The organism is Catenulispora sp. EB89 (assembly GCF_041261445.1).
Taxonomy (GTDB): Bacteria; Actinomycetota; Actinomycetes; order Streptomycetales; family Catenulisporaceae; genus Catenulispora.
The window spans coordinates 57,672-101,541 of sequence record NZ_JBGCCU010000037.1 but is presented as its reverse complement, the minus strand read 5'-3'; the positions used below and the strand labels follow the sequence as shown (position 1 = coordinate 101,541).

35 protein-coding genes and 2 pseudogenes (1 of these 37 running past the window's edge) are annotated in these 43,870 nt (G+C 65.3%); 20 read left to right on the top strand and 17 right to left on the bottom strand.

Translation table 11 applies throughout. The features are described 5' to 3' along the window. The first annotated feature begins 121 nt into the window (after positions 1 to 121). From ABH920_RS45695 to ABH920_RS45685, 3 genes are read left to right on the top strand one after another with little or no spacing between them, the layout of a single operon-like run. The gene (locus tag ABH920_RS45695) at positions 122 to 883 is read left to right on the top strand and encodes a transposase (RefSeq protein WP_370355624.1); all 762 of its coding nucleotides are present in this window, start codon (positions 122 to 124) and stop codon (positions 881 to 883) included. Continuing rightward, positions 780 to 1,367 (top strand): transposase, encoded by a 588-nt coding sequence (locus ABH920_RS45690; RefSeq protein WP_370355623.1) that lies wholly within the window; start codon positions 780 to 782, stop codon positions 1,365 to 1,367. The genes ABH920_RS45695 and ABH920_RS45690 overlap by 104 nt, the downstream gene beginning before the upstream one ends. Beyond that, on the top strand, positions 1,364 to 1,801 hold the full coding sequence (locus ABH920_RS45685) for a helicase HerA domain-containing protein (RefSeq protein WP_370355622.1): 438 nt from the start codon (positions 1,364 to 1,366) through the stop codon (positions 1,799 to 1,801). Before ABH920_RS45690 ends, ABH920_RS45685 begins: the two co-directional genes overlap by 4 nt. A gap of 46 nt (positions 1,802 to 1,847) precedes the next feature. Here the strand turns inward: ABH920_RS45685 and ABH920_RS45680 are convergent, their stop codons facing one another. The 3 genes from ABH920_RS45680 to ABH920_RS45670 form a co-directional block, all read right to left on the bottom strand. Next, positions 1,848 to 2,255, bottom strand: a complete 408-nt coding sequence (locus ABH920_RS45680) for a hypothetical protein (RefSeq protein WP_370355621.1) — start codon at positions 2,253 to 2,255, stop codon at positions 1,848 to 1,850. A 10-nt stretch (positions 2,256 to 2,265) separates the two neighbouring features. After that, a complete protein-coding gene (locus tag ABH920_RS45675; protein WP_370355620.1) occupies positions 2,266 to 3,096 on the bottom strand; it encodes an IS5 family transposase in 831 nt (276 codons plus the stop codon). A gap of 81 nt (positions 3,097 to 3,177) precedes the next feature. Then, a complete protein-coding gene (locus ABH920_RS45670; protein ID WP_370355619.1) occupies positions 3,178 to 3,468 on the bottom strand; it encodes a WXG100 family type VII secretion target in 291 nt (96 codons plus the stop codon). A 372-nt stretch (positions 3,469 to 3,840) separates the two neighbouring features. Between ABH920_RS45670 and ABH920_RS45665 the strand changes: the two genes are divergently transcribed. Next, entirely contained in the window at positions 3,841 to 4,233 is a 393-nt protein-coding gene (locus ABH920_RS45665; protein WP_370355618.1) for a hypothetical protein, read from the top strand. Between the two features lie 259 nt (positions 4,234 to 4,492). After that, positions 4,493 to 6,565: a tetratricopeptide repeat protein gene (locus tag ABH920_RS45660; protein ID WP_370355617.1), complete on the top strand. Its 2,073-nt coding sequence runs from the start codon at positions 4,493 to 4,495 to the stop codon at positions 6,563 to 6,565. A gap of 122 nt (positions 6,566 to 6,687) precedes the next feature. On the opposite strand, the gene ABH920_RS45655 is transcribed toward ABH920_RS45660, so the two are convergent. Beyond that, positions 6,688 to 7,206 carry an NUDIX domain-containing protein gene (locus ABH920_RS45655; protein WP_370355616.1) on the bottom strand — a complete coding sequence of 173 codons (519 nt, stop codon included), beginning with the start codon at positions 7,204 to 7,206 and terminating at the stop codon, positions 6,688 to 6,690. Between the two features lie 120 nt (positions 7,207 to 7,326). Between ABH920_RS45655 and ABH920_RS45650 the strand changes: the two genes are divergently transcribed. Continuing rightward, positions 7,327 to 7,557, top strand: a complete 231-nt coding sequence (locus tag ABH920_RS45650; protein WP_370355615.1) for a hypothetical protein — start codon at positions 7,327 to 7,329, stop codon at positions 7,555 to 7,557. 209 nt (positions 7,558 to 7,766) lie between these two features. Here ABH920_RS45650 and ABH920_RS45645 read toward each other — a convergent pair whose 3' ends face one another. Then, a complete protein-coding gene (locus ABH920_RS45645; protein WP_370355614.1) occupies positions 7,767 to 8,495 on the bottom strand; it encodes a prepilin peptidase in 729 nt (242 codons plus the stop codon). Between the two features lie 331 nt (positions 8,496 to 8,826). Here ABH920_RS45645 and ABH920_RS45640 point away from each other — a divergent pair. From ABH920_RS45640 to ABH920_RS45630, 3 genes and pseudogenes are all read left to right on the top strand, one after another. After that, positions 8,827 to 9,740 (top strand): annotated as a pseudogene (locus ABH920_RS45640) (SNF2-related protein); the annotation flags it as partial. A gap of 461 nt (positions 9,741 to 10,201) precedes the next feature. After that, positions 10,202 to 10,663, top strand: a complete 462-nt coding sequence (locus ABH920_RS45635; protein ID WP_370355613.1) for a hypothetical protein — start codon at positions 10,202 to 10,204, stop codon at positions 10,661 to 10,663. A 388-nt stretch (positions 10,664 to 11,051) separates the two neighbouring features. Then, positions 11,052 to 12,419, top strand: a complete 1,368-nt coding sequence (locus ABH920_RS45630) for a PIN-like domain-containing protein (RefSeq protein WP_370355612.1) — start codon at positions 11,052 to 11,054, stop codon at positions 12,417 to 12,419. A 16-nt stretch (positions 12,420 to 12,435) separates the two neighbouring features. Here the strand turns inward: ABH920_RS45630 and ABH920_RS45625 are convergent, their stop codons facing one another. Further along, complete coding sequence (locus tag ABH920_RS45625) at positions 12,436 to 15,516, bottom strand: type I restriction endonuclease subunit R (RefSeq protein WP_370355611.1); 3,081 nt, start codon at positions 15,514 to 15,516, stop codon at positions 12,436 to 12,438. Beyond that, positions 15,513 to 17,108: an N-6 DNA methylase gene (locus tag ABH920_RS45620; RefSeq protein WP_370355610.1), complete on the bottom strand. Its 1,596-nt coding sequence runs from the start codon at positions 17,106 to 17,108 to the stop codon at positions 15,513 to 15,515. Before ABH920_RS45620 ends, ABH920_RS45625 begins: the two co-directional genes overlap by 4 nt. A 382-nt stretch (positions 17,109 to 17,490) precedes the next feature. Here ABH920_RS45620 and ABH920_RS45615 point away from each other — a divergent pair, with 382 nt between their 5' ends. From ABH920_RS45615 to ABH920_RS45585, 7 genes are all read left to right on the top strand, one after another. Further along, positions 17,491 to 19,635, top strand: a complete 2,145-nt coding sequence (locus ABH920_RS45615) for a hypothetical protein (RefSeq protein ID WP_370355609.1) — start codon at positions 17,491 to 17,493, stop codon at positions 19,633 to 19,635. Positions 19,636 to 19,640: 5 nt separating this feature from the next. Continuing rightward, a complete protein-coding gene (locus ABH920_RS45610; RefSeq protein WP_370355608.1) occupies positions 19,641 to 21,266 on the top strand; it encodes a type I restriction-modification system subunit M in 1,626 nt (541 codons plus the stop codon). Next, a complete protein-coding gene (locus ABH920_RS45605; RefSeq protein ID WP_370355607.1) occupies positions 21,259 to 22,395 on the top strand; it encodes a restriction endonuclease subunit S in 1,137 nt (378 codons plus the stop codon). The genes ABH920_RS45610 and ABH920_RS45605 overlap by 8 nt, the downstream gene beginning before the upstream one ends. After that, positions 22,392 to 25,598 (top strand): type I restriction endonuclease subunit R, encoded by a 3,207-nt coding sequence (locus ABH920_RS45600; protein WP_370355606.1) that lies wholly within the window; start codon positions 22,392 to 22,394, stop codon positions 25,596 to 25,598. Before ABH920_RS45605 ends, ABH920_RS45600 begins: the two co-directional genes overlap by 4 nt. A 108-nt stretch (positions 25,599 to 25,706) precedes the next feature. Beyond that, positions 25,707 to 26,276: a hypothetical protein gene (locus tag ABH920_RS45595; protein WP_370355605.1), complete on the top strand. Its 570-nt coding sequence runs from the start codon at positions 25,707 to 25,709 to the stop codon at positions 26,274 to 26,276. A gap of 29 nt (positions 26,277 to 26,305) precedes the next feature. Next, positions 26,306 to 27,835: a hypothetical protein gene (locus tag ABH920_RS45590; protein ID WP_370355604.1), complete on the top strand. Its 1,530-nt coding sequence runs from the start codon at positions 26,306 to 26,308 to the stop codon at positions 27,833 to 27,835. Further along, positions 27,832 to 30,474, top strand: a complete 2,643-nt coding sequence (locus ABH920_RS45585; RefSeq protein WP_370355603.1) for a hypothetical protein — start codon at positions 27,832 to 27,834, stop codon at positions 30,472 to 30,474. Before ABH920_RS45590 ends, ABH920_RS45585 begins: the two co-directional genes overlap by 4 nt. Before the next feature lie 235 nt (positions 30,475 to 30,709). On the opposite strand, the gene ABH920_RS45580 is transcribed toward ABH920_RS45585, so the two are convergent. The 7 genes and pseudogenes from ABH920_RS45580 to ABH920_RS45550 all read right to left on the bottom strand — a co-directional run bounded on the left by ABH920_RS45580 (position 30,710) and on the right by ABH920_RS45550 (position 35,832). Next, positions 30,710 to 31,672, bottom strand: coding sequence for a hypothetical protein (locus ABH920_RS45580; RefSeq protein WP_370355602.1), 963 nt, complete (start codon positions 31,670 to 31,672; stop codon positions 30,710 to 30,712). Between the two features lie 16 nt (positions 31,673 to 31,688). Beyond that, positions 31,689 to 32,054 (bottom strand): hypothetical protein, encoded by a 366-nt coding sequence (locus ABH920_RS45575; protein ID WP_370355601.1) that lies wholly within the window; start codon positions 32,052 to 32,054, stop codon positions 31,689 to 31,691. Further along, positions 32,051 to 33,022, bottom strand: a pseudogene (locus ABH920_RS45570) (CBASS cGAMP-activated phospholipase). The gene ABH920_RS45575 and the pseudogene ABH920_RS45570 overlap by 4 nt, the downstream one beginning before the upstream one ends. A gap of 810 nt (positions 33,023 to 33,832) precedes the next feature. Next, positions 33,833 to 34,825: a hypothetical protein gene (locus tag ABH920_RS45565; RefSeq protein ID WP_370355600.1), complete on the bottom strand. Its 993-nt coding sequence runs from the start codon at positions 34,823 to 34,825 to the stop codon at positions 33,833 to 33,835. Continuing rightward, positions 34,761 to 35,297, bottom strand: a complete 537-nt coding sequence (locus ABH920_RS45560; protein WP_370355599.1) for an NUDIX domain-containing protein — start codon at positions 35,295 to 35,297, stop codon at positions 34,761 to 34,763. Before ABH920_RS45560 ends, ABH920_RS45565 begins: the two co-directional genes overlap by 65 nt. Before the next feature lie 19 nt (positions 35,298 to 35,316). After that, positions 35,317 to 35,454: a hypothetical protein gene (locus tag ABH920_RS45555; protein WP_370355598.1), complete on the bottom strand. Its 138-nt coding sequence runs from the start codon at positions 35,452 to 35,454 to the stop codon at positions 35,317 to 35,319. 180 nt (positions 35,455 to 35,634) lie between these two features. After that, on the bottom strand, positions 35,635 to 35,832 hold the full coding sequence (locus tag ABH920_RS45550) for a hypothetical protein (RefSeq protein ID WP_370355597.1): 198 nt from the start codon (positions 35,830 to 35,832) through the stop codon (positions 35,635 to 35,637). A gap of 112 nt (positions 35,833 to 35,944) precedes the next feature. Here ABH920_RS45550 and ABH920_RS45545 point away from each other — a divergent pair, with 112 nt between their 5' ends. From ABH920_RS45545 to ABH920_RS45530, 4 genes are all read left to right on the top strand, one after another. After that, positions 35,945 to 37,297 (top strand): tetratricopeptide repeat protein, encoded by a 1,353-nt coding sequence (locus tag ABH920_RS45545; RefSeq protein WP_370355596.1) that lies wholly within the window; start codon positions 35,945 to 35,947, stop codon positions 37,295 to 37,297. A gap of 13 nt (positions 37,298 to 37,310) precedes the next feature. Next, positions 37,311 to 37,802, top strand: coding sequence for an NUDIX domain-containing protein (locus ABH920_RS45540; protein WP_370355595.1), 492 nt, complete (start codon positions 37,311 to 37,313; stop codon positions 37,800 to 37,802). A 361-nt stretch (positions 37,803 to 38,163) separates the two neighbouring features. Further along, positions 38,164 to 39,081, top strand: a complete 918-nt coding sequence (locus tag ABH920_RS45535) for an HNH endonuclease (protein WP_370355593.1) — start codon at positions 38,164 to 38,166, stop codon at positions 39,079 to 39,081. Positions 39,082 to 39,927: 846 nt separating this feature from the next. Further along, on the top strand, positions 39,928 to 41,223 hold the full coding sequence (locus ABH920_RS45530; protein ID WP_370355592.1) for a peptidase inhibitor family I36 protein: 1,296 nt from the start codon (positions 39,928 to 39,930) through the stop codon (positions 41,221 to 41,223). Positions 41,224 to 41,267: 44 nt separating this feature from the next. Here ABH920_RS45530 and ABH920_RS45525 read toward each other — a convergent pair whose 3' ends face one another. From ABH920_RS45525 to ABH920_RS45515, 3 genes are all read right to left on the bottom strand, one after another. Then, entirely contained in the window at positions 41,268 to 41,714 is a 447-nt protein-coding gene (locus ABH920_RS45525; RefSeq protein WP_370355591.1) for a nuclear transport factor 2 family protein, read from the bottom strand. Positions 41,715 to 41,807: 93 nt separating this feature from the next. Continuing rightward, positions 41,808 to 43,226, bottom strand: coding sequence for an ATP-binding protein (locus ABH920_RS45520; protein ID WP_370355590.1), 1,419 nt, complete (start codon positions 43,224 to 43,226; stop codon positions 41,808 to 41,810). Between the two features lie 112 nt (positions 43,227 to 43,338). Continuing rightward, positions 43,339 to 43,870, bottom strand: the 3' portion of a protein-coding gene (locus tag ABH920_RS45515) for an ATP-dependent DNA ligase (RefSeq protein WP_370355589.1). 1,049 nt of this gene lie beyond the right edge of the window; 532 of the gene's 1,581 nt are visible here — the last part of the coding sequence; the start codon falls outside the window, past its right edge; it ends in the stop codon at positions 43,339 to 43,341.

Genomic DNA, 43,870 nt, shown 5'->3' with positions numbered 1-43,870 from the left:
AGAGACCTCACCTGCTTGTCAGCATCCTGCAACACCAGGGCGCCCGAGCCGTGACGGCTCAGGCGCTCACACCTCACTTTTCAGACACGGCCTAGAGCAGGCCGTCGAGCAGGTGGCGCGGGTGGCGGCGATCGACATTGCTAAGGCGTCCGCGATGGTGTGCACGCGGGTGCCGAGTGAGAAGAACCCGGATCGGCGGGTGCAAAAGACGTTCGGGGTCAAGGCGATCACCAACGCCATCGCCGAACTCGGCGACCACCTGGCCTGCCAGGGTATCGAGCTGGTGGTGATGGAGGCGACGTCGGACTACTGGCGGCCGTTCTTCTACCAGCTGGAGGCGCGGGGCCTGCGATGCTGGCTGGTGAACGCCCGGGAGGTGAAGAACGTGCCGGGCCGGCCCAAGACCGACAAGCTGGACGCGATCTGGCTGGCGAAGCTGGCCGAGCGCGGGATGCTGCGGCCTTCCTTCGTGCCGCCCAAACCGATCCGGCAACTGCGCGGCCTGACTCGGCTGCGCACTGCTTTGACCGAAGACCGTTCCCGGTTCCGCAACCGGATCGAGAAGGTTCTGGAGGACGCGTGCCTGAAGGTCTCGGACAAGACCGACGGCGCCTCGGACCTGTTCGGGGTGAGCGGCCGGGCGATGCTGGAGGCGCTGGTGGCCGGGGAGCGCAATCCGACAACCCTGGCCGAGCTGGCCCGCGGCCGGATGCGCGTGAAGATCCCGCGCCGAGGCGCTGACCGGACAGTTCGAAGACCACCACGCCTACCTCATCGAGATGCTGCTGGAGGACCACGACCGGCTCACCGCCCAGATCGAGGAGCTCTCCACACGGATCGAGCAGGCCATCGCCGCGATCGACCCCACGCCCCCGCCGGATGACGACCACCCGACCCGGATGGCCCTGCTGGACCGGCTCGATGAGATCCCCGGGGTCGGCCGGGACACCGCCGCCGCCATCGTTGCCGAGATCGGCGTCGACATGAGCATCTTCCCCACCCCCGGCCACCTCGCCTCCTGGGCCAAACTCGTCCCGCGCACCATCCAGTCCGGGGCCAAGAACACCCACGGACCGGCCGGCAAGGGCAACGGCTGGCTCAAGGGACCCCTTGGCCAGGCCGCTATGAACGCCGGACGCACCAAAACCTTCCTGGGAGCCCGCTACCGGCGGATCGTCAAACACGCCCCGGCCAAGAAGGCCATGGTCGCCGTCGCCCGCAACATCCTGGAGATCTGCTGGATCCTCATCGACGATCCGACGCACGGTTCTGCGACCTGGGCCCGGACTGGCACGACCGACACATCAACCGCACCCGAAAGACCCGCCAAGCCATCCGCGTCCACACCGGCCTCGGAACGGGGTTGAAGCCGCTGGGCGTCGCCGATGCCGGCGGCGGACGCTCGGTCGGTCTGACGATCGCTGACTCACGCCACCACCTACACGTCATCGGGGCGACCGGCTCCGGCAAGTCCACTCTGATGGCGAACATGGTCCTCGCGGATATCGAAGCCGGCCGTGGCGCAGTGGTCATCGACCCCAAAGGCGACCTCGTCCCGGATATCATCGCCCGGCTCCCCGAGCGTGCCATCGAGCCGACGATCCTGCTGGATCCGGCCCGGGAAGACATCCGTCCGGCGCTGAACGTCCTGGCCGCAAAAGGCGAGCAGCAGACGCAGCTCGTGGTCGACAACCTGGTCGGCATCTTCCGCAAGATCTACACCGCGTACTGGGGTCCGCGCACCGACGACATCATGCGCTCGGCCGCGCTGTCGCTACTCAGAGGGCGGGATGTACCGTGATGCCCGGTTCATCGCTGGCGTTGGGTGAGGCGGGCTGGTCAGCGGGTTAGTTGTTGGGGCTTGGGCGCGGCAGGGTGAACAAGCCGGGTTCGTCTTCGACGACGAGGCCGGTGGCGACGAGGCGTTTGAGCTTGGAACGCATCCCTTCGATCTTGGTGGACTCGACACCCAGGTCCAGGGCGTGGCACAGGTCTTTCGCGCGCATCGGCGTGGTGGCATCGGTCAGTGCGGTGAGGATGTGCTGATAGACGGGGTTGTCTGGCAGCCGGGGGCCGGCGGGCTCGTCATCACCGAGAGCGAGGATGACCTTTCGGGCCACCTGCAGGTCGGCGAGTTCGGCTTCCAAGTCGCGCAGCTGTCCGGCCAGTGTGTCGATCTGTGCCCTGACGTGCTCGGTGGTGGCGGTGACGGCCTGCTCGCGGTCGGCGATCTTCTCCAGAGCGGTTCTGCTCACCGGCATTCTCCTATGCTCCGCGCCAGGTCGGGATGGTCTCGCCGGTTAGCCGCCGCGCCATGATCGACGTTATCGCCCAGTAGACGCGGGATTCGGAGGATGACTCGGTGGCCTCGTACTCGCGGACCAGTCGGCGCTGCAGAAGCAGCGTGCCGTTGGTCTGTTCGACACGCCAGCGGATCGGCTGCGGGACGAAGCCGGTCTGTTCCGGGTTGCGCTGCACGATCTGGACGGTGATGTCGAGTCCGGCGCCGTGCTCGACGACGCTGTTCTTGAAGCCCTGGTCGACCAGCGCCGTGGTGACCGTGGGGGCCTTGGCGGCGACCTTGTCCAGCAGACGGGTCCCGAACACGTTGTCGTGCAGCCCGGCCGAGGCCACGACCACCGCGATGACTAGCACTATGACATCCACCGCGAGTCCGCGTTTCCGACCCGGTACCTTCTTGTTCGCGTCCTTACCCGTCGTGGCCGCGGGCACGTTCATCGCCGCGTGCAGGCTCTGCGTGTCGGCCACCACCAACGACGGGTCCTCGGACCGGCCGGCCTTCTCGCGCACCTGCGCCCGCAACAGGTCATGGATGACCTCGTCCAACCCGTCATCGCGCCAGGTGTAGAAGTAGTACTTCACCGCGCCGGGCGGCGGAAGATCATGCGGAAGATAGTCCCACTGACAGCCGGTCCGGTTCTGATAGAAGATCCCGTTCACGATCTCCCGGTAGTCGTAGACGCCCGAATGCCCGGTCGGCGACGGATGCTGCGCTTTCCACGCCACGATCACCGGTTCGATCAACGCCCACTGCGCATCCGACACATCGCTCTTGTACGGCAGTCGCTCGCTCACCGAACCAGCGAACCACGCAACCGCCAGCCTGTCGGGCGGTTCAGCCGAACGCCACACCATCGAGCAAACCCATACCGGACATCACGGTACGTCTCGCCCTCTCAAGGCATCGGAGGCCTCGCTGTAGGACGTGTACAGCTTCTGCAGCCGGCCGGGCAACGGACCGAACTGGCCCTTGAACGCGTCAGCAGTTTGACCAATCCACTGCAAAGCCGAAGCGTCCGATCCGAACGAGTTCAGGCTCCGATACGCCGACTCCACATCATGCGCGAAGTCCCCGAACTCCTTGGCCAGAGCCTGCACTGACTCCACCACACCCGGTGTCGGATCCCCATCCAGTCCCAGGATGTCCCAGCCTGCTGGACGCGCCATCAGTGCCCTCCCCGTATGGCTCACACGTCATGGATGACGGTCATGCCGGCCCTGAGATCCGCCGCCGCCCCCGCCTCCCCGTTTCACAGCGAGAACCGAGTCTACAAAGTGATCACGATCTCGGTAACCCCTGAGTGTGGATCGGTCACTTACCGTCCCCGCTTTGGGTGCCAGCTTCGGGTGAAGGTCGCGTGCCGAGCCATTTCACTACAGGTAACGGGTGTGATCGTCGCCCTGTCTCGCCGTCGAGCATCTCGCGGAGACTGTTCGTGGCGTCCCTAGGCTCTGAACCTAAGGCCGCGAAAGAGGTTCGCAGAGGCCTGATGCTGGCCGTATGGTGTGCATGCCGACGCATTGGAGGTCCTGCCAGCCGTGGACGTCTCGACCCTGCTTCTTCCCGGAGCGCAGAAGCTCGCCCAAGCCATGCTCGGCGATGCCTGGACCCTCACGCGCGACGCCCTCGCTCGGCGCTGGGGCCGTGGTGAACGCGCTGCTGTCGAGGCAGCTGCCATAGAGCTCGATGATTCGCGGCAGCACGCCCTGGCCCTATTCGGCGGTGGGCAAGTTGATGAGGCACAGTTGAACGCGTTCATCGCTGGGTACCTTGCGGCGCTGGCCCGCAACGAGCCTGAGCGGGTGCGGGATCTCGCAAATCTGGAACCAGCGTCCAGGCCGTCTGAGCTGACGGTCGGAAACATAAACGCCGGCCAGGTTGCGAAGCTCGCGCAGATCGATGGCGACGTCCATGGCGGAGTTCACATGTGAGGCGGCGCACCGAATCATACTCGGAATGTAACTATCTGCGGCTATTGCGCCACCCTAGCCTGACCCAGCCGTTGCCTCGGGAGAGAACGTGCCTGAAGATCCGCAGTCCGTTGTCCCGGTGTCCGCGACGAATGATTTGTCCGGTAAGGTGTCAGGGCATGCGGTACAAGCTCGGTCGATAAGTGGGGGAGTCCACTTCCACGCCGCATCCTCCTGGGGCCCAGTGCCTCAACAACTGCCCGTACGCGCGGCGGTCTTCGTGAACCGCACCGCGGAGCTGGCCGCACTGGACCAGCACGCTGCTGAGTCCGGACCGGGGATCGCGGTGATCGCAGGCGGTCCGGGCTCAGGCAAGACAGCGATCGCGCTTCAGTGGGCACACGACAACCGCAGCCAGTACGCGGACGGGCAGCTCTTTGTAAACCTCCGCGGCTATGACCCTGGCCCTCGACCGTCCACGGATCAAGTATTGGAGATGTTCCTGCGGGCGCTCCATGTCCCAGCGGGACAGATCCCCACGGACGCAGACGCGAAGGCGGCGCTGTACCGGTCGCTGCTGGCCGACCGGCGGATGCTCGTCGTGCTGGACAACGCGGCCGACGCCGACCAGGTCCGCCCTCTGCTTCCGGGCACCCACGGCTGCACCACCGTCGTCACCAGCCGCAGCCGTCTCGCCGGCTTGACCGCGCGAGAAGGCGCCGCACGACTCGATATCATGGTCTTGCCGGAAAATGAGGCAATCGCGCTGCTGCGCGCCGCCGCTGGACCCGAACGTGTCGACTCCGAGCCCGGCCCAGTCGGTGAGCTGGCCCTGTTGTGCGGACGTCTGCCGCTGGCACTGCGGATCGCCGGCGACCACCTCGCCACCCACCCCTTCACCACGGTCGCCGACCTCGTCGACGAACTCACGGAGGAAGGCAGCCGTCTCGAAGGCTTGGACGGTGCGGAGGAGTCGGTGCGGTCGGTATTCTCCTGGTCCTACCAGGCGCTGCCGGAACCGTGGGCACGTGCATTCCGCCTGTTGGGTCTCCACGTTTGCCACGAGATCGATACTGACGCAGCAGCGGCCCTGTTCAGTACGGGACTGGTTGAGGCGCGGCGGACCCTTGAGGGACTGGCCGGCCTGCACCTGGTGGAGCAGGTCGGCCGGAACCGGTTCGGGATGCACGACCTACTGCGGGCCTACGCCGCAGAACTCGCCGCTGCCGATCACGACCGAGCCGCCATCGACGCTGCCGCGGATCGGCTGCTGTCCTGGTTTGCGTACACCGTTACCAACGCCGCGGTGCATCTGCCTTTCCGGTACTTGGCTGCACTCGCCGCCCCACCGTCGCAGGTCGTGCCAAAGACCTTCAACGACCAAGAGTCGGCGCTCCGATGGTGCGAACAAGAACGAGCGAACCTGGCTTCGGCGGTGCGGACGGCCTCCAGCCGCGGACAGTATCGGCTGTGCCATCAGCTGGCCATGCAGCTCGGCGGCTTCTACAACCTACGCAAGTATTGGAACGACTGGACCACTACATTCACTCTCGCGATCGGCGCTGCTGAACGCGACGGGGACGACGCCGCTCTTGCCTGGCTGCTTACCAACCTGGGCATCGCCTACCGTGACCTGCGTCGGTTCGAGGAATCAGCAGCCGTCTTGGAACGGGCGCTGCCGTTGTTCGCTGCTGCTGGAGACCGCGTGGGCAGGTTGTCTGCGCTCAACAACCTCGGCTCGACTCTGCTGGAAGCTGGCGACGCCGAATCAGCCCGAACACGATACGAGGCCGCGGCCGACGGCTACGAAGAGCTCGGCCTACACCAGTCACAGGGGCGCAGCTTGTCGAACCTCGGTACAGCATTCACTGCGCTTCACCGCGCCGACGACGCGATCACAGCTATCGAGCGCGGACTGGTGCTGCTGCGCCAGGCGAGTGACACGCACGGCACGGGGTTCACGCTGCACAATCTCGGCGAGGCGCACTTAGCTGTCGGTAACGCCGCTGCTGCCGAAGAAGCACTGCGACATGCATTGGTGATCCGCGTCGACACCGGCAACCAATGGGGCGAGGCTCGCACCCGTCTCGCACTTGGCAAAGCCCTCCACGCCCAGGGGCGCGCGAACAAAGCTGCTGACGAGCTGAGCCGTGCCGACGACTTGTTTCAAGAACATGGCACGCCAACCGATATTGCCTACGTTGCCCTCGCCTCAGCTCAAGTCCACGCCGCCCTTGGCGACCTTGCCACGGCCCGCAAGGCTCTCTTCAGGGCGACATGGCTGCTCGGCCCTGCGGACCAGGAACTTGCCGGCCTGCTTGAGGCCGCACTGAACGAGTTGGGCACGGCATAACGGAATTGCCGCTGTGCCCGTCTTCTCCGGGTCGTGCCCCGGAACTCATATTCCTCGGGCTACGTCACCGCTCGACGAAGCCCTTGGATCCGAAGCCTCACGAGTTTCGATCCTTGGAACAACTACACGCGCCGGCTGAACTGAAGGTAGATGGTCTCCCCGGACCTTGCCGCCTCGTCTGCTTGTGCGATCCGTCGGTGCATGCTGGGCCTCACCCTCTCGGCGATGTCTGCGATCGCGAGACGGTGGACCGCGCGCAGCTCATCGGGCTGCAGCTTGATCGCGGCAATCTCGTCCTCGGTGAGAACACCGCCATCAAAGATGAACGAAATGATGTCGCCCCAGACACCGTGGCGCGGCTTCCAATCCACGACCAGGAGCCGCCCGATCGTGAGGTCCAACCCCAGCTCTTCCCAGACCTCGCGGACACAGGCATCTAGCGGCGGCTCGTCAGCCTCAACCACCCCACCGGGAATTTCCAACGTGGGCTTGTACGCCGGCTCGACCATGAGAATCCGGCCCTGCCCGTCGCGGAAGAGTGCGCCGGCAGCGACTCGCTTAGATGGCAGCCTTGCGGCGATTCCCGGATTGAACTCGGCCTCCGGCTCACCCTCAGCCGCCATGTCCTGCTCGAAACTCACCGACACGCCACGCCTTCCGAGATCGGCTGTCTTCTCCTATCGAGGCTAACGTGCATCGAGTGAGATCACCGGCGCTTCCACTTGGCCGCTCACCATCAGCGTCGCCCGTTCGTCTTCCTGATGAGCTTCACCGATTATCTGGCTGGTTCGATTCCTGCTGACAGGGTCCTGTCAATGCTCGCGGGAGAGGTCATCCGATTGAAGAGTTACGACAGTTCAGGACTCATCGAGATCGATGAACCTGTGCCATCGGAGCTCATCCGGGCAGCCAGGCGCCTTCGCGAAGCTGGATTCGATGGCCGCGCCGAAACATCCACCTCTGTCGCGGCGCTCAGCCTCACCTCGCACTGACGACCATTCCATTCCGAGCATGGCGACCAACTCGGTCGGGCCGAGGTGCCCTCAGCCTGGTCCAGAACGAACCATCGTTCTCTTCTCGGTCCGACGACGCCGCGCCTCGTGCTACGCCTGGCAGAGACGACGGACGCTGCCCACGCTAACCGGCGGCACTGTCGTACACGGCTCAGGCGTAAGCCCGCCGTGCTCTGCCGAGGAGCTGCTCACGGCCACAGCAGGGCGAGCATGGTGCCCGCGGTCAGGTACGGCCCGAGCGGAATTCTGCTCTTTAAGCGGCCGCGGAACAGCTGCACGATGCCCCAGATCGCCGCGATACCCCAAGCGATGGCGAACCCCTCAAGCACCGACCCCCAACTCCGGGCGCCGAGCGTAAGCCCGACGAGCCCGGCGAACTTTAGGTCCCCGAGACCGGTATCCGTGAGCAGGCACAGCATCAGGAACAACCCGAGCACAACGCCAGCAGCCTCCACCGCCCGGATCATCGCCGCGCCGTCGCCGTACCAGCGGGCGTTGAGGCCCAACAGCGCCAGGATCGCTGGGTAGGACGGCAGCGTCAGCCAATTCGGCAGGCGCATCACCGCGATGTCGATCGCCGCCAGCAGCGTGCCGACGATCGAGAAGTAGGAATAGACGGGGAGCTGGTCGTCGTTGACCAGCCGCAGGATCACCAGTAGGAGTTCGACGTTGATGCAGGCCAGCGCGACGATCCAGCCGCGCAGCGGCAGGCGCACCGGCCGCCGCCCTCCGTCCGCGGCACCGGGCTCCGGGCCACGGTCGACGTAAGTCTTCGCGAGCTGATCCAGCGCCGCACGAGTCGTGGGAATCAGCTCTGATACCTGCGTGCCGGCGCTGTGGGCCTGTACGAGTGCATCGGCCAGGCGGCGGGCCTGCGGTGAGGCGTTCACGGCTCGCGACAGGAGACGGTTCTGCATGCTTCAGGGATCCCTGCGGGCTCACCCGGCACTCCGCCGGTGGTGGATCCGACATCAGCCGGAGGACTGAGCCACCGTAGGAGTGGTAGCTGCTCCGGAGCCGCAGGCGTGGCCGTGTCGTCCCGCAGGACACACGATCGGGTGGATCGACGTCTTTGGGGCGCGGCTGCGTACTCAGCCCGCTTTGGCGGACGACTACGCCTCTGCTATCCGAGACTGGTTAGGAGAATCGCCGGTGTCGGTCTCCGGGGCGATTCCCAAGAACTTCTTCGACCGTCCGGTTGGGCACGACCCGGCGCCGACGGGGACGAGGTCGCAACCGCCTGCCAACCAGCTGGAGCCGATGTCACGGGCCGTGGAGGCGCCGCGTGAACCTGCTGCTGGCCGACGATGTGGGTCTGGGTAAGACGATCGAGGCCGGGCTCGTCGCCTCCGAGCTGCTGCTACGGCACCGGACCCGCCGGGTCATGATCATCTGCCCGGCCGGGTTGACGCTGAAGTGGCGTGACGAGATGGCCGACAAGTTCGGCCTGGACTTCACGATCATCGACTCCGCCTCGGCTGCCCGGCTGCGCCGGTCCCACGGTTCGGCGGCGAACCCGTTCCGTGTGTTTCCGCTGTCGATCGTAAGCTTGCCGTGGCTCCATCAGCCCAAGGGCCAGCGGCTGCTGGATGAGGTGTTGCAGCAGGACGGTCCCGACAGTACTAAGCGGCCTTTTGGCCTGCTGATCCTGGATGAGGCGCACCACGTGGCTCCGGCGGCGCCGAAGCAGGTCTACGCGGTGGACTCCCAGCAGACCAAGCTGCTGCGCCGGATCGCGCCGTACTTCGAGCACCGTCTGTTCCTGTCTGCGACCCCGCACAACGGCTACCAGCAGTCGTTCACCGCTCTCCTGGAGATCATCGACGACCAGAAGTTCATCCGCGGTGCCGAGCCGGACGCCACCGCACTGCGCGAGGTCGTGGTCCGGCGCCTGAAGCGGCAGATCACCAATGCCGACGGCACACCCCGCTTCCAGGAACGGGTCGTGACGCCGATCCCGGTGGAGTACCCCGAGGCCGAGCGAGCGTTGCACGCGCAGTTGGCCGAGCACGCCGCGATGCGCGCGGCGTGTCACTGGTAGCGCACGCGGAACGAAGGCCGCGGGCTTGGTGACGCTGCTGTTGAAGAAGCGTTCCTCACCGCCTGGACGGCCGCCGACAACGACGGGCTGGTCGCCTACAGCGAGGCCGACCGGGCATCCGGCGTCCGTGCTTCGGATACCGCCGCGTTGGCGTGGAGCATTTTCATGGGGCCGGTCGAAGCCGACGCGCAGCTCGGCGTGTCTGTCGCGTTGGAGGCCGCGATCGAAGCCGGAGCCCTCATTCCCGGCCGGCCAGGCTGGGAGAAGACGCAGACCCGGGCCATCGAGACCTGGCTGACGGCCCCGAGCGCCGCCTTCGACGGCCTCTCGCCGCGCGAGGCGGTGCTGGCCGAGCGGGCGCGAGCACTGGATCCGCCACGGCTCCGGCACCGCGACCGCCGCCCGCGAGAAGCTCTACGCGCCGGTCCTGCCACTGCTCACCGAGCCGGTCCGCGTTCCCGATGGCGAGCCGGCGCCGCTGGTCTGACTCCTGGAACAGATCGGCGACGGCGTGACGCTCACCCAGGCTGGCTACCTGCCACGCTCCATCGTCACCGCCTCGGTGGATTTCCGTCCTGGCGGATGCTCGGTGCGGCCCCGCGCAGCGAAGTCGACGTCTTCCACCTCTCCGATGTCCGCGACCTGCTGCAGAAACACCGGCTGGTCTTCCGCCGGGGCCGCAAGCTCGCCCCGACCAAGAACGGCAAGGCCGCCCTGGCCGACCCCGCCAAGCTGTTCGACCTGGCCGTGGTCTCCTGGTTCGGCGGCGTCCGCTTCGACCGTGAACTCGCCGAAGCCGCAGCCGTCCGGCTGCTCGCCGATCCCGACGAAGCCGACGATATCGCCGGTGCCGTGCTCCCGCTGGTCGTCGCCGGTACCGCGTCGACGGAGGTCAGCCGGTCGCCGCAGGCGACGCCCGCCACCACGCCTACGACTTCCTCAACCCCGGCCGGGCGCTCGGCTTCGTCACCGACGGTGGAGACGACGACCGGCGGTTGCGCTACCAGTGCCGGCTCACCGAGTCCGGCTGCGCCGCCGCCCTGATCGGCCTCCGCATGAAGGCCGAGGCGCCGCGCATGGAGCTGGCGTAGTTGTCCGGCATCCCGTTGCTCCCGCCACGAGTGCAGGATGGCGCTTGTGAGCGCTGGAACTCGGAAATCGGCGCTGCACTTGTTCTGCCTGGCCAGGGTCTACGCGGCGGACCGGGCCTCCGGTAGGGCCTGGGTCCGGCTGCGGAACCGGAGCCCTATGTCCTTCGTCGAGTTGGAAGCGGCTTGGTCCGTAACCAAGCTCGCATCCTCCGCAAGGTGGTATGGAAATCTTGTCAGAGGCGGGAACTATAACCGATTCAGAGTAAGAAATCGCTAGCCTGATCAGCGAGCGAGGCGGTCGTGCATAGACGTTGCAGGTGAGCTGAATCAGGAGGGCGAAGGTGGGGGCGACCAGCAAGCCTGGCGACCGTGTGAGTGGTTTGGGCCTGCGTGATCGGTTCCACGCGTGGTTGTCGACCACTCCCGAAGGTTCCGACGTCCGCGAGTACTACACGAACGGGACCATCGTGCTGGACTCCAGCGTGTTACTCAATCTATACGAGGTAACGGCGCAGTCCCGCACAGAGATCCTCGGCGCGCTATCCCACGTTGCGGACCGGCTCTGGCTTCCCGACCACGTGGGCGTGGAGTTTCTCAGGGCGCGGCAGGACTGCGTTGCGCGGCGACGGAAAGCCTTCAGCGAAGCACGGCAGCGAGTCAATAATGCCTTCCAGGGGGCGGCGAGCCAGCTGAAGGCCGTCCGCGACGAAGTGGAGAGCCTGGTGCGTAAGCACTCGTTTGGCGACAACGCCGAACTGGCTCACGCCTTGCTGCCGGACGACCCGTTCGGTCAGCTGAATGATGTCGTGTCCTGGAAGGAGGGCTTGATAGGCGAGATCGATCGGATCGCCGAGGCGTATGACCTCCGGCCGGAAGCGATCAACGATGACGACCCGGTGCTTTCCGTGCTCGAGAGGCTGTACGGGGACCGTATCGGTTCAGGCTTCTCTGGGACAGAGACTGCACGCCTGGTGTCGACGGCTGTGACGTACCGTTTCCCCAACTCGATTCCGCCTGGGTATAAGGACGCTGAGGGTGGCGGCAAGAAGCCGACGGATCTGCTACGCGCCGGCGATTACCTGATCTGGGAGGAGATTCTCCGAGAAGCGGAGGGATCGCAGTACGCGGTTCTGTTGGTGACGCTTGACGTGAAGGAAGACTGGTGGACGCTGGACCGGCAGGGAAGGCCGACGGCCGCACGGCCGGAGTTGGTTGACGAGATGATCCGCAGGGCCGGCGTCGCGTTCCGCATGGAGACGCTCCAGTCCTTCATGTCCAACGTCTCCGAGGTGTTCGGCCTCGAGCTTTCCGAGCAGGTGGCTGTGGAGTTGGAGCGTACTGCCGATCAGAACTTGGCGGACAAGGAGCTTCAGGCGGAGGCGGTCGACTTCTTCACGGCATCGTCGGAGCAGGCGGAGGTGTGGAGGCAGATCGCATGGTCCACCGCCGATCTCGTCCGGGGTTCGCTTCCCCCGCCGGACGATCCGACCGGCAGTCCGCTGGCTGTGCTCGCGATCCCGGATGTCGAGCCATCGAAGGCGCGAGAGTGGACGCTCACCCGTCTTCCCGTGGGGGGTGGCATTCGCAACGTGTGGCTGGTGCCCTGGGTTGCCGAAGCGCTGCGTGTCCTGCCGGTTCCCGAGTCGAACCGGCTGCGGGTGGAGCTGGGACACGCTCTCAGCCGCTCCGTGAGTCTGGGAGACGGCTGAGCGCGTCGTCGGACGGTCAGGCGTTCGGGTCGAAGCCCCGTTCGGTCTGGTCGCAGATCGCCTGCACGGCTTCGGGCATCCGGGCTGTGTCGACGATCGTGATGAGGAGCACCTCGATCCGCGACCGGAACCGTAGAACCGCGCGGGGCGTGCCGCCCTGGAGGTCGTTCTCCAGCGTTCGTACTTCGTCGATGACCTTCCGCGCCACATCGGCGGTGTCTTTCGGCGGAATCTCTGACGACGCGAAGCCGACGAGTAGGTCATAGGCGATCAGCTGGTCAGGGGTGAGATCCAGTTCCTGACCTCTGTTCTGTTCGGCGCGCAGAGCTTCGGCGATCTCGACGAGCACTCGCGCGTGCTGTGCAGCCGTGATGAGACGGTTCGCGTAGCGTTCGAGGGCGTCCTGTAGCTTGTCGGAGAACTTGACCGCTCGCGCGGGCTGGATCCGCGCCATGCGGCTGATCGCACGGGCCAGGTCGGCTGCACCAACCTCAGCGCCTAGAGCTGGATACGGCGAGTTCGCGACGGCGTTCGCGAAATGCTCTGTGATGGCACTGATGTCGAGCCGGTCTAGGCCCGCCGCGCGATAGAGGTCAATGGGATCCAACGGATGCACGGCCCGGTCCACCATCTGCTTCAGAGCCGATTCGACCGGTTCCGGAACAGCCGCTTCGCGCCGTTCCAAGGCTGTGAGCTGCTCCGCTACGTCGTTGAAGAACGCGAGATCGTCTCGCAGCCGCGCGGCGGTGTCACTTACCGGGACCGCGCTGAACGCCTTGCGAGCATCGCGGACCTTGGACCGGAACCGTGACCGGAAATCGGTGCGGTTCTCCTGGCCGGCCCCGCCGCTGAGGATGAAGTCGACGGTCTCGGCGACGGCGCCCAGCCGGGCGCCGGGCGCGCCGGAGGCCAAGTGATCCTGCCAGGGGCAGCCGTGGAGCATGGCCAAAAGATCGTCGTGAAGCTCGGAGAGTGCTGTCTCCTGGGCTGCCGTGTCGGTCTTGACGCTGCCCCGCTCTCCTTGCGTGTGTTCGCGGATCGCGTTTTCGAGCGCGGGGCCGATACCGACATGGTCGACGATCAGGCCGCCTGGTTTGTCGCGGAACGTTCGGTTGACGCGGGCGATAGCCTGCAACAGGTTCACCCCTCGGAGCCGCCGGTCGACGTACATGGTGTGCAACGGCGGAGCATCGAAACCGGTCAGCCACATGTCACAGACGATGACCAGCTCAAGCGGATCGTTGGGATCGGCCATCCGTGCTTTGAGCATTGTGAGCTGTTTCGCGCTGCGGACATGGCGGTTCATCTCGGGCCCATCAGAGGCGGCGCCGCTGATGACGACCTTGACCATGCCGCGCTGATCGTCGTCTGCGTCGCCGTCCTGGAACCATTCAGGCCTTTGACGGATCAGCTCCTCGTATACGGCCAGACAGTGCTGTCGGGTCCAGCACACGATCATGCCTTTGCCGATCAGTGCCGCAGAGCGGGCTGTCCAGTGTTCGACGATGTTCTTCACGACCGCCTCGACCCGGGGAGGCGAGGTGACTATCCGTTCCAGATCGGTGAGGCGTACAACCATGTTCCGCCGCCATACCTCGTCGGCGCCTTCAGTGAGTTCATCGAATCGGTCGTCGATGTCCGCGGGATCACCGTTCATGTTCAGCGGGATCAGATGCGCCTCGTAGTAGATCGGCACGATGGCCCCGTCGGACCTGGCCTGCTGCATGTCGTACTGAGCGACATCCGGTCCGAACACCGCGCGGGTGTCGCGATCACCGTCTGCCACGGGTGTGCCGGTGAAGGCGAGGAACGTCGCGTTGGGCAACGCGGACCGCAGGTTCGCGGCGAATCCGTCCAGGAGCCCGTACTGCGTCCGGTGCGCCTCGTCGACGATGACGATGACGTTGGACCGGTCGCTCAGCTCGGGGTGCGCGCGACCGGCATCGCGCTCTTGCGGTGTCGTGGCGAACTTTTGAACCGTCGTGCAGTATGTTCCGCCCATCGCTGCGGCGAGGGCGGTGCGCAGATCGGCCCGGCTCTCGATGCGGCGGGTCTCCTCCGGGAGCAGGTCGCGCGACGCGGCGAAGTACTCCTCGAACAGCTGGGTTTCCAGGTCGACACGATCCGTCACGACCACCACGGCGGGATTCGCCAACCGGGGGTCACGCCGAAACAACCCGGCACAGAACAAGATCTCCATGCTCTTGCCCGAGCCCTGCGTATGCCAGACGACTCCGCCTTGCCGGGTACGGTCGGCGACGGCGACGCGCACGGAGCGGTGCGCGGCCCGGACCGCATGGAACTGGTGGTAGCGCGCGATGCGCTTTTCCATGCCGTCGGGACCGTGGAGGAAGACCACGAAGTCGCGCAGGAGCGAGCAGATTCGCTCTGGTGCGAAGACACCCCGGACGAGCACCTCCAGACTCGGCTTCCCCTCCTCCGGTCGGCCGTCGGTGATGCTCTTCCACGGCGCCCACCGGTTCAAAGCGGAGAACTGGGTGCCCATAAGCGTGTCATGACCGTCAGACACGACACACAAATCGACGAACCTCAGGAGCTGCGGGATCCGCTCCCGATACGTCTGGATCTGTTTCCAAGCCTTGCGGCGGGCGTCGGCGAGTCCGGGCTTCTTGAGCTCGATGATTCCGACGGGAATCCCGTTGATGTAGGCGGTGAGATCCGGCCTGCGGGTCAAGCTCGGATCGGTCGACTCGGCGACGACGAGCTGGCGCACCACCACGAAGTCGTTGTCGTCCGGATCCTCGAAATCGGCCAGCAGGACGGTGTGCGGCTCCATCTCGCCGGTCCGAGGGTTGGAGACGTCGACGACCAGGCCATGTACCAGCGCGTCATGCAGCCAACGGTTCTCGTCGACCAGGCTCTGTGTCCGGCTGCGGGTCAATGCGGCGATCACGGCGTCGGCTGCGCCGGGGGGCGCGGCCGGGTTGAGCTTCGCGACGGCGGCGCGAAGCCGGCTTTGGAGAAGGACGTCGCCGTCACCGCTGCGCTCTGCTGCGGCCTCCGAGCGTTGGAGCACCGTCCAGCCGAGATCGTCGAACCAGTCGGCTGCTGTGTCTTCGAGTTCTTCTTCGGTCATGGCTGCTGCGGGTCTCCTGGTTCCAATCGGTCCAACTGCTCGAGGACGGAGGTTTGGAGGCGGTCGGATTCCCGGAACGCTTCTCGGAGGTTCTCGGTGAGCCGCTTGATCTCCTGCCGGGTGAATTCGGGATCCACCATCACCTCGGCCTGCTCCACGTAGCGCCCGGGGGTAAGCACCCATCCGTGTTCTTCGATCTCGGCGATGGAGGCTGCCCGGCAGCGGCCCGGCTGATCCTGGTATCCGCCGTCAGTGCCACCGCGCCACCGGTGGTAGACATCGGTGATGCGCTGCCGATCGGCGAAGCCGAGTTCGTTGCGACTCCTGGTGACTGACGTACCGGCGATGTCCCTGGCGTCGATGAACAGCACCGAGTTCTTGGTTCCGGCCGTATTCCGGCCGTTCCGGAATATCCACAGGCACGAGGCGATCCCAGCGCCGGCGCCGTTGCCCCCATAGAAGAGGTTGCCGGGAAGCGTGACGACGCACTCGAGAGTCCCGCCCGTCACGAGCTTCTCCCGGATCTTTGCGTTGGTCCCGTCGTTGTTGGACAGCGAGCCGGTAGGCATGATTACGCAGGCCGCCCCCTGCGGCCCCAGCTTGGATATCGCGTGCTGGATCCAGGCGAAGTTGGCGTTGCCGGCGTTCGGCACGCCGAACTGCCAGCGGTTGTCGTCTGTAAGACCCCCACCGTTCCAGTCAGGCTGGTTGAACTCGGGGTTCGCCAGAACGAAGTCCGCGGTGAGGCTCTTGTGGCGGTCCTCGGTGAACGTGCTGGCGGCCTTCTCGCCAGCGCGGATCTCGACACCGCGAATCGAGAGGTTCAACTGGCCGACCCGCCAGGCTTCGGGACGCAGTTCCTGGCCAAACACGGCGACTTCACCACCGTTTCGACGCGCGAAGACTGCTGCGGAGGCCAGAAGCGTCCCCGTGCCGAAACAGGGATCGTAGACACTTCCACTACCCGGTTCGATCAGCTCGGTCATGAGCGCGGCGACCGAGGGCGGGGTCGGAGAGATCCCCTTGACATCGTGTTCTTTGTCGGCGAACCGTGGGATGAGGTAGTCGTACGCCTGAACCAGTACGTTCTCCGTCCCTGGTTTCCGATCGGGCGCGTTGTCCGACGCCAAGGCGTCCACGAGGGTGATGAGGCCGGCTAGCGCGCCGGACTTGGCCTCGGCGAGCTTGGCGAATCCGCTGGGAAGGACCCCTTGCAGATCGTCGTTGTCGTTCTCGAGCTGCACCATTGCCTCGTCGACACGTCGGCTGATGTCGTCCTGTACTGCGGCTTCGGTCAGCCAGTTCCATCGCGCCTGCTCGTCCACCCAATGCACGCCATGCGCGCGGTACTGGTCGTGCTGGTCCAGTATGTACTGGCGTTGCGACTCCTTCGGCAGATGCGCGAACTCCGCCTTGAGGTGCTCTCGGCGAGCGTCGAACGCCTCGGTCGCCTGACGCACGAAGATCAACGCGAGAAGGTGGGCCTTGTACGCCGCGACATCGACTCCGGGCAGCAGGTCCTGGATGCTCTTCCAGAGTTCCTCGCCGCGGATCCTCCAACCGCCGGCGGTGCCGGCCTTCCGCTTCGCCACGCGATCCATCCTTGTGAGAGTTCTGAGATAGTACATTGCGCGGGTGTGCTGGTGACACCCGCTTGTGCAGCGGTCGGACCAGGCGTGCTCTGCATCCAGCCTGCTGGGAATCCGGCCAGGTCGCCATCGCTGCCCGGTGGCGGGTGTCGGTGGAGGTCGAGCAACGTAGCGCGTCGCCACCGCCAGCCTCCTGGTGCGGAGAGCGACCCGCTGTGCGCGTGCGCCTGGCGGAACCAAGAGTTCCGTGAGGTGCGGGCGTTCGCAAGTCTGTATGAGTTAGATGCGTCGGTAACTGGGGTTACCAGGTGGTGATGTGCAATTCATCTAGGCCTCTCGTACAGTCGGAGGGTCGCTGTCGACGCGGAGGAGAGGAGCCGGGGCCATGAGCGTGACTAGTTCTGCTGCCGTCGGCGCTCTCGGCATCCGCTGGACTATGGCGGACATCGCCACGTTCGCCCAGGTCAAACGCCCGGTGGTGTCGAATTGGCGGCGTCGGCACCAGGACTTTCCCCAGCAGGTCGCAGTCACTTCGTCGGGAGTTCCGCTGTTCGACGCCGAGCAGGTGGTCGACTGGCTGGTCGGAACAGGCCGGACGGACGAGCAGGAGGCCCGAGCCGAGCTCGCGGCCCACTGCATCACGGAGGTCGCCAACACCGTGCCGGGACTCGACGCGCTCGACCTTGCGACCGCGCTCATCACCTTGGGCTACCAGTCCGGCGAACAGCTCGCAGCCCCCGATGACGCGTGGGAATCACACCGCGCAGCGCTCGTACGCCTCGCCCGCGACGCCGACCCCGGTGACGCGATGCTCGCCGCTGAGATCGCCGCGCTCCCGTCAGCCGCGGCCCCGCTCCTGCCGATCGTCGACGAGTTCGTCGAGGCCGCGTGGACCCACCGGCAAGCGATCGAGCGGATCCTGGCCGCGAGGAACCGCTTGGGCCGCTCCGATCTGTCAGAGGATGCCGTCGCCGAGCCGGTCGCGCGCCTCATGGCCAGGCTGTGCGGAGCGGTCGAGAGCGCGAATGCCAAAGGGGACGTGACCGTCGCCGATCCTGTCGCCGGCGTCGGCGATCTGTTGAACGCAGTCATGGCCGTGCTTCCGGAAGACGCCTCGACTTACGTCATCGCAACGGAACCGGCGGCCGGATCGGTGCGGATCCTGCGCCGCAGGTTGACGGTCCGGGCTGACGTGGCGGGCGTCGCTGTCAACGCACACGGCGCGGCGGTCGGTACCGCCGATTCCATCGTCTGCCGGATGCCATTCGTTCCCGCCGAACAGGCCGATCCTGCGGCCGTCGTTGGGTTCGTCGCCGAGCTGGCGGCCGAGTTGGACCCCGGCCAGGTCGCCGTGGTGCTGGCCTCTGCGGATGTGTTCATCGATTCGCTGCGCCGCACGCCCCATACCCGGCGGATGGAGCCGCTGCGTCGGAAGCTGCTTGCCAGTGGCGCGGTCGAGGCCGTGATCGCGCTCCCCGGCGGTGCGCTGCCGTTCCGTCCCGGCTACGAAACGGCGATCGTCGTACTGGCTCCGACCGCGAACACCGACCCGGCTCTCCGCAGAAGCCTGCTGCTCGCCGAGGTTTCCGGTCGCCCGCTGACCGACGACGTGGTCGAGACGCTGGTTTCCGAGGTCACGACCTGGCGGCGCATCGAACTCGACCACCGGATGCACAGCTTCCACCTCGCCCGCCCCACCCCGCTGTCCGTCGTCACCGCGATCGGGGCCACGCTGCGTCCCCGCCCGCTGTCCGACGAAGCCACGGTTGCCCGCGCCGCGCAGCGGGCAACCACCCGGATCTTCGAGTTGGAACTTGCTCTCGACGGCTTCGCCGAAGCCGGAAGCCCACCCAAGATCAAGACCGGGGTCATCGTCCGCGACAAGGAACTCCGGCCTCGGCGTACCGTGGCCGAAATGGTACAAATCGGACTGATCAAAGTCCTACCCGCCCCTCCGGGCCTCCGCGTCCAGCCTGAGCACTACACCCCCGACGGCAGTCACCCCGTCATCGGAGCCGGTGAGGTCACCGGCACAGCCAGACCAGGATCCCGCCGCGTAACACCCGCTACCGTAGGCGAGCACTACAGCCGCGCAAGACTCACACTCCCGGGCGACGTAATCGTGACGACCACGCCGAAGTTCGGCGTCCTGCTAGACGCTGACGGCGGATCGCTGGTCGAGGCGCAGGTTCGCGTACTCCGGATCGCGGACGATCGGGACCGCAGCTTGACCCCGCGCGTGCTCGCCGAGATCCTGCGGGCCAGCACGGCTCCGGGGCGAGCTGAGGGAGCGGTCCGTGCCACCCGCAGGCTGGAGGAATGGGAGATTCCCCTCCTGACCCCGGATGAGACCGCCAGACTCGACACCATCCTGGCCACCCTCGACGCTCGCCGCGCCGCCCTGGACGCCGAACGCGCCGCGCTGGACGACCTGGGCGCCGTCGTCGCCGGCGGTCTCGCGGACGGGACATTGACATTTCCAGCACCGCCGCGTTCCATCATCCGACAGTTACCGAAGAAGGGCCCATAGCCCCCATGCCTCCCCGCAAGAAGAAGACCGACCAGGACGCCCTGCCCGGCATGCCGTCCACGTCCATCGGCTACATCAAGAACATCCTGTGGAAGTCCGCCGACAAGCTGCGCGGCTCCATGGACGCCGCCCAGTACAAGGACTTCGTCCTCGGTCTGATCTTCCTGAAGTACATCTCCGACGCCTTCGAGGAACGCCGCGAGGTCATCCGCGCCGAGCTGACCGCCGACGGCATCCCCGACGACCGCATGGGGATGCTACTGGACGAGAAGGACGAGTACGAAGGTGCGGGCGTCTTCTACGTGCCGGTCACCGCCCGCTGGGAGCACCTGGCCGCGAACGCCAAGGCCCACCGAGACGGCGTCGGCAAGCTCCTGGACGATGCCATGGTCGCCATCATGAAGGAGAACAAGACCCTCACCGGCGTCCTGGCCACGATCTACAACCGGGAGAATGTCGACCAGCGCCGCCTGGCCGAGCTGGTCGACCTTATCAGTGACGCCCGGTTCACCGGCCACGGCGAGCGCACCGCCCGTGACGTGCTGGGCGAGGTGTACGAGTACTTTCTGGAGCAGTTCGCGCGGGCCGAAGGCAAGCGCGGCGGCGAGTTCTACACCCCCGCGAGCGTCGTGAAGCTACTGGTGGAGGTGCTGGAGCCGTACGAGGGGCGGGTCTACGACCCCTGCTGTGGATCTGGCGGTATGTTCGTGCAGGCCGAGAAGTTCGTCGTCAGCCACCGCGGCGCCCGCCACGCCCACGACCTATCGGTGTACGGGCAGGAGAGCAACGAGCGCACCTGGCGCCTGGCGAAGATGAACCTTGCAATCCACGGCATCACTGGGAACCTGTCCGACCGCTGGGGCGACACCTTCGCCCACGACCGGCACCCGGACGTACTGGCCGACTTCGTGCTGGCGAACCCGCCGTTCAACATGTCCGACTGGGCCCGCAACACCCAGGACACGCGGTGGAAGTACGGCGTGCCGCCGGCCGGGAACGCGAACTACGCCTGGCTGCAGCACATCATCTCCAAGCTCGGCGTACGTGGCACAGCCGGCGTCGTGCTGGCCAACGGGTCGATGTCCTCCAAGCAGTCCGGCGAGGGTGAGATCCGGACGTCGCTAGTGGAAAACGACCTGGTGGCATGTATGGTCGCGCTGCCTCCGCAGTTGTTCCGTACCACGCAGATCCCGGCGTGCCTGTGGTTCTTCGCCAAGGACAAGAGTTCGCACGGGGCAAAGGGACTGGCTGACCGGCGCGGTCAGGTGTTGTTTATCGACGCGCGGAACCTGGGCACGATGGTCGACCGCACCGAGCGGGTGCTGACCGAAGCGGAGATCGCCCGAATCGCCGGGATGTACCACGTCTGGCGGGGGACGGCTTCGGCGAAGGGCGAGAAGTACGAGGACATCGCTGGGTTTTGCTATTCCGCCGATAAGGCGGAGATTGCCGGACATGACTACATCTTGACGCCTGGGCGGTACGTCGGCGCGGCGGAGGTTGATGACGGCGACGACGAGCCGATCGCCGAGAAAATCGACCGGCTGACGGCCGAGCTCTTCGCCCAGTTCGACGAGTCAGCTCGGCTGGAAGCCGTCGTGCGCGAGCAGTTGGGGAAAGTCGATGACTGAGTGGCGGTCGACAACGATCGGCGATGTTATGACGCTTCAGCGTGGCGTTGACATTACCAAAGCAAGTCAGCGCCCAGGGCCAGTCCCCGTTATTTCGTCGGGAGGTATCGGAAGCTACCACGACACACCCTACGTAGACGGTCCTGGCGTAGTCATGGGTAGAAAGGGAACTCTTGGCAGAGTCTACTACGTAGATCGGCCGTATTGGCCACATGATACGACGCTTTGGGTGAAGGACTTTAAGGGGAATCACCCGCGATTCATCTATTATTTCTTGCAGACGCTCGACTTTCTCGGAATGGACGTTGGCTCGTCAAACCCGACGCTTAACCGCAATCATGTACATCCGATTTCTGTTCGTTGGCCGGACCTGGGTGGGCAGGTAGGTATCGCTGCAGTGCTCGCCGCCCTCGACGATAAGATCGCGGTCAACGAGCGGATCGCCGACACTGCATATGAACTCTTGCAAGCGAGGTGGCAGTTGCGAGCGGGTGCAACCCGGGAGAGGGTCAAGTTCTCGCAGATTGCCGACCTCGACAAGGGGCTGTCCTACAAAGGGGCGTACCTTGGTTCGGGTGTATCCATGGTGAACCTCGCGAACTTGGGAGTGACGGGGCGTTTTAACCGGAGCGAGCTGAAGTATTATTCCGGCGAAGTCCGTGAGCGGCACTGGGTGCGAGACGGGGACCTTGTCCTGGCGAACACTGACTTGACGCAGCGACGTGAGATCCTAGGACGCCCCGCGCTCGTGCGTACAGGTGACAAGCGGGCACTTTTCTCACATCACGTCTTCGCAGTCCGAATGGGTTCTGATTTTCTCGTCGAAACGCCATGGGTGTACGGTGCGCTAAGGTCGCATGAGTTTCACGATCGAGCGGTGACATATGCCACCGGCACAACCGTTGCTGCGCTGCCGAAGGATGCAGTGCTAGATTTCGAAATCCCCTGGCCCGAGCATAGCGTTCGGCGCGAATGGTCTCGCCGTGCTTGCACTCTTATGGAGTGTGCTGAGAGCCACATGGATGAAGTAGCGAGTCTGGCAGCTTTGCGCGACACCCTCCTTCCCAAACTCATGTCCGGCGAGCTTCGCGTCCGAGACGCAGAGCAGATCGTGGGGGAAGCCACATGACATCATTCATGCCCGAATCAGCATGGGAACGTCTCGTCCTCGATGAGCTCGAAGACTTGGCCGAGCATTCTTGGGACGTTTACAAGGGCATCGACATAGCCCCTGGCTCCGAGGGTGACCACACCCGCGCTGCGTGGGACGACCTTGTCCTTCCGTCTCTGCTGCGTGAGGCAGTGGCCCGGCTCAACCCAGACCTGCCAGCTGCCGAGGTCGAGGCCGTCGTGGACAAGGTCTCCACCCCGACATCCGGCGATCCCTTCGCTGAAAACAAGCGGGTCCACGACTTCCTGACTGGCGGCGTCAAGCACACCTATACCGACGACCACGGCGTCACCCAGACACCCACCGTCCACCTGATTGATGAGCGTGACCCGTGGTCCAACGACTTCCGTGCGGTCCAGCAGGTCATGCTCCGCAATGCCGAACACGAACGCCGTTTCGACGTCGTCTTGTATGTCAACGGCATGCCGCTGGTCTTCATCGAGCTGAAGAAGTCCAGCCTGAACGGCGAGGCGTTGGCGATAGCGCACGCACAGCTGGGTGTCTACCGCGACGAGTTCCCGCTGGCGTACCGATTCAACGCGGTCTGTGTGGCTACCGACGGGACCGCCGCGCGGTACGGCACGGCATTTACCCCTCTGGAGCACTTCGCCCCGTGGCGGGTTGACGATGCCGGCAAGCCGATCCCAGACCGCCCGCGCGATGCCAACGACACCGAGCTGGTGACGCTGGTCCACGGTCTGTTCAATCAGCAGCGTTTCATCGCGATCCTATCCGATTACATCGCCTTTACTGGCGGCGAGAAGCCGACCAAGCGGATCGCTAAGCCGCACCAGTTCTTCGCTGTCGAGGAGGCCGTGCGCTGCACGATTGAGGCGGTGCGCGGTGATCGCAAGGCCGGCGTGGTCTGGCACACCCAAGGCTCGGGCAAGTCCTTCGAGATGGAGCTCTACACGGCCCGCGTAGCCAAGGAAGCCGCGCTGGGCAACCCGACCGTCGTCGTGCTGTCGGACCGCACCGACTTGGACGACCAGCTGTACAACGGTTTTCGCGTCAGTGAGCTGTTGTCAGGGGTCAAGCGCGCCGACTCCCGCGTCGAGCTGCGCGAAGCCCTGGCCAACCAGGGGGCTGGCGGTGTCTTCTTCAGCACCCTGCAGAAGTTCGGCATGTCAAAGGCGGAAAAGGAGGTCAGCTCCAAGCATCCGCTGCTGTCTGAGCGACGTAACGTCGTCGTCGTCGTCGACGAGGCACACCGCAGTCACTACAACCTCGAAGAAGGCTACGCCAAGTGGCTGCGGGACGCGCTGCCGAACGCGACGATGATTGCCTTCACCGGCACGCCGATCTCCAAGGACGACCAGAACACCCGGCAGGTGTTCGGCGAGTATATCGACATCTATGACCTGACCCGAGCGGTCGAGGATGGTGCGACCGTCCGCGTGCTATTCGAGTCACGGCTTCCGGTCGTCGGCTTCCCTGAGGGCTTCGACCCGGACCAGTTCGATGACGAGGTTGATGAGGCCACTGACGGCCTGGACGACGCCGAGCGGGTGCAGCTGCAACAGAGAGTCGCCGCGATGAACGCCGTCTACGGCGCGCCTGCACGGCTGGACGCCATCGCCGATGACCTGATCGCGCACTGGGAGTCCCGTAGCGAAGCGATGCGCCCGCTGGTCGGTGGCATCGGCAAAGCGATGGTGGTCTGCGCGACCCGCGAGATCTGCGGTGACTTGTACGACTGGATCGTCGCCCGGCGCCCCGACTGGCACGATGACGCTGAGGACAAGGGCAAGATCAAGGTCGTGTTCTCGGAGACGTCCGCGAAGGACCATGAGAACAAGAAGCTGAAGAAACACCTGCGCCGGCCCGCTGGCAACAAGGCGGTCTCCAACCGGGTCAAGAATCTCGAAGACGAGCTGGAGATCCTGATCGTCCAGGCGATGTACCTCACGGGTTTCGACGCTCCGCCGTTGCACACCATGTACCTGGACCGGCCGATCAAAGGCGCATCGCTCATGCAGGCCCTGGCGCGGGTGAACCGCTGCCTGAACAAGAAGCAGGATGGGCTGCTGGTCGGCTACGCGCCGATCACCGACGACCTGTACAAGGCACTGGCCGAGTACACGGACACTGACCAGGAGAAGAAGCCGGTCGGCGCGAAACTCGACGTGGCCAAGGACGCGGTCCGCGACCAGATCACGGTCATCAATGCCATGCTGGACGGCTGCCCATGGCGGGAGATCCTGACGGGCGGCGGAGCCAAGCCCAGGCTGAACGCCATCTTGAAGGTCGCGGACTTCCTGGCGGACCCCGCCAATGCGGACAACGCCGACCCGAAGGGCGAGCATGAGCATAAGCTGCCCCAGCGGTTCCGGCTGGCTGTCCAACGCCTTGAGCGCTTCTGGGTTGCGTGCAAGTGGGATCCCGACGTTGCCGACCTACAGGAAGAAGTCGGCTTCTACCTGACGGTCCGCGCTCACATCCTCCGGGAAGAGGCCGACGCCCGCAAGGCCGCCGGCAAGCCGGTGCAGCCGGACATCGAGCTGTATCTAAAGATGCTGACGGCCAGCACTATCGAGGCCGACGGCGTGAAAGACCTCTACGCCCTGGCCGGGGTAGAACTCCCTGACCTAAGCAGTATCAACGAGGAGTACCTGGCCCGCCTGCGCGAGTCGCAGCATCCTCACCTGGCGATCGAGGCGCTGCGCCGGTTGATCGATCAGGAGATCCACACGGTGCTGCGTCACAACCTGGTGCGGCGCATAAAGTTCTCCGAGGCCCTCGAGAATCTGATGCGCCGCTACATGAGCCAGCAGATCACCGCTGCAGCGATGATCGCCGAGATGGTGAAAGAGATCCGCGAGATCATGGCGGAGAAGGCGCGAGGCAAGAAGTTCGACCCGCCGCTGAACTATGCCGAGCTTGCGTTCTACGACGCCGTCTGTCAGAACGAGTCCGCAGTTGAGGAGATGGCCCAGGGTGTCCTAGCCGACATTGCTCGCGATCTGGTGAAGACGCTCAAGCGGGACCTGAAGACCGACTGGTCGGTCCGTTCGGACGTCCGCGCCAAGATGCGGTCGACTATTCGTAGGCTGCTGGTCAAGCATGGTTACCCGCCGGATCAGCAGCCCTCCGCAGTAGTGCGCGTCATCCAGCAGATGGAAACGCTTGCCGATGATTGGGCGACCGGGGTGGATCGATAGGGCGCGGTGTGCTGCTGCCTGTGGCATTGCTACGTCAGCAGCCCTCATTGGCGACAGGCGGGATTGGCCCGCAGGGCTTGGACCGGAATATATGTCAGGGGAGGACAGATGGACGGCGACGACGAGTTCGAGGACGACAGGCCAGGCGCTGACGAGCTATGGGCTTACTGGGATCGGCTGTATTCCAACCTGCGTCGAACCGGGGATCGCATCCGCGCGCTCAGCGCGTCTCTGACGACGTGGTATGGGACGTCGTCGAGTATTGCCCGTGATTCGGAGTGGATTGTGTTGTCGTTCGCAGACCTGGCGGCAACGGCCTCTCGAGGGCAGTTCGAGGATCTGCTCCAGCGTAGCATTGAGCTGCACCATCGGGGAACCGACATCATGAACCCCGATCACTGTCCCAAGCCCATCCCCTCGCCGTTCGTTCGGCGGATGCCTGAGGATCAGGCTGACGTGGAGGCGAAGCGCCTCCAGCGGCAGTACCGCCATGTGGACGCCTACCGTGAACATATTCTCCAGTGCCTTGAACATTACGTTCTTGCCTGGACCGCGATGCTCGACGGTTGTCAGATCGCGGACTGGGAGATGATCGACGACGAGTTCCCGAAGCTAGCCGCTCTCGCGAGTCAGGTTGATCGTGCCTACACGATCTGGGCACGAATCACTGAAGCGTAGAGCGACCCATGTGAATCGAGGACATGGCAATGGCGGGGTACGTTCTTGGTCCGGTCTGGGCCGAACGTGGTTTGGATCCGCGGAAGGGGCGTTATCCGCTTCGGGTCGAAGGCCCTGTGCGCAGCGCGGTCGACCGGCTGCTGCCCGGCATGTCCACCCTGACTCGCTATGTCCGCTACTACGCGCTCTACGCAGCCTTCGCGGGCCATGCCGTCGATGCCGAACTCGCCCATGATGAGTGCCGCCGCTTCCTCAGGAGGAGCGAGGTGCTCCTCGCGGTCGCGTCCGACCTGCACGCCGCGTCAGGTCCCGGTCCCGCGCACGGCATCGATCCCATCCGGCTGGGCTGGAGGGCTGGGGAGGACCTGGATCTGAGGCGTGTCGCGGACGACGGGGGCTCTGGAGCGGTGTATTCACCACGGGTCTGGGGCTTCTGGTCAGACTACGGCGGTCCGAGTTCGGCACTGGGCGGCACGCGAGACGAGCATCGGATACCCCGACCGGGGCGATTTGACTGTCCACAGGAGGTCCGGGCCTGGTTTGAGCCGCTCTTCGTCGCAGCTAAGCAGGACGTGGTGCCTGCGGCTGTTCTCGACGGCCTGACGTCGGTCGGCCTGCCGAGTAGCGAGGCGCGCGAGGTTCCTTGGCTGCGCGGACTGTTCACTGCGACCGCCGAGGGACGTCATTTTCCGGAGGATTGGACTCCCGGCGATCGCCATAGGCGTTCCGCCTTCCGTGTGCTCGGACGTGCGGCCGTCCTCTATGGCCACGCCAGCGAGCTTTCGTGGGAGGAAGCGGTTCGCTCCACAGTGGCCTACGGCGACGGCTTGCGCTCAGATCCGGTTCTTAGCGGCATCGAGGAGGCGGCTGGCTGGGGCGGCATCTTGCTGCGCAACTATTCCGTTGGTGCTTGGCGTCGTCTGTGGGCGGGGATGGTCAACCAGATCGGAGCAGACCCCGAGCGCGAGGACGCCAGTGCGGACGAGTTGTGTGCATGGCTAGTTGATCAGATGCCTGACACGACTGTGCGCGATTTTCTGGGGGAGCTGCCCGCGACGATGATCGAAGGGTGTCCGGCGGAGGCTGAGCGGGAAGTACTGCGTGATGTCGACGAGCGTGATGCTCTGGTGAATGTGAAGCTCCTGATGATCGGGGCGAGACGCCATGGTGAACTGACCGGCGTGCTGCATAAGGCATTCATGGGGCCGAGCCGGGACTATCTCAATCCCGAGTGGGTTAGTGTGCAGCTTCAGGAGTTTCGCGCGAGCCGGATGTCGGACTTCGCCGCACGTCTCGTGAACGACATGCTTGACCAGGCCCGTAGGGTCGCTATCGCGAAGATGCGCTCCGATGACGAAGGCAGACTTGTCGTCTACTCGCGGTTGCACCAGCGAAACGGTCGCTACTACCGCACAGACGATGAAGGATGGGGTACGCCGGACACCCGTGTGGAACGTTTAGCGGACATGGCCGGTCAGCTCGGACTAATACACGTTGATGCCGAAGGCCGGGCCGTTGTGACCGAGATCGGCCAGGAGCTGCTGGAGGTCACGGGATGACCGCTGGCGCATGGAGTATGGCATCGCCGCTGACGCTGATCCGGCAGTGGTCGGATCGTGGCGATGAGGCGCCGCTACATGACCTGGTATTGCTCGGCTTCACCGTTGATCTGCCGTTCCTTGAGCGCGTTCTCATCTCCCGAGCCCGCGCGCTTGGCGCCCGGGTGACGGTTGTCGGCGACGTCGGCCACGGCCTCTACGAGGCCATCGACGTCAAACTCGCCGGCCGATCGTACTTCCACGGATTGGCGGCATGCTCCAGGGCATTCCATCCGAAGGTTGTTTTGCTACGGGGTGAGAACGACGTCGAGGCGGCGATCGGCTCCGGCAACCCGACGGCTGCAGGCTGGGGCTACAACGACGAGATCTGGACCGTCCTCGGTGGGACCAAGCAGCACGGCGTGCCGGAGGCGCTCCATCAGCTCGCCACATGGCTCGACGAGCTGCCGACTGTGGTTGACGTCAGTGACTACATCCGTGAAATTCTGCGCGAGAACAGTCGGCTACTCAAAGAGTTCCCCGTCGCGGACGATGACCACCGGACGACAGTCCTTCACAATTTAAGCCATAGTCTGTTGGGCCAGCTGCCCAGCGGGCCCGTTGATGAGCTGAATATGTACGCACCCTTCATTGACGGGACGGGTGCAGCCCTTGACGCGATCGCACGGCGCTTCGATCCAAGCCGTGTCGTCGTCGGCGTCCAGCCACGACGGAGCAGCTTCGACGGAGACCGGATCTGCGAGGCATTCGCGGGGCGGGAACTGGAAGTGCGCTTCTTGGAGGACGTCGGTTCGGCCCGGCACGGCAAGCTGTTGGAGTGGCGGATCGGTGATAGTTGGCACGCGCTCACTGGTAGCGCGAATCTAACTGTGAGCGCCCTACTCCGGTCCACCCGCGACGAAGGGAACTGCGAATTAGCCGTCTTGTCGTCGGGCCACGCTGAGAGCCTGATGCCCCGCAGCGATCGGTCAGCGGATCTGTCAGAACTGAACGGTCTGCGTACCGTCGGTGAACCGACCCCGTCCCGCGCTTCCGCAATCGTCCTTGGCGTGCTGGACACAAGTGCTGGTCTGGCTGTGACGCTGGCCCGAACATACACCGTCGACGTCGTGGTTGAAGCGTCGGCGGACGGCGCGCCGGGCGGATGGACAAGGCTCGGGACCATCCCGGCCGGACAGAGCGAAGGCAGCTTCCCGGTACTCGAGACATACGCCGTTGTACGCGTGGTCGCCACAACCGCTGATCCCGCGATCGCCGCGTCGCCGCCGGTATTCGTGATGCACCCGGCGAAGTGCGCGAGGCGGCGCGCGAATGACGACGACAGGCCGACGCTGCGACGCTTCCATGACGAGGACGAGTTCCTCATGGACGAGCAAGCCGCACGGCAGTTCCAAAACGATCTTGGCCAGCTCGCGAAAGCGGTGCGGAATCGCCGCGCGCTCGCAGCTTCGGTGCCGACCGAACATGCCGAAACGGCGAGCGCGGTGGAGTTGCTCGACCGCTGGCAGGCCTATCTTGACCAATGCGAACAGATGCTGGGCGCCGTCCTGACCTCTAAGCTCTTCGGACTGCCGTCGCTGTCGGGGCCCAGGCCCTTCGGCGGCTCGGCGTGGGGCTTGTCCGTCTCGGTGCCCATGCCGGAAGACAGCGCGGCCGAGGAAGACGCCGGGCTGCTCGCCGATGAAGGGGAGCTTGCCGACGACGACGACGAACTACCGCCACTTCCAGAGACGGCGCGTCACGGCTGGCGACGCTGGACGGAGCGGGCCGCGGACGTCGTTCAGGAAGGCGTGTTCGATCTTGCCGTCCGATTTTTGATCCTTCGAGTGGTGATCCAACTGCTGGGGCGGGGTGCGTGGGGACTGAACGACGACGGCTGGCGGGAGCCGCTGGCTGTTCTCACTGAAGCGCTCGCAGGCGGGACGGAGGCCGACGATGTTGAACAACTGCCGCATCAGGCCCGGCAGGTCGCGGCATTTGCCGTGGCCGTCGGTGTGGGCCTTCTGCGCCAGGGCACGTCCGCTGTTGCAGGAGGCCCTGCCGATGTGCACGCGAACGAAGTGTGGAGACGCGTCCGAGCCGTTGTCGCCACGGCTGATCCTAATGCGGAAACTGATCTGCTCATCTATCCGAGGACCGGACGGGCACGAACCCTTACCCGCGGTGCACTCGCCGATCTCATTGGCCGGGCAGCTGCGGACGACCCGCTGGCCGACCTGCAGGAAGCCCTGGCCGACCAAGGGCTGGATCTCGTAGTGGACGGCGATCTCTACCGGGTGGCCGGCGGGTTCCGGAATCCCGTCCCGGTCGCAGCGCGGGTGGTCACCGAGCTGGGAAGGCTAAACCAGGGAAACTTTGTCCATGTCCGCGCGACGAACGGGGACCGTTGGGCGTACTGCGCATGGCAGCGGCCAGAGCTTGTGCTGGCCGTCTCGAGACCGACGAATAGCTGGCGGCATTATCACCTAACCCAGGCTACTGCGACTCCAGAGTCGAGGTTCGCCGCTGAGGAGGGTTTGAGCAGTATCGGGCTGACTGGCATGTCGCGGCTTGGCCAGGTGCCGCCGCCCCAGGCTCTAGCGATGCTGACTGGCCACGGCATCGATCATATAGATCTGTTGCGGCGCCTGCTCGATTAGGCTCTTGACCAGGCTTTGATTGACGTCGACGAAGCGGACCGTCTGTACGCCACTGGGCTCTCGGCGGCACGCATCGCCGAGCGGATGGACGTCCACCCAGACACGATCCTCTACCGGCTCCAAAAGCGCGGTGTGACAAGGCGTGGCCCGCATGAGCGTCTGTGACTACGCCATGGCGAGACAGTCGCAACAGCTGATCGATGGCATGGTTGCCGTCGGAACGAGGCAGCTCAGCCTATTTGATCACGACTATCTGGCGATCCTTCGCCACACAGACGCTGTTCTTCACGACGTAGCACTCGACGTAGTGTTTTCCACTGTACTTAGTCGGCTCGTTGCGAGACCGCGAGCCGTCGTCCTTCTCGATCTTCCCGCGGAGGCAGTCAGCTGCCGCAGCCTCAGCACCCGTGTTCCGTACCTTCCAGTAGATCGTGAAGGGCGAAGGCACAGCGCACCTGACGATAGCGAACTTGATCTTCCGATTCCGCCCAACGACGTTCCCATGCTTTCGCAGGTCGAACACGCGAAAGCCGGGAACACCAAGAACAGTAGCTCCGATGCGTACCTCGTAGGTTGGTTCCAACCCCTCCGGGATACCCAGGTCCCTCTCAAGGAACTGCTCGGAGCCGGCAACCTCTGTCACTCGATCGCGTGCGGCCTTCACAAGCTCGGTCGCGCTAGAAGCGAAGTCGTCACCGAAGATGTCATGCCACTTGCGGATACTGCTCGTCCGGTCGGCGTCAGCGTAGGCATCGCTCGCCTTGTCGCTGTAGTACTTAACCTTGTTTCGGAAGTTTCTGTACTGGTCCTGGTCCCAGCGGTGGTTGAAGTTCTGCGTCGGACAACTTGGGTCCGTCAGGTTGGACATCGTCGGGTTGGCCTGGAGGTACTCGTTCAGGTCGGCCAGGATGTTCACGAAGGCTGTCGGAAGGTCGGCGTAGTGCTTGGGGTCGCTGAGTAGCAGAGCGTCGTTTACTCGTCCACCGAGCAGGATCGTCAAGATGACCGACTTAGCGGAGAATGTGTTCTTGTGGTCCCGGAGGTACTTGAACAGCCGGATGACCTTGATCAAGCCGCCGCTGGTTATCCGATTCTGCTCGTCAAGCCACTCGTTGAAGCCCTCCGGGTTGGTGAGCTCGAAGACGTTATCGTCGCGGTTGGTGATGTAGTACTCGTCATGTCGCTGCAGGTATGGCACGACGTCGATGTGGAACTCATTGGCGTAATCGACCTTGACGCAGCGGGCGTGCCCTACTCACCATGTAGCGGTATTTTCCGCTCCGCCGGAACGCCTTGTAGAGCTCTTCGACGTAGTCCTCGGCGCTCCAGTCGGCGTTCTCTTCGAGTTCGAGCAACGCATCAGCGTCGAACTCGTCGTTCGTGTCCACCGGGTTGATTATGGTGCGGTGCGCATACGACCCCTGCGGAATCACACCAAGGAAGCGTGACGCCTTGGCGTCTTCGCTAGCCTTCAGGAAGTTAGTGACCGCCACCACACGTTCGTCGAGTAACTCAAGTCGAGCGTCGGTGAGGTTCACCTTCACCTTTAGGAAAGCGTCGAAGTGGCTGGTCAGCTTCATCGCGCTGATTCTCCCGCTGCGGTAGTCGGGTCGTTAAGTGTGTGGGCTGGCACGAACGGCGCAGCCTTATCGGTGAGCAGTTTGCGCATATCGGGCATCGCCTTGCGGGCTTCCGATGCGCCCAACCCCTTGAGTGACTCGATGTCTTTGACCGAGTCCAGCTTGAAGCGCTTGTTCGGCACGGCCGGGGAGATTCGGATGACGTTGGAGTGACCTGCCAGCAGCTGTGCGGTACCCAGCGAGGCGGACGATTGGCCGGCCATGAACACGGTGGCCACCTTGAGCGCCCAGTAGTTGAGTCCAAGTCGCTTGGTCTTGCTCGGCTTCGCACGGAGTGGTTCGGTGGTGCAGCCCAGGCTCAGGACCTTGAGCTCGTCACGTGGCCACTCAAGGACTCCGAGGGCCTCGACTATCGCAGGCCCCACAGGGTTGTTCGCCCACATCCCGCCGTCGACGAGCGGGATCCCGTTCGCCGCACGGAAGGTCGGGAAGTAGGTTGGCGCCGCGGCTGTGGCCAGCGCGGCCTCGACGGCCTCCAGCTTGTAGTCCTTCTCCAAGCGCGGATGATGCGACGTCTTGTAGACGTGGACCTCGCCGGTCTCCAAGTTGAGCGACGGCACCATTAGGCGCGTCCGGCTCTCACCGAGACGACGGTTGCCGAAGACCTCCCGAAGGGCAGACTCCTAGGGTTCGCGCTGGTACTTCGCACGGCCGAGCTGGAGTAGCCCGTTGATCCGCCGGTTGCCCGAGAAGATCTTGGGGCCGTGCGTCTCGTAGAAGGCCAAAATTTCCTGGGCTGACAGGCCGAGGCCGAGGCCGATCGCGATGATGCCGCCCGTCGAGGTACCAACGATCAGGTCGAAATAGTCGCCGATCGGAGCTTCGACCGACTCCTCGACGCCCGCCAGGAAGGCGGCAGGGAAGACGCCCTTGATACCACCGCCGTCGATTGAAAGAATCTTTCTCATCCGCCGCACACCTCCCAGCGACCGGCGCCGCATTGGCTAGTATTGAATATAAAGCATTTACTCGCATTAGCAACTAACCGACAAGGCGTCTAGGCCAGATCTGTCCAGCGCAAGGTATAGCGCCTTGATGCGCCGCTCCGCAGGGTTGAAGTAGGTTAGCACTCGAGAAGCATGAGTGCCAATCAGCGCGAGCAGGGGTATCGTTTGAGTATTGAGGTTTTTGCGCCGCCGAGGGATACTTGCTTGATTGGCTTGCAAATCGCGATGCGTGTCACGCATCGCGATAGCAATCGGAAACTTGCGGCCAATACTCAAGTCAGCCTTACCTGAAAAGGGAAACTTTATTGTTGTGCTCGTCGGAGCTTGAAAGATTGTGGGCTGCCCTGTCAGATGCCGACTGAGCTATCCCCGGCTGCGGTCGCAGTGTGTTGCCGGGCTGTGTCCGATGGCGCGGCCCGTCGGCGGCGAGAGCGCTGCATCTGGTGAGCATTGCTGCGGATCGTTGAGGCGGGTTTCTCGCGAGGCCCTGTCATGCTCGGCCGCACGGTGGCCGCAAGGCGAAAACCATCTAACTGTACGTCAGTTAGATGCTTCGTCGCAGCTCACTGCATTGCCATATAAAGTATTTTCCATGTCCCGCCGGCTCCACTTGTTTTCTTGCGGATGGCGTGGATCCGGCGGGAATTGAACCCGCGTCCACGCAGAGTCCGTGAGTTGGTTGCTTTGCGAATGCGGCACCGTCTTTTGAGGCGGTGCCGCATTTTTTTGTTCCCGGGCGGTGTTGACGGTTCGCGGCAACGAACGGCCTCCCTACGCCACCTGGGCGTAGTTCTCGGACCGGAACAGCGCTACGAACTCGCCGGGGCCGTAACGTTTGTCGAGCCACCGCTCCAGCGGGGCGAGGTCGCCGGTCAGAGTGGCGCGGACGATGCGGCCGTGAAGCTCGTCGGCGGCCGGACCGCCGATCTCCGCTAGGAACGCGGCATAGGGGACTGTCACGAGTCTGCTGTAGCCGTTCATGGCCGTGAGCCACGAGTCGCCGGTCTCAGGGGCGCTCGGCCCGTTGCCAGTGGCGTCGAGGAATGCGAGACGGTCGGGGCCGTCGGCGGGGCACTCGATCCTGGCGGTGCGTGCCGTCTCGCGGACGACGGCGGTCGCCTCTCGGTCGAACGCGCCTTCCATGACGATGCCGAGATTGCGGGTGGAGGCCGAGCCTTCCGGGTCGCGGGCCGAGTAGGTCTGGCCGGACTCGCGGCGGTAGTTGATCCCGTGGCGGTGCCGGTGGATGCCGGAGGCACCGAGCCAGTAGGACCGGAAGGTCAGGTAGTGGTGGCAGTCGTGGACGTAGGCGCGCAGCAGGTCCAACCCGGCCACGCCGGGGGTGCTGGAGGACTCGCTGGTCAGGTCGCCGTAGCGGCTGATGACCGCCGCCGCCTGCACGTACCGGTAGCCGGGGGTCTGGGAGTCGTCCGGGGCGCGGTAGGGGAGCAGGCGGTGGTGGAACCCGCCCCATGTGGCGGTGGCCGAGGCGACCGCGACGAAGACCCGCTCGAATGGCAGCAGCTCGCTGGCCCCGAGGGCCGCGAATCGGTCGCGGGCCAGCTGGACGCCCTGGGTGAAAACGTCACGGTCGGCGAGGTTCGGCAGCAGTTCGGGCAGCGTGACGAACCTCAGGTGCGGGTACCGGCCGGCGAGCTTCAGCGTCCGAGACGGGTCGGTCCGGAAGCGGGTCAGCCGTTCAAGGATCTCCTGCTTCTGCGCCGTCGTGCCGGTTAGCTTCTCGTTGGGCGTGAGCACGGTCATCGTCGTCCCCCTGGAACCAGTCTCGGTTTTGTTCGATCAGTTCTCGGTGCGATGGCAGAAGCCCGTCCGGCAGCGCGTCGATCTCGAAGAACTGCGCGTCCAGGACTTCTTTCGGGTCCGGCCGGTAGGTGCCGCCGACGAACTCGGCGAGGAACGCGACCTCGGCGCGGCGCTTGAACCCGGTGACCAGCCGCACCGTTTCGGGATGCGCCTTGACCTCGTAGCCGGTTTCCTCGCGCGCCTCGCGGACCACCGTGGCGTGCCACTGCTCCCCGGACTCGGCGTAGCCGGTCACCAGCCCCCAGGGCCGCGACGGCTTCCACATCCGGCCCTTGATCAGCAGCACCCGTCCGGCGTCGTCGCGGACCAGCCCGGACACGCCGATGATGTACTTCTGATGGGCCAGCCAGAGGATGCGCCACTGCACGCCGCCCGCGTGCCGGCCGATGAACGTCCAGACCTTCTCTCTCATCCGGTCAGCCTCCCAGTCCTCAGCGGCTCGCCGCCGGAGAACCCGCCGGGCAGGCCGGGCCGCCCTCGTCCCGATGGAAGCCCTGGAGCGCGCAGGCGAGTACGAGCAGCGCGACGACGACGCCGATTACCTTCACGACGGCCGCATCGGCAGGCACACGTCAATTTTCTCCCCGATGCGTACTCGATCGGGTCCGCACGGTCGGCGAGGTAGACCTCGGTGATCCCGGCGGCGGTGTGGACGTCGACGACCCGGACCCACTCGGTTCCGGCGTAGACGAACATGCCGACCGCCACCGTCGTCGCCGTCAGTGTGTGTTGGGAGGTGGCCATGTCGTTCATGCTGGGAGCGCCATCAGCCAGGGGCACGTCTCCTCGTGCTCGGCCCGCTCGACCTCGGCTATGTCCGGGGAGGCGTATACGGGTGAGCGCCAGCCGCAGCGGCATTTGGCTACGAAACCGTTCGGGGTTCGGAAGGTCTGGACGCCCTCGACCTCGAGGGCGACAGCGTAGCCGGGGACTTGGGGGGTGGTCATCGGGGCCTCACGATCGCGTGATGTTGTGTCGCTTTCAGTGAACGGCCGGGTATCGCGAAGAACTATGGTTGGCAGTAAGCCAGAGCGTTTATTCGGTCTAACCAGGAGACGGATGCCGTCTACGCAAGCGCCCAACGACCGCTTGCGCGAAGCCATCGCCGCGAGCGGCCTGGGCTACGAGGCGGTGGCGCGCGCCGTCGTGCGCATCGCCGCCGAGAACGGCGACGTACTGAGGACCAACAAGTCAGCCGTGGCTCACTGGGTCGCCGGCGTTGAGCCGAGCGCGCGGACCGCCACCTACTTGGCCGAGGCGCTGTCCAGGCGTACTGGGCGACCGGTGACCCGGATCCAGCTCGGGCTTGCCGGCGGACAGGGGCTCGAACGGGTCGGCGCAGAGCCTGCCGTGGATGCCGTCGCGCTGGGTCGCGCGGACGTCGAGCGCCGGGAATGGCTTGCAGCGGCCGTCTATACCACCGCCGACGTGGCGATGCCGCTGCAGTACGACCATGAGCCCGTAGCTCGGTTGTTGCGTGCGCGCACCGGACAGGCGCGAGTCGGGGCCGAGGAGATCGCCGTGGTCCGACAGATCACCAAGGTGTTCGGCGCGGCCGACGAACAACTCGGGGGCGGTCACGGACTGTCCACGGTCGCCGCCTACCTCGCCGACACCGCCGCCCCGATGCTGTCGTGCCGATACGCCGACGGCAGGATTCGACGTGACGCCTTCAGCGCAGTCGCGGAGCTGGCATGGCTACTGGGGTGGAAGCACCACGACCTCGGTCAAGAAGGCGCAGCCCAGCGCTACTACCTTCTCGGCTTCCGACTTGCCGTCGAGGCCGATCCGCATGCGCACACCGCGTGGATGATGCGGGCCGTCGCGCACCAGGCGCTCAGCCTGAAACAGCCTCACCACTGCCTTGACCTCGTTGAGGGCGCGCTGGAACGGGCGCGTGGCTACGCCGATGGGGCGACCGAGGCACTGCTGCACATTACTCACGCCAGGGCGTACGCCGCCCTCAAGGAGAGGGCCCTGGCCGCGCGGGCGCTGCTGGCCGCCGAAGACGCCCTCAGCCGCGACGGCGAACCGCAGCCCGTCTATTCCGTGCTGATGGGCCCGGCTACGGGAACTGTGGACTCTCACACCGCCCGCACCCTTACCGAGATCGGTGACCACCGGGGCACCGAGGCGCGGCACAGGGCCGCCTTCACCTCCTGGGACCGCACAAAATACCCGCGCGTCCATTTGCTTACCTACGCCGACCTCGGGGACTGCCTGGCAGCCCAGGCGCGAGCCGATGAGGCTGTCGCAGCCTGGGGACAGGCGCTCGACTTGGCCGAAGGGATGGCGTCGGCGCGAGGTGTCTCGGCCCTGACCTCGATCCGGCCGACCTTGGTCGGCTATCGCCGTCGCGGTGTTCCTGGTGTGGCACTGCTGGAACGCCGGATTCGGGAAGCAGCTTTCTGAAAGGATCGATGTTGTGACCGACACTGCCCTGCCCCCAGCCATCGACTCCCATACGCTTCTGGTCGCCGCCGTCATCGTCCACGACCGCGCGGCTGGGAAGGTGCTACTCATCAAGCGCGGACCGCACGCCAAGTTTGCTCCTGGCCACTGGGACCTGCCCGTCGGGAAAGCCGACAAGGGCGAGGCCATCACCGCGACGGCCATTCGCGAGTTGGAGGAGGAGACCAGGCTCACCGTCGACCCGGCCGAGTTGAAGGTCGCCGGCATCATCCACGGCGCGTGGGGAGTGGAGGCTCCCAATGGGTTCCTCACCGTCGTGTTCGTTGCCGAGGATTGGATCGGCGAGCCGATCAACGCCGAGCCCAACAAGCACGCGCAGGTCGCATGGGTCGACGCCGCCCAGGTACCAAAGGAGTTCGTTTCAACCACGCGCGCCGCACTCATCAGCTACCTGGAGAGCGGCGCGGTTGTAACCACCGAAGGGTTCGAAACCCCTGTCGTGTAGGTCCGATCCGTGAGACCTGGACTGTCAACCTAGACCCTAGGCCGCGGCTGCACGAGCATGCGAGGCTGTTGTCGTTGCTGAGGAATGTAAGTCCAGGGACCAGGGCGAGACGGCTGACGTTGATGATCTTCAACGTGCACAGAACTATTGACCTGGGCTGATAATGGCGATCCTTGTACGAGCCCGCCTAGCCATGAAGCCATCTACTGGTGGCACGCTTGGGCTGGCAGTCATGCCGAACATAGTTTGCCAGCCTCGGGCTCTTTCAATCCAGGCGAGGCTGCGGCTGCGGATATGGATGCCTTTATCGGATGAGTGCGCGGCCTGGACATCGGACTGGCGAGCGTGGGAAGGTGCTGGCGTGGCGCGTGTCAGTGTTCGAAGCGAGGATTACGACCGGCGGTTTCGTGAGGCTGCGTTCGCGTGGCTGGCCGAGCGTGGGGATTCGCCGGTCGTCGCGCGGGAGGAGTTGGCGGAGTTCGTTTTCGAGGGTGAGCGGATTCCACTCGTCGATCCGAGCCGGGGCATCCGGCGGCCTGCGGTTTTACGCGGGGCGTTGTCCATCATGACCACATACTCCCCGAACGAAGCATCCGCGCCATATGAGGACTTGTTCGGGACGGATGGGTTCTTGCGTTACAAGTATCGCGGTACTGATGCAATGCAAGGGGACAACCGTGCCGTTCGGGAGGCTATGGCTTCACGGCTGCCGATGATCTGGCTCTATGGGGTGGCGACGAGCACCTATCTGGCGATCTTTCCGGTGTATGCCATTTCCGAGGAGCGCGGTCAGAACCAGTTCGTTGTGTCTGTCGATGTGCCGTCCGATCTGTCGGAGGCGTCGGCTGATTCAGTAATCGAGCGGAAATATCGGATTGTCCATACCAATCAGCGGGTTCATCAGCCGGTGTTTCGGGCGCGTGTGATGCGAGCCTACGAGCAGCGATGTGCAATGTGCTCGTTGCGGCACGTGAGGCTGCTCGACGCGGCCCATATTCGGCGGGACGCGCACCCACGGGGGATTGCGGCAGTGTCGAACGGTATGGCGTTGTGCAAGATCCATCATGCGGCGTACGACCAGAACATCCTGGGGATCCATCCGGATCTGGTAGTGCACGTCCGACCTGACATCCTGGAGGAGGTCGACGGGCCGATGCTGCTGCACGGGTTGCAAGAGATGGCCGGCGTTCAGCTGCAGGTGCCGCGCAGGCAGGTCGAGAAGCCGAGCCGCGACGCGGTCGAGGAGCGTTACGCGGAGTTCCTATGCGCCGCGCCGTGACACGGAAGCGGGTCACGACGCCATCGACGCTCTGCCTTTCTTGGCTGTCGGGCATATTGCGTGGTTGAGCATACGAAAGCTTGGCCGAGCTCGGCAGTTGCACCAAAGACCGCTGTAGCAGGTCGGCGCATGACCTGAGCTAGGATGCGCGAATTCCACGGATGGTTCGCACTCGCCGAATCGGCTGAGCAGACGGACACCGGATTCTTTGGGGCGAGATCTGCGGTGGCGTTGCGCGCGGCGGCCCGGTCCGTGCTGGTCGTCGGGCCCGACGGGCGGTGGGCCCGGCACGCCGCTGAGACACGGCCCTGGGCTATGGCAGTTGTCCCGCCGCAAGCGTCCGATGCTGCCTCAGGACGCGCAGGGCCCGGGCCCGAGGAAGGCGAAGTCTTGCGCATGCTCGCCAGCAGCGAGACCGGGGAGGACATGGCGTGCCGTCTCGGGGTGTCCACCTACACGATAGGCCGCAAGGCTTCCGAATTCGTGCGGCGCCTCGGCACGTGCAGACCTTTCCAGACGGGTGTGCGCGTGAGCGGGACCGGCTGGCTCGATCCGCGGCCGGAGACGTGCGCTCACGTACTGCAGGCGGTGGATCCGGTGGGCGCTGCCCGTGGGTAGCCGCGTGTCGGTGCTCTGACCAAGCAAGAGCTCCATGGCAGTGCCTGCCTATGACAGGCCGTCTCTGCTGTGCAATCAGAGCACTGCGATCATCGTGCAGCCCTGCAACACTACTGACTGTGTCAGTCACATCACAGGCTCTTGACGGCACGCTACCCCACGCGCAAGACGACCCCACGAAAGGACGACATGACACTCCCTCTTCATAAGAGAGTTGCCATCGCGGCCGTGGCCGTGCTCGCGGTGACCACCGTTACCACGGGGGCGATGGCCGGTACGGCGCAGGCGGCTTCGGGCGGTACGCGGTGGACGGAGAACCTGTCCCAGGTGCAGTCCTCCGACTTCAATGCCGCCTGGACCGGTAAGGCGCTCACCGTCAAGGACGCGCGCGTGCGCGCCACGACGTCCCACGACACGCGGGGCTACGCGCAGGACGTCCTGCCCGCGCACAGCCTCGCGAAGCCGGCGAACGAGGTCGCCGTGGCGCTGACTGCCAGTCGGCCGGCCGGTTCCGAGGCGCAGGTTGATGTTCGGGGCCTCGGTCTGAACGGCAAGTGGACGCAGTGGGTTTCCGCGGCGGCCACCGGTGTGACCCGGCTGTCGGAGTCGGTCGGCAAGGTCCAGGCGCGCATCACGCTCTGGGACAGTGCGCAGGGTGCTGCTCCGTCGGTCAGCAAGCTGTCGCTGAGTGCTGACGGTGGTGCCGTGCCCGCCGTGCCCCCGCGCCTCGCTCCCATGTCCGTCTCGTACCAGGTCTACGCCACGCGCGAGGGGCTGGTCGGGGGTACGACCGCGAACGGCCACGTGATTCAGCCCAGCGACCACTTCGTCGCGCTGCCGTCGGGCTCGGCGCTGTCGCCGAACGGCTCCAGCGACTACTCGGTCCAGGTCTGCGGGCCGAGCACCTGTGAGACCGCGCCGGTGTGGGACATCGGTCCGTGGAACACGCACGACGACTACTGGGACGCCAACCGTGCCGAGTTCACCGACCTGCCGCAGGGCACGCCGGAGGCGCAGGCGGCGTATCAGAACGGCTACAACGGTGGCCATGATGAGTTCGGGCGCTCGGTCTCCAACCCGGCGGGCATCGACCTCGCTGACGGCACTTTCTACAACATCGGCCTGAACGACAACGGCTATGTCACCGTGACCTACCTGTGGACCGGCGGCGGTGGCGGCAGCGGCCCGTCCGTCAGCGGTATGAGCCAGTGCGACACGTCCTCGAACGCCGACTGCTGGAACAGTGCGGCCGGCAACGGTTCTGATTGCCACAGCGGCCACTTCTGCATCTACACCGGCACCGGCTACACCGGCACTGTGTTTTCCTTCTACCACTGCCAGTACAACGGCGGCGACTGGGCCCTGCAGAACTGGGTCGCGGCAGGGTCCTACATCAACGACAACTCCGGTGGGACCGACGCCTACACCAAGGACCAGAACCACAACGTGATCACGGCATCCGCGCCAGGTGACTCCAACACGAACTACGACTTCAACCCGGTCTACTACGTGCAAGCATGCTGATTCGCTAGACCGTAGGGACAAGGCGGCATAGGGACGTGCGCCGGTCACGCGACCAGCGCACGCTCCCAATGCTGCGTGTCCGCGTATTCGCGCATGGCGACGATCCTGTCGTCGCGGACGACGAACACCCCGATGTTCTTCTCGTGGTACGGCCGGCCGGTCTTTCCCGTGGCCCACGAATCCCACTCGACCAGCACCTGCTCGCCTTCGCCGAAGACGTTCGTGACCTTCAACCCGATCTCCTTCTCCGGGTCCAGGTGCGCGAAGGCGGTCTTGAGGCGGCCGTCGATGACCTGGTCGCGGCCCTGCCACGTGCCGGAGATCGGCAGGTCGCCGCCGTACCAGACCGAGCCGTCCTCGGCCCAGCAGCCGCGGATGGTGTCCTGGTCGCCGTCGGCGAGGGCGGTGAAGTAGCGGAGGACGAGCTGCTGTGAAGGAGAAGGAGAGGCAGAAGGAAGGGGAGAAGGAGAGGCAGAAGTAGATATGTTCATGCCTTCAGTCCAGCGCAATCGGCTGCGCCGACCAAGGCGCACTCCGCTCTCGTATCCATCAAGGATCGTGATCGTGCGACCACCAGCGAGCTGTCAGCCCTGCCAGGGCGTCAACAAATCCTCCGGCCCGAACACCGCATCCAGCCCCTTCGCCGCCGCGCCGGTCCGCGACACCGCAAGCAGCGGCACCGGATCGGACGTCACGCGGTCCCGATGCCGTTGCAGCGCAAGGAGATCGCGCGCGTCGAAGGGGGAGTGGTCGAGCCACTTGATGGAGCCCAGGAACAGTAGCCGCCGCGCGACGGGCCCGCGGTCGGCGCCGACGATGTCGATCTCGACGTCGTTGCTGCGCGTCCAGTAGCCGCCCACGACCGGCGCCGCCGGCAGTCCTGCGGCCGACAGCAGACGCGCCAGGCTCTCGCGTACCAACGGCTCCACGGCGCGGCCCCGCCAGCTCGGCCAGCCGGTGCGGATGCGGTCGAGGGTGAGGTCGGAGCGCATGCGGTTGATCTCGGCCAGGTGCGGGGCCAGGAAACGGAACCAGAAGCGCAGGTACGAGTCGGTGATGCGGTAGCGCCGTTCCTTCGACGGCGCCAGCGACACCGGCAGCTCGGCGGCGACCACGCGCTTGTCGGTCAGGACTTCGGTGGCGCGGGTCAAGGTCGAGTGCGCGATGCCGCCCGCGGTGCGGGCGATGTTCGTGAACGTGCGCTCGCCGGAGCCGATCGCGGCCAGCACGGCACGGGCCTGCGCCTGGTCCGGGAACTCGGCGGCCAGCGACAGCTGCGCGGAGGCGGTCAGGGGGCTGAAGGGGTCGGCCAGTTCCCGGGTGAGGAACGCCCACATGTCCTCGCCGGGCCGCCAGCGTGCGCAGATCATCGGCAGTCCGCCGGTTATCAACGCGGCGTCGAAGGCGTCGGCGTCGCTCAGGCCGGTCATGGCGGCGACGTCGGCGGGGTTGAGGGGCCCGATCGGCAGTTCGGTGCCGCGCTGATGGAAGGGCCGGCCGTAGGAGGTGAGGGCCTCCATCATCGACAGGTCCGAGCCGATGAGCAGCAGGAGCACGGGTTTGCGGGACAGCTCGCGGTCCCAGGCGCGCTGGAGCACGCTCTCGAACGCGCCCTGCTCGTCCATCAGGTACGGAACCTCGTCGAGCACGACCACCGAGGGCCGGTCGTCGGGCAGGATTCCGGCCAGCTGCCGGAACGCGGCGGCCCAGTTGCCGGGGGTGGCGTCGCCGAAGACGTCGGCTTCGGGCAGGTCGGAGGTGCTGACCGCGCGCACGAACTCGGCCAGCGGTTCCTCGCCGATGCCGATTTCCGCGGTGTAGTAGACGTGCGGCACGCCGGCGCCGCCCACGAACTCCTCGACCAGCGCCGACTTGCCGATCCGGCGGCGTCCGCGCAGGACCAGGCAGCGGCCCGCCGGGCCTGCCGCGTCACCGGCGCTGACCTGGGATAGGACCTGGTTGAGGGCGGCCAGTTCGCGTCTTCGGCCCACGAAACGGGTCATGGCGGCTCCTGCGGTGCGTCCAGTCGTCGATCCGGATACTTTCGATCAGGATACTATCGCTGGCGCTACTATTGGAACTATTCGAGGAGCTGGGGAGAAGAAGCTGGAGAAGTTATTGGGCGGCTTGCCCGATCGCCCGCACCGCGTCGATCGTGTCAGCGTCCTGAGCCCGCTTGTCTTCCCGGTACCGCACCACCCGCGCGAATCGCAGTGTGACGCCGCCGGGGTAGCGCGAACTGCGCTGCACCCCGTCGAAGGCCACCTCGACGACCAGCTCCGGCCGCACGCGCACGGTCCAGTCGTCGGCGGACGTCTGCAACGCGCGCAGCCGCTCGGTCTGCCAGGCGAGCAGTTCGTCGGTCATGCCCTTGAACGTCTTGCCCAGCATCACGAACTCGCCGCTCTCCGGGTCGCGCGCGGCCAGATGCAGGTTGCTCAGCCATCCGCTGCGGCGGCCGTGGCCCCACTCCGCGGCGACGACCACCAGGTCGAGGGTGTGGACCGGCTTGACCTTCAGCCATCCCGAGCCGCGGCGGCCGGCGGTGTAGAGCGCGTCGAGGGACTTCACGACGACGCCTTCGTGGCCGCGGTCCAGGGCGTCCTTTGCGAACGCCTCCGCGGCCTGCGGGTCGTCGGTGACCAGG

Coding starts and splice junctions, on each gene's coding strand:
- ABH920_RS45600 (WP_370355606.1), top strand. CDS start 22,392: ATGACATCATTCATGCCCGAATCAGCATGGGAACGTCTCGTCCTCGAT.
- ABH920_RS45520 (WP_370355590.1), bottom strand. CDS start 43,226: ATGACCCGTTTCGTGGGCCGAAGACGCGAACTGGCCGCCCTCAACCAG.
- ABH920_RS45585 (WP_370355603.1), top strand. CDS start 27,832: ATGACCGCTGGCGCATGGAGTATGGCATCGCCGCTGACGCTGATCCGG.
- ABH920_RS45595 (WP_370355605.1), top strand. CDS start 25,707: ATGGACGGCGACGACGAGTTCGAGGACGACAGGCCAGGCGCTGACGAG.
- ABH920_RS45545 (WP_370355596.1), top strand. CDS start 35,945: ATGCCGTCTACGCAAGCGCCCAACGACCGCTTGCGCGAAGCCATCGCC.
- ABH920_RS45670 (WP_370355619.1), bottom strand. CDS start 3,468: ATGGCGCGTCCAGCAGGCTGGGACATCCTGGGACTGGATGGGGATCCG.
- ABH920_RS45575 (WP_370355601.1), bottom strand. CDS start 32,054: ATGAAGCTGACCAGCCACTTCGACGCTTTCCTAAAGGTGAAGGTGAAC.
- ABH920_RS45690 (WP_370355623.1), top strand. CDS start 780: ATGCTGCTGGAGGACCACGACCGGCTCACCGCCCAGATCGAGGAGCTC.
- ABH920_RS45635 (WP_370355613.1), top strand. CDS start 10,202: ATGCTCGGTGCGGCCCCGCGCAGCGAAGTCGACGTCTTCCACCTCTCC.
- ABH920_RS45565 (WP_370355600.1), bottom strand. CDS start 34,825: ATGACCGTGCTCACGCCCAACGAGAAGCTAACCGGCACGACGGCGCAG.
- ABH920_RS45625 (WP_370355611.1), bottom strand. CDS start 15,516: ATGACCGAAGAAGAACTCGAAGACACAGCAGCCGACTGGTTCGACGAT.
- ABH920_RS45650 (WP_370355615.1), top strand. CDS start 7,327: ATGAGCTTCACCGATTATCTGGCTGGTTCGATTCCTGCTGACAGGGTC.
- ABH920_RS45605 (WP_370355607.1), top strand. CDS start 21,259: ATGACTGAGTGGCGGTCGACAACGATCGGCGATGTTATGACGCTTCAG.
- ABH920_RS45525 (WP_370355591.1), bottom strand. CDS start 41,714: ATGAACATATCTACTTCTGCCTCTCCTTCTCCCCTTCCTTCTGCCTCT.
- ABH920_RS45560 (WP_370355599.1), bottom strand. CDS start 35,297: ATGAGAGAGAAGGTCTGGACGTTCATCGGCCGGCACGCGGGCGGCGTG.
- ABH920_RS45615 (WP_370355609.1), top strand. CDS start 17,491: ATGAGCGTGACTAGTTCTGCTGCCGTCGGCGCTCTCGGCATCCGCTGG.
- ABH920_RS45550 (WP_370355597.1), bottom strand. CDS start 35,832: ATGACCACCCCCCAAGTCCCCGGCTACGCTGTCGCCCTCGAGGTCGAG.
- ABH920_RS45610 (WP_370355608.1), top strand. CDS start 19,641: ATGCCTCCCCGCAAGAAGAAGACCGACCAGGACGCCCTGCCCGGCATG.
- ABH920_RS45645 (WP_370355614.1), bottom strand. CDS start 8,495: ATGCAGAACCGTCTCCTGTCGCGAGCCGTGAACGCCTCACCGCAGGCC.
- ABH920_RS45590 (WP_370355604.1), top strand. CDS start 26,306: ATGGCGGGGTACGTTCTTGGTCCGGTCTGGGCCGAACGTGGTTTGGAT.